This window comes from Escherichia sp. HH41S, from assembly GCF_009820115.1.
In the GTDB taxonomy this organism is placed as follows: Bacteria; Pseudomonadota; Gammaproteobacteria; order Enterobacterales; family Enterobacteriaceae; genus Escherichia; species Escherichia coli_F.
In genome coordinates this window covers 57,672-115,342 of the sequence record NZ_VNXE01000008.1, presented here as the reverse complement: position 1 = coordinate 115,342, position 57,671 = coordinate 57,672, and the positions used below count along the sequence as shown (strand labels likewise).

General features: G+C 51.0%; 52 protein-coding genes and 1 pseudogene (2 of these 53 cut by a window edge). 30 read left to right on the top strand and 23 right to left on the bottom strand.

Going from position 1 to position 57,671, the window contains the following annotated elements:
• Together FQZ95_RS02525 and FQZ95_RS02520 are read right to left on the bottom strand one after the other, a co-directional pair.
• Positions 1–100: the start of a PTS fructose-like transporter subunit IIB gene (locus FQZ95_RS02525; RefSeq protein ID WP_000161265.1), read on the bottom strand. 221 nt of this gene lie to the left of the window's left edge; only the first 100 of its 321 coding nucleotides appear in the window; it begins with the start codon at positions 98–100; its stop codon lies off the left edge, out of view.
• 14 nt (positions 101–114) lie between these two features.
• Positions 115–1,194, bottom strand: coding sequence for a PTS fructose transporter subunit EIIC (locus FQZ95_RS02520; protein WP_160529852.1), 1,080 nt, complete (start codon positions 1,192–1,194; stop codon positions 115–117).
• Positions 1,195–1,502: 308 nt separating this feature from the next.
• Between FQZ95_RS02520 and ptsP the strand changes: the two genes are divergently transcribed.
• The 4 genes from ptsP to FQZ95_RS02500 all read left to right on the top strand — a co-directional run bounded on the left by ptsP (position 1,503) and on the right by FQZ95_RS02500 (position 6,683).
• The gene (gene ptsP, locus FQZ95_RS02515) at positions 1,503–4,004 is read left to right on the top strand and encodes a phosphoenolpyruvate--protein phosphotransferase (protein WP_160529851.1); all 2,502 of its coding nucleotides are present in this window, start codon (positions 1,503–1,505) and stop codon (positions 4,002–4,004) included.
• A gap of 11 nt (positions 4,005–4,015) precedes the next feature.
• Entirely contained in the window at positions 4,016–4,678 is a 663-nt protein-coding gene (fsa, locus tag FQZ95_RS02510; protein WP_000424845.1) for a fructose-6-phosphate aldolase, read from the top strand.
• A 10-nt stretch (positions 4,679–4,688) separates the two neighbouring features.
• Positions 4,689–5,792, top strand: a complete 1,104-nt coding sequence (gene gldA, locus FQZ95_RS02505) for a bifunctional L-1,2-propanediol dehydrogenase/glycerol dehydrogenase (protein ID WP_105288461.1) — start codon at positions 4,689–4,691, stop codon at positions 5,790–5,792.
• Between the two features lie 273 nt (positions 5,793–6,065).
• A complete protein-coding gene (locus FQZ95_RS02500) occupies positions 6,066–6,683 on the top strand; it encodes a DUF1287 domain-containing protein (protein ID WP_105288460.1) in 618 nt (205 codons plus the stop codon).
• Between the two features lie 24 nt (positions 6,684–6,707).
• On the opposite strand, the gene yijE is transcribed toward FQZ95_RS02500, so the two are convergent.
• The 4 genes from yijE to FQZ95_RS02480 form a co-directional block, all read right to left on the bottom strand.
• On the bottom strand, positions 6,708–7,613 hold the full coding sequence (gene yijE, locus FQZ95_RS02495) for a cystine transporter YijE (RefSeq protein WP_105288459.1): 906 nt from the start codon (positions 7,611–7,613) through the stop codon (positions 6,708–6,710).
• A 93-nt stretch (positions 7,614–7,706) separates the two neighbouring features.
• Positions 7,707–9,887, bottom strand: coding sequence for a catalase/peroxidase HPI (gene katG, locus FQZ95_RS02490; protein ID WP_105288458.1), 2,181 nt, complete (start codon positions 9,885–9,887; stop codon positions 7,707–7,709).
• Between the two features lie 327 nt (positions 9,888–10,214).
• The gene (gene metF, locus FQZ95_RS02485) at positions 10,215–11,105 is read right to left on the bottom strand and encodes a methylenetetrahydrofolate reductase (protein ID WP_000007523.1); all 891 of its coding nucleotides are present in this window, start codon (positions 11,103–11,105) and stop codon (positions 10,215–10,217) included.
• Between the two features lie 382 nt (positions 11,106–11,487).
• On the bottom strand, positions 11,488–13,041 hold the full coding sequence (locus FQZ95_RS02480) for a bifunctional metallophosphatase/5'-nucleotidase (RefSeq protein ID WP_160529850.1): 1,554 nt from the start codon (positions 13,039–13,041) through the stop codon (positions 11,488–11,490).
• Between the two features lie 132 nt (positions 13,042–13,173).
• On the opposite strand from FQZ95_RS02480, the gene FQZ95_RS02475 reads away from it, so the two are divergent.
• The 4 genes and pseudogenes from FQZ95_RS02475 to FQZ95_RS02460 form a co-directional block, all read left to right on the top strand.
• On the top strand, positions 13,174–14,301 hold the full coding sequence (locus tag FQZ95_RS02475; RefSeq protein ID WP_000067197.1) for a hypothetical protein: 1,128 nt from the start codon (positions 13,174–13,176) through the stop codon (positions 14,299–14,301).
• Positions 14,302–14,533: 232 nt separating this feature from the next.
• The gene (locus FQZ95_RS02470; protein ID WP_001261170.1) at positions 14,534–16,084 is read left to right on the top strand and encodes a bifunctional metallophosphatase/5'-nucleotidase; all 1,551 of its coding nucleotides are present in this window, start codon (positions 14,534–14,536) and stop codon (positions 16,082–16,084) included.
• 40 nt (positions 16,085–16,124) lie between these two features.
• A complete protein-coding gene (locus tag FQZ95_RS02465) occupies positions 16,125–17,744 on the top strand; it encodes a bifunctional metallophosphatase/5'-nucleotidase (protein WP_160529849.1) in 1,620 nt (539 codons plus the stop codon).
• A gap of 77 nt (positions 17,745–17,821) precedes the next feature.
• Positions 17,822–18,667: pseudogene (locus FQZ95_RS02460) on the top strand (nucleoside-specific channel-forming protein Tsx); the annotation flags it as partial.
• A gap of 231 nt (positions 18,668–18,898) precedes the next feature.
• Here the strand turns inward: FQZ95_RS02460 and metL are convergent.
• Together metL and metB are read right to left on the bottom strand one after the other, a co-directional pair.
• Complete coding sequence (gene metL / locus FQZ95_RS02455; RefSeq protein ID WP_160529847.1) at positions 18,899–21,331, bottom strand: bifunctional aspartate kinase/homoserine dehydrogenase II; 2,433 nt, start codon at positions 21,329–21,331, stop codon at positions 18,899–18,901.
• Between the two features lie 2 nt (positions 21,332–21,333).
• Complete coding sequence (gene metB, locus FQZ95_RS02450) at positions 21,334–22,494, bottom strand: cystathionine gamma-synthase (RefSeq protein ID WP_160529846.1); 1,161 nt, start codon at positions 22,492–22,494, stop codon at positions 21,334–21,336.
• A gap of 276 nt (positions 22,495–22,770) precedes the next feature.
• On the opposite strand from metB, the gene metJ reads away from it, so the two are divergent.
• From metJ to FQZ95_RS02435, 3 genes are read left to right on the top strand one after another with little or no spacing between them, the layout of a single operon-like run.
• Positions 22,771–23,088, top strand: coding sequence for a met regulon transcriptional regulator MetJ (gene metJ / locus FQZ95_RS02445; protein WP_000852812.1), 318 nt, complete (start codon positions 22,771–22,773; stop codon positions 23,086–23,088).
• A gap of 59 nt (positions 23,089–23,147) precedes the next feature.
• Positions 23,148–23,756, top strand: coding sequence for a YiiX family permuted papain-like enzyme (locus FQZ95_RS02440; RefSeq protein WP_160529845.1), 609 nt, complete (start codon positions 23,148–23,150; stop codon positions 23,754–23,756).
• A gap of 6 nt (positions 23,757–23,762) precedes the next feature.
• The gene (locus FQZ95_RS02435; protein ID WP_000720775.1) at positions 23,763–24,386 is read left to right on the top strand and encodes a TIGR02117 family protein; all 624 of its coding nucleotides are present in this window, start codon (positions 23,763–23,765) and stop codon (positions 24,384–24,386) included.
• 54 nt (positions 24,387–24,440) lie between these two features.
• Here FQZ95_RS02435 and rpmE read toward each other — a convergent pair whose 3' ends face one another.
• Positions 24,441–24,653 (bottom strand): 50S ribosomal protein L31, encoded by a 213-nt coding sequence (gene rpmE, locus FQZ95_RS02430; protein ID WP_000710769.1) that lies wholly within the window; start codon positions 24,651–24,653, stop codon positions 24,441–24,443.
• Positions 24,654–24,855: 202 nt separating this feature from the next.
• Here rpmE and priA point away from each other — a divergent pair, with 202 nt between their 5' ends.
• From priA to FQZ95_RS02390, 8 genes are all read left to right on the top strand, one after another.
• Positions 24,856–27,054, top strand: coding sequence for a primosomal protein N' (gene priA, locus FQZ95_RS02425; RefSeq protein WP_160529844.1), 2,199 nt, complete (start codon positions 24,856–24,858; stop codon positions 27,052–27,054).
• 155 nt (positions 27,055–27,209) lie between these two features.
• Positions 27,210–28,235: a DNA-binding transcriptional regulator CytR gene (cytR, locus tag FQZ95_RS02420; protein WP_000644904.1), complete on the top strand. Its 1,026-nt coding sequence runs from the start codon at positions 27,210–27,212 to the stop codon at positions 28,233–28,235.
• Positions 28,236–28,326: 91 nt separating this feature from the next.
• Positions 28,327–29,286, top strand: a complete 960-nt coding sequence (ftsN, locus tag FQZ95_RS02415; protein ID WP_160529843.1) for a cell division protein FtsN — start codon at positions 28,327–28,329, stop codon at positions 29,284–29,286.
• 92 nt (positions 29,287–29,378) lie between these two features.
• Positions 29,379–29,909 (top strand): ATP-dependent protease subunit HslV, encoded by a 531-nt coding sequence (gene hslV / locus FQZ95_RS02410; protein WP_000208242.1) that lies wholly within the window; start codon positions 29,379–29,381, stop codon positions 29,907–29,909.
• A gap of 9 nt (positions 29,910–29,918) precedes the next feature.
• Positions 29,919–31,250 carry an HslU--HslV peptidase ATPase subunit gene (gene hslU, locus FQZ95_RS02405; protein WP_001293341.1) on the top strand — a complete coding sequence of 444 codons (1,332 nt, stop codon included), beginning with the start codon at positions 29,919–29,921 and terminating at the stop codon, positions 31,248–31,250.
• A 66-nt stretch (positions 31,251–31,316) separates the two neighbouring features.
• Positions 31,317–32,243: a 1,4-dihydroxy-2-naphthoate polyprenyltransferase gene (gene menA / locus FQZ95_RS02400; RefSeq protein ID WP_001305044.1), complete on the top strand. Its 927-nt coding sequence runs from the start codon at positions 31,317–31,319 to the stop codon at positions 32,241–32,243.
• Positions 32,244–32,335: 92 nt separating this feature from the next.
• Positions 32,336–32,821, top strand: a complete 486-nt coding sequence (gene rraA / locus FQZ95_RS02395; protein WP_000872908.1) for a ribonuclease E activity regulator RraA — start codon at positions 32,336–32,338, stop codon at positions 32,819–32,821.
• Positions 32,822–33,169: 348 nt separating this feature from the next.
• Positions 33,170–33,796 carry a hypothetical protein gene (locus tag FQZ95_RS02390; RefSeq protein WP_123057342.1) on the top strand — a complete coding sequence of 209 codons (627 nt, stop codon included), beginning with the start codon at positions 33,170–33,172 and terminating at the stop codon, positions 33,794–33,796.
• A 38-nt stretch (positions 33,797–33,834) separates the two neighbouring features.
• Here FQZ95_RS02390 and zapB read toward each other — a convergent pair whose 3' ends face one another.
• Positions 33,835–34,080, bottom strand: a complete 246-nt coding sequence (zapB, locus tag FQZ95_RS02385; RefSeq protein ID WP_001296623.1) for a septal ring assembly protein ZapB — start codon at positions 34,078–34,080, stop codon at positions 33,835–33,837.
• Between the two features lie 425 nt (positions 34,081–34,505).
• On the opposite strand from zapB, the gene glpF reads away from it, so the two are divergent.
• The 4 genes from glpF (at position 34,506) to fpr (ending at position 38,966) form a co-directional block, all read left to right on the top strand.
• A complete protein-coding gene (glpF, locus tag FQZ95_RS02380; protein WP_000084268.1) occupies positions 34,506–35,351 on the top strand; it encodes a glycerol uptake facilitator protein GlpF in 846 nt (281 codons plus the stop codon).
• 22 nt (positions 35,352–35,373) lie between these two features.
• Positions 35,374–36,882, top strand: coding sequence for a glycerol kinase GlpK (glpK, locus tag FQZ95_RS02375; RefSeq protein WP_000136788.1), 1,509 nt, complete (start codon positions 35,374–35,376; stop codon positions 36,880–36,882).
• A gap of 230 nt (positions 36,883–37,112) precedes the next feature.
• Positions 37,113–38,123, top strand: coding sequence for a class II fructose-bisphosphatase (glpX, locus tag FQZ95_RS02370; protein ID WP_001250655.1), 1,011 nt, complete (start codon positions 37,113–37,115; stop codon positions 38,121–38,123).
• A 96-nt stretch (positions 38,124–38,219) separates the two neighbouring features.
• Positions 38,220–38,966: a ferredoxin--NADP(+) reductase gene (gene fpr, locus FQZ95_RS02365; RefSeq protein ID WP_105288377.1), complete on the top strand. Its 747-nt coding sequence runs from the start codon at positions 38,220–38,222 to the stop codon at positions 38,964–38,966.
• 4 nt (positions 38,967–38,970) lie between these two features.
• Here the strand turns inward: fpr and uspD are convergent, their stop codons facing one another.
• From uspD to FQZ95_RS02350, 3 genes are all read right to left on the bottom strand, one after another.
• Positions 38,971–39,399 (bottom strand): universal stress protein UspD, encoded by a 429-nt coding sequence (gene uspD, locus FQZ95_RS02360; protein WP_000323553.1) that lies wholly within the window; start codon positions 39,397–39,399, stop codon positions 38,971–38,973.
• 26 nt (positions 39,400–39,425) lie between these two features.
• A complete protein-coding gene (locus FQZ95_RS02355) occupies positions 39,426–39,725 on the bottom strand; it encodes a DUF406 domain-containing protein (protein WP_000655986.1) in 300 nt (99 codons plus the stop codon).
• Positions 39,726–39,936: 211 nt separating this feature from the next.
• Positions 39,937–40,377 (bottom strand): DUF805 domain-containing protein, encoded by a 441-nt coding sequence (locus tag FQZ95_RS02350; protein ID WP_000155257.1) that lies wholly within the window; start codon positions 40,375–40,377, stop codon positions 39,937–39,939.
• Between the two features lie 100 nt (positions 40,378–40,477).
• Here FQZ95_RS02350 and FQZ95_RS02345 point away from each other — a divergent pair, with 100 nt between their 5' ends.
• Together FQZ95_RS02345 and tpiA are read left to right on the top strand one after the other, a co-directional pair.
• Positions 40,478–41,077, top strand: coding sequence for a YiiQ family protein (locus FQZ95_RS02345; protein WP_000802214.1), 600 nt, complete (start codon positions 40,478–40,480; stop codon positions 41,075–41,077).
• 107 nt (positions 41,078–41,184) lie between these two features.
• Entirely contained in the window at positions 41,185–41,952 is a 768-nt protein-coding gene (tpiA, locus tag FQZ95_RS02340; RefSeq protein ID WP_001216325.1) for a triose-phosphate isomerase, read from the top strand.
• A 54-nt stretch (positions 41,953–42,006) separates the two neighbouring features.
• On the opposite strand, the gene cdh is transcribed toward tpiA, so the two are convergent.
• From cdh to cpxP, 5 genes are all read right to left on the bottom strand, one after another.
• Entirely contained in the window at positions 42,007–42,762 is a 756-nt protein-coding gene (cdh, locus tag FQZ95_RS02335; protein WP_001355351.1) for a CDP-diacylglycerol diphosphatase, read from the bottom strand.
• A gap of 106 nt (positions 42,763–42,868) precedes the next feature.
• Positions 42,869–43,858 (bottom strand): sulfate/thiosulfate ABC transporter substrate-binding protein Sbp, encoded by a 990-nt coding sequence (sbp, locus tag FQZ95_RS02330; RefSeq protein ID WP_001045689.1) that lies wholly within the window; start codon positions 43,856–43,858, stop codon positions 42,869–42,871.
• A 319-nt stretch (positions 43,859–44,177) separates the two neighbouring features.
• On the bottom strand, positions 44,178–45,140 hold the full coding sequence (pfkA, locus tag FQZ95_RS02325; RefSeq protein WP_001355350.1) for a 6-phosphofructokinase: 963 nt from the start codon (positions 45,138–45,140) through the stop codon (positions 44,178–44,180).
• A gap of 180 nt (positions 45,141–45,320) precedes the next feature.
• Entirely contained in the window at positions 45,321–46,223 is a 903-nt protein-coding gene (fieF, locus tag FQZ95_RS02320) for a CDF family cation-efflux transporter FieF (RefSeq protein ID WP_001076748.1), read from the bottom strand.
• Positions 46,224–46,371: 148 nt separating this feature from the next.
• Entirely contained in the window at positions 46,372–46,872 is a 501-nt protein-coding gene (gene cpxP, locus FQZ95_RS02315) for a cell-envelope stress modulator CpxP (RefSeq protein ID WP_001223800.1), read from the bottom strand.
• A gap of 149 nt (positions 46,873–47,021) precedes the next feature.
• Here cpxP and cpxR point away from each other — a divergent pair, with 149 nt between their 5' ends.
• Together cpxR and cpxA are read left to right on the top strand one after the other, a co-directional pair.
• On the top strand, positions 47,022–47,720 hold the full coding sequence (cpxR, locus tag FQZ95_RS02310) for an envelope stress response regulator transcription factor CpxR (RefSeq protein WP_001033722.1): 699 nt from the start codon (positions 47,022–47,024) through the stop codon (positions 47,718–47,720).
• Positions 47,717–49,090: an envelope stress sensor histidine kinase CpxA gene (gene cpxA / locus FQZ95_RS02305; protein ID WP_000580426.1), complete on the top strand. Its 1,374-nt coding sequence runs from the start codon at positions 47,717–47,719 to the stop codon at positions 49,088–49,090. Before cpxR ends, cpxA begins: the two co-directional genes overlap by 4 nt.
• A 104-nt stretch (positions 49,091–49,194) precedes the next feature.
• Here the strand turns inward: cpxA and yiiM are convergent, their stop codons facing one another.
• The 3 genes from yiiM to sodA form a co-directional block, all read right to left on the bottom strand.
• Positions 49,195–49,869 carry a 6-hydroxyaminopurine reductase gene (gene yiiM, locus FQZ95_RS02300; protein ID WP_160529842.1) on the bottom strand — a complete coding sequence of 225 codons (675 nt, stop codon included), beginning with the start codon at positions 49,867–49,869 and terminating at the stop codon, positions 49,195–49,197.
• A 148-nt stretch (positions 49,870–50,017) separates the two neighbouring features.
• Complete coding sequence (gene kdgT, locus FQZ95_RS02295; protein ID WP_001166064.1) at positions 50,018–51,001, bottom strand: 2-keto-3-deoxygluconate transporter; 984 nt, start codon at positions 50,999–51,001, stop codon at positions 50,018–50,020.
• A gap of 259 nt (positions 51,002–51,260) precedes the next feature.
• Complete coding sequence (gene sodA / locus FQZ95_RS02290) at positions 51,261–51,881, bottom strand: superoxide dismutase [Mn] (protein WP_005015733.1); 621 nt, start codon at positions 51,879–51,881, stop codon at positions 51,261–51,263.
• 284 nt (positions 51,882–52,165) lie between these two features.
• Here sodA and rhaT point away from each other — a divergent pair, with 284 nt between their 5' ends.
• Positions 52,166–53,200 carry an L-rhamnose/proton symporter RhaT gene (rhaT, locus tag FQZ95_RS02285; protein ID WP_000063508.1) on the top strand — a complete coding sequence of 345 codons (1,035 nt, stop codon included), beginning with the start codon at positions 52,166–52,168 and terminating at the stop codon, positions 53,198–53,200.
• Here the strand turns inward: rhaT and rhaR are convergent.
• Together rhaR and rhaS are read right to left on the bottom strand one after the other, a co-directional pair.
• Positions 53,197–54,045: an HTH-type transcriptional activator RhaR gene (gene rhaR / locus FQZ95_RS02280; RefSeq protein ID WP_001361122.1), complete on the bottom strand. Its 849-nt coding sequence runs from the start codon at positions 54,043–54,045 to the stop codon at positions 53,197–53,199. The genes rhaT and rhaR overlap by 4 nt on opposite strands.
• A gap of 73 nt (positions 54,046–54,118) precedes the next feature.
• A complete protein-coding gene (gene rhaS, locus FQZ95_RS02275) occupies positions 54,119–54,955 on the bottom strand; it encodes an HTH-type transcriptional activator RhaS (RefSeq protein WP_000217153.1) in 837 nt (278 codons plus the stop codon).
• A 287-nt stretch (positions 54,956–55,242) separates the two neighbouring features.
• On the opposite strand from rhaS, the gene rhaB reads away from it, so the two are divergent.
• Positions 55,243–56,712, top strand: a complete 1,470-nt coding sequence (gene rhaB, locus FQZ95_RS02270; RefSeq protein ID WP_160529841.1) for a rhamnulokinase — start codon at positions 55,243–55,245, stop codon at positions 56,710–56,712.
• Positions 56,709–57,671, top strand: partial view of an L-rhamnose isomerase gene (gene rhaA, locus FQZ95_RS02265; RefSeq protein WP_088542131.1) — the 5' portion only. Its footprint extends 297 nt past the window's final position; only the first 963 of its 1,260 coding nucleotides appear in the window; it begins with the start codon at positions 56,709–56,711; the stop codon falls past the right edge of the window. Before rhaB ends, rhaA begins: the two co-directional genes overlap by 4 nt.

Here is a 57,671-nt window from a genome sequence, read left to right as displayed (position 1 = left end):
CCCAGCCTTTCGCTTTCGCGGCACTTTCCAGCGCCTCTGCCGCCATATAAGTATGGGCAACACCAGATGGACACGCGGTTACTGCAATAATTTTCGTCATGGCTCGTTCCTCAATTAATTAATTTCAAAATCCAAATCCAGGTCGTCTTCTTTTTCATCAGTCGAAGACCCATTTTTACGCGCCAGACTTTTCAGCACGTTCACGCAGACTGCCGTCACAACCGCCCCGACAGCCACTGCTGCGATATAACCCAGCTTGCCTTCAACCACCGGCAGCACAATCAGACCACCCCAGCCTGCATAGCACTGCGCACCGACCAGCGCCGCAGTTACTGCACCACAAACTGAACCGACCATGATGGAAGGAATGACACGCAGCGGATCGGCAGCGGCGAAAGGAATCGCCCCTTCAGTAACCCCAACGCACCCCATCACCAGCGCCGCTTTGCCGGTTTCGCGCTCTTCTGCAGAGAAATTTTTACGACCAATCAGCGTCGCCAGCCCCATCCCCAGCGGCGGGATACAAATACCCACGGCAGCAATGGCCACCACGGTATATACACCCTGAGCAACGCAAATCAGCATGAAGGCATAGGCCACTTTGTTAACCGGGCCGCCCATATCAAAGGCCAGCATCAATCCCATGATCACCGCCAGCATCACTACGCTGCCTTGTTGCATGCCCTGAAGCCACTGGGTCAGGCTGTTGGTCAACGCCCCCACCGGCTCGCCCAGTCCCCACATCATGACACCAGCGGTAATCAGTGTGCCGACGATCGGAATGATGAAGATTGGCATCACCGAGCGCAGAACTTTATGCACCGGAATTTTCTTCAGGTAATGCACCACGATGCCGCCGATAATCCCGGCGATCAGCGCGCCAAAGAAGCCCGCACCAAAGCTGTTACCAACCCAGGCACCGATGGCGCACGGAGCCAGCGCAGAACGTTCTGCAATGGAATAACCGATGTACGCTGCGAGGAAAGGCACCATCAGCGTCAACCCCGCAACGCCGATATCAAACAGTTTTTTCAGATTCGGATCGGCTACGGCATCCGGCACTGCGCCTTTGCCATACAACATGACGGAAACCGCCAGCAAAATACCGCCCGATACCACGAAGGGAATCATATGTGAAACGCCCGTCATTAAATGCTGACGGGTATTTTTCAGGATCTGCACCAACTCATTCATAAGCTGCTCCCGGGCTTGCAAAAGCCCATGTCCATATTTTTGATGGAGGAAACAATAGGCAATCGCAGGCGGAGCAAACAGTGGATAAAAAGGCCATTTACTGGACTTTTGTAATATCAGTACAAAAATGCGATCCGCCTCATAACTTGCGATAACCCGGAAGCATGCCGCAGAACGGCGTCTTGTGAGACGCGTCGCAAATTGACGGTTACATTACATTTGTCCAGCTTTTGGCAGATTTGTCACATGGCAGGCCGTTGCCGTGCGCTCTTATCCTGTAAACAGAAAACCGTACCGGGAGAGAGGCAATGGCCCTGATTGTGGAATTTATTTGTGAGCTACCTAACGGCGTACATGCGCGTCCGGCAAGCCACGTTGAAACGCTGTGTAATACTTTTTCATCACAAATTGAGTGGCATAACCTGCGCACTGACCGCAAGGGCAACGCCAAAAGCGCCCTTGCGCTGATTGGCACCGATACGCTGGTGGGCGATAACTGCCAGTTACTGATTTCGGGGGCCGACGAGCAGGAAGCGCACCAGCGTTTAAGCCAATGGCTGCGCGATGAATTCCCCCACTGCGACGCACCGCTGGCAGAAGTAAAATCTGACGAACTGGAGCCGCTGCCGGTTTCACTGACCAACCTGAATCCGCGAATTATCCGCGCCCGCACCGTGTGCAGCGGTAGCGCAGGCGGCATTCTGACGCCGATCTCTTCTTTAGATCTCAATGCGCTGGGTAACCTCCCCGCAACCAACGGCGTTGACGCCGAGCAATCCGCGCTGGAAAACGGCCTGACACTGGTACTGAAAAATATTGAGTTTCGTCTGCTGGATAGCGACGGTGCTACCAGCGCGATTCTGGAAGCGCACCGCTCCCTGGCTGGCGATACTTCCCTGCGCGAACATTTACTGGCAGGCGTCAGCGCCGGATTAAGCTGCGCCGAAGCAATTGTCGCCAGTGCGAATCACTTTTGCGAAGAGTTCGCCCGTTCCAGCAGCAGCTACCTGCAAGAACGCGCGCTGGATGTGCGCGATGTCTGCTTCCAGTTACTCCAGCAAATCTACGGCGAGAAACGCTTTCCGGCACCGGGCAAGCTGACGCAGCCCGCCATTTGTATAGCTGATGAACTGACCCCTAGCCAGTTCCTCGAACTGGATAAAAATCACCTCAAAGGATTGTTGCTCAAAAGCGGCGGCACCACCTCACACACGGTGATCCTTGCCCGTTCGTTCAACATTCCGACGCTGGTTGGTGTGGATATTGATGCCCTTACTCCGTGGCAGCATCAAACGATTTATATCGACGGCAACGCTGGGGCGATTGTGGTTGAGCCTGGAGAAGCCGTAGCCCGTTATTATCAGCAAGAAGCCCGCGTACAGAACGCCCTTCGTGAGCAACAGCGTGTCTGGCTGACCCAACAAGCCCGTACCGCTGACGGTATCCGCATTGAAATTGCCGCTAACATCGCTCACTCCGTCGAAGCGCAGGCCGCATTCGGCAATGGTGCGGAAGGCGTTGGTTTGTTCCGCACTGAAATGCTCTATATGGATCGCACCAGTGCACCGGGCGAAAGCGAGCTGTACAACATTTTTTGTCAGGCGCTGGAGTCCGCCAACGGACGCAGCATTATTGTGCGCACTATGGATATTGGCGGTGACAAACCCGTTGATTATCTGAATATTCCCGCAGAGGCAAACCCGTTCCTCGGTTATCGCGCCGTACGTATTTATGAAGAGTACGCCTCGTTGTTTACCACGCAGCTACGATCGATCCTGCGCGCCTCCGCTCATGGCAGCCTGAAAATCATGATCCCGATGATCTCTTCAATGGAAGAGATCTTATGGGTGAAAGAAAAACTGGCGGAAGCTAAACAGCAGCTGCGTAACGAACACATTCCGTTTGATGAGAAGATCCAGCTCGGTATCATGCTTGAAGTGCCGTCAGTAATGTTCATCATCGATCAATGCTGTGAGGAGATTGATTTCTTTAGTATTGGTAGTAATGACCTGACGCAATATCTGCTGGCAGTGGATCGCGATAACGCTAAGGTAACTCGTCACTACAACAGCCTGAATCCGGCATTCTTACGAGCGCTTGATTACGCCGTGCAGGCAGTGCATCGCCAGGGCAAATGGATTGGTCTGTGCGGTGAACTGGGGGCGAAAGGTTCCGTGCTGCCGTTGCTGGTCGGTTTAGGGCTGGATGAGTTGAGCATGAGTGCACCGTCAATTCCGGCGGCGAAAGCGCGAATGGCGCAACTTGATAGCCGCGAATGCCGCCAGTTGCTCAACCAGGCAATGGCCTGCCGTACTTCGCTGGAAGTGGAACACCTGCTGGCGCAATTCCGCATGACGCAACAGGATGCACCGCTGGTCACCGCCGAGTGCATCACGCTGGAAAGCGACTGGCGCAGCAAAGAAGAAGTGCTCAAAGGCATGACCGATAACCTGCTGCTGGCGGGCCGCTGCCGCTATCCGCGTAAACTGGAAGCCGACTTGTGGGCGCGCGAGGCCGTTTTCTCTACCGGTCTGGGCTTTAGTTTTGCCATTCCCCACAGCAAATCAGAACACATTGAGCAATCCACCATCAGTGTAGCGCGTCTGCAAGCGCCGGTGCGCTGGGGCGATGATGAAGCACAATTCATCATTATGTTAACCCTTAACAAACACGCTGCCGGCGATCAGCATATGCGCATTTTCTCGCGCCTCGCTCGCCGCATCATGCACGAAGAATTCCGTAACGCGCTGGTTAACGCCGCCTCTGCCGACGCTATCGCCAGCCTGCTGCAACATGAACTGGAACTGTAAAAGGAAACATCATGGAACTGTATCTGGACACCGCTAACGTCGCAGAAGTCGAACGTCTGGCACGCATATTCCCGATTGCCGGGGTAACAACTAACCCGAGCATTATCGCGGCCAGCAAGGAGTCCATCTGGGAAGTACTGCCGCGTTTGCAAAAAGCGATTGGTGATGAGGGTATTTTGTTTGCTCAGACCATGAGTCGTGACGCGCAGGGGATGGTGGAAGAAGCGAAGCGCCTGCGCGACGCCATTCCGGGCATCGTGGTGAAAATCCCGGTGACTTCCGAAGGTCTGGCCGCCATTAAGATGCTGAAAAAAGAGGGTATTACTACACTTGGCACCGCTGTATATAGCGCCGCACAAGGGTTATTAGCCGCGCTGGCAGGGGCAAAATATGTTGCTCCGTATGTTAACCGCGTCGACGCCCAGGGCGGTGACGGCATTCGTACGGTTCAGGAGCTGCAAGCGCTGTTGGAAATGCACGCGCCAGAAAGCATGGTGCTGGCTGCCAGCTTTAAAACACCGCGTCAGGCGCTGGATTGTTTGCTGGCAGGATGTGAGTCCATCACCCTACCCTTAGATGTAGCGCAACAAATGCTCAACACTCCTGCGGTAGAGTCGGCTATAGAGAAGTTTGAGCACGACTGGAATGCCGCATTTGGCACTACTCATCTCTAAAGGAGCAATTATGGACCGCATTATTCAATCACCGGGTAAATACATCCAGGGCGCAGATGTCATTAATCGTCTGGGCGAGTACCTGAAGCCGCTGGCAGAACGCTGGTTAGTGGTGGGTGACAAATTTGTTTTAGGTTTTGCTCAATCCACTGTCGAGAAAAGCTTTAAAGATGCTGGACTGGTAGTAGAAATTGCGCCGTTTGGCGGTGAATGTTCGCAAAATGAGATCGACCGTCTGCGTGGCATCGCGGAGACTGCGCAGTGTGGCGCAATTCTCGGTATCGGTGGCGGAAAAACCCTCGATACTGCCAAAGCACTGGCACATTTCATGGGTGTTCCGGTAGCGATCGCACCGACTATTGCCTCTACCGACGCGCCGTGCAGCGCGCTGTCTGTTATCTACACCGATGATGGTGAGTTTGACCGCTATTTGCTGTTGCCAAATAACCCGAATATGGTCATTGTCGACACCAAAATCGTCGCGGGCGCACCTGCACGTCTGTTAGCGGCGGGTATCGGCGATGCGCTGGCGACCTGGTTTGAAGCGCGTGCTTGCTCTCGTAGCGGTGCGACCACAATGGCGGGCGGTGAGTGTACTCAGGCAGCGCTGGCGCTGGCTGAACTGTGCTACAACACGCTGCTGGAAGAAGGCGAAAAAGCGATGCTTGCCGCCGAACAGCATGTAGTAACTCCAGCACTGGAACGCGTGATTGAAGCGAACACCTATTTGAGCGGCGTTGGCTTTGAAAGCGGTGGGCTGGCGGCGGCGCACGCGGTGCATAACGGCCTGACTGCAATCCCTGATGCCCATCACTATTATCACGGTGAAAAAGTGGCATTCGGTACGCTGACCCAGCTGGTTCTGGAAAATGCGCCGGTGGAAGAAATCGAAACCGTAGCTGCACTTAGCCATGCGGTAGGTTTGCCAATAACGCTCGCTCAACTGGATATTAAAGAAGATGTCCCGGCGAAAATGCGAATTGTGGCAGAAGCGGCATGTGCAGAAGGTGAAACCATCCACAACATGCCTGGCGGCGCGACGCCAGATCAGGTTTACGCCGCACTGCTGGTAGCTGACCAATACGGGCAGCGTTTCCTGCAAGAGTGGGAATAACCTATGCCAAACTCCCGGCTTGTCCGGGAGTTTGAACGCAAAACTGCCTGATGCGCTACGCTTATCAGGCCTACGCAATCTCTGCAATATATTGAATTTTCGTGCTTTTGTAGGCCAGATAAGGCGTTCACGCCGCATCCGGCACTCTGTGCCAGTAATCTGAAACTCCCACGTTGTTCGGGAGTTTTTTATCCGCTTCTGGACATTTTCTCCACAGAACAATCGTTAGCCCTGAAGGTCGAATCTGTGAATATTTTTTCACGGACGAAACAGATGAAAGCTTCACTGGCGTTGTTCAGTCTTCTGACGGTATTTACCAGTTACTCCTTAAAATCTCCCGCTGTTCCACCAACCGTGGTACAAATCCAGGCCAACACCAATCTTGCCATCGCAGACGGTGCCAGACAGCAAATTGGCAGCACGCTATTTTACGATCCGGCGTATGTGCAGCTTACTTATCCTGGCGGTGATGTCCCACAAGAACGCGGTGTATGTTCCGATGTGGTGATCCGTGCTCTGCGCAGCCAGAAGGTCGATTTGCAGAAACTGGTTCACGAAGATATGGCGAAGAATTTTGCCGATTATCCGCAAAAGTGGCAGTTAAAGCGCCCGGACAGCAACATCGATCACCGTCGGGTGCCTAATCTGGAAACCTGGTTTACCCGCCACGATAAAACGCGCCCCACCAGCAAAAACGCCAGTGACTACCAAGCGGGCGATATTGTCTCCTGGCGATTAGATAATGGGCTGGCACATATTGGGGTGGTTTCAGATGGCTTCGCCCGCGACGGTACGCCGCTGGTGATACATAACATTGGCGCAGGCGCGCAGGAAGAAGACGTGCTGTTTAGTTGGCAGATGGTGGGGCACTATCGGTATTTTGCTAAATGAGCGCTCGCCCCACCTGTAAAAAATTCAGATCCTTTTTACGCTGACGGCTTCTTTTTTCTTACGGCTCACCAGCGCCAGTGCCAGCACAATCAGCACAATACCGCTGCCTTCAACCGCGCCGGGATTTTCACCGAGCAGCCACCAGGAAAAGAGTACGCCGCAAACAGGAACTGCTAACGTGCTTAGGCTGGCGATACTGGCGGGTAAGTTTTTCAATACAAACAGCCATAAACTCCAGGCCAGCGCTGTCGCCAGAATCGCACTGTAGGCCAGCGCCCAGAACACGGTGGGCTGCCAGTCAATTTCACGTTGCGGCACCAGCCAAGCGACTACGCTCATCACCAGCGCCGCATACAGCATCTGCCAGGATGTTAGCGACAATAAATCCACGCGCGGATGGCGGGCATACAGACGTTTAGCAACAATCGCGCTCGCCCCCCAACTCACACCGGAGAGGATTGCCAGCATGGCACTTTTCATCGAAGATAAATCGAGTTGCCACGGCTGCAACACCAAAAATAAGCCGAAAGCGGCAATGAGAATCGCGAAATATTGCCCGCGTCGCAGGCGTTCACCGAGAAACAACGCGGCGAAAATCACCACCCAGAATGGCATGGTATAGCTCAGGATTGCCACCTTCCCTGCTCCGCCGCTCACCAGCGCCCACTGCGCCAGGCCAACCATCCCGCAGGTTTGTAACAGGGCAATGGCTAAGGTGTATTTAAAGGGCGTCGGGCGCATGCCGCGACCGCGTAATAAAAGGACGATGAATAAAACGAGAGCGCCGAAAATGCAGCGTAAAGCGGTAAAGTCGAAGGCACCGATGTAGCTGGTGACTTGCTTCATGAAAATCCAGCTATAACTCCAGATAAGTGTGAGCACAACCAGGCCACTGATTGCCAGTGGGTTGCTCTTTCCTGCGGCAGACATGAGAGATCCAGTGTGTAGTTTTCCTGTGGACACTATACGCCGGTAAAGAAACTTCAGCGACTGCCTGAAAGACAGTCGCTGAAGAAGGTCAGATTACAGCAGGTCGAAACGGTCGAGGTTCATCACTTTCACCCATGCCGCCACGAAGTCTTTAACAAATTTCTCGTGGGCATCGCTGCTGGCGTAAACTTCCGCCACCGCACGCAGGACTGAGTTAGAACCAAAGACCAGATCCGCACGGCTGGCCGTGTATTTCACTTCGCCGGTTTCACGGTCACGGCCTTCGAACAGCTCTTTCGATTCGTCGGTCGCTTTCCACTCGTAACGCATATCCAGCAAGTTCACGAAGAAGTCATTGCTCAATACACCAACGCGGTCAGTGAAGACGCCATTTTTGCTGCCATCGAAGTTGGCACCCAGTACGCGCATCCCGCCCACCAGCGCGGTCATTTCCGGCGCGGTCAGAGTCAGTTGCTGTGCTTTATCAATCAGCAGTGACTCAGTGGTGGAAACATCCAGACGAGCGCGGTAGTTACGGAAACCGTCAGCAATCGGCTCCAACAGCTCAAACATTTCAATGTCAGTTTGATCCTGACGCGCATCAACGCGGCCCGGCGTAAACGGTACATGAATGCTCAAACCTGCGGCGCTTGCGGCTTTCTCAACGCCAACCACACCTGCCAGCACGATGATATCCGCCAGCGAAGCTTTGCCAGACTCTTTCTGAATTTTCTCCAGAACTGGCAGAGCACGAACGGCTGCGGCGTTCACATCCCAGTCGCGCTGCGGCATTAATGCCAGACGCGCACCGTTGGCACCACCACGTTTGTCGCCACCACGGAAGGTTGAAGCAGACGCCCAGGCCACCGACACCAGCTCACTAACAGACAGACCAGAATCCGCAATCGCGAATTTCAGATCGATAATGTCCTGCTCGGTCGGGTTATAGATCGCCTGCGGCAGCGGATCTTGCCAGATCAGATCTTCTTTCGGTACTTCCGGCCCGATGTAGCGAGATTTCGGCCCCATATCCCTGTGCGTCAGTTTGAACCAGGCACGGGCAAAAGCTTCGTTGAACGCCTGCGGATCGTTGAGGAAGCGACGAGAGATCTTCTCGAACTCAGGATCAAAACGCAGCGTCAGGTCGGTGACCAGCATTGTCGGTTTACGTTTCTTCGACGGATCGAACGGATCCGGGATAATTTCCGGTGCGTCTACCGCTTCGAACTGGATTGCGCCAGCCGGGCTGCGAGTCTGTACCCACTCATATTTGAACAGGTTCTCGAAGAAATAGTTGCTCCACTGGGTCGGTGTCTGGGTCCAGACCACTTCCAGACCAGAGGTGATGGCATCTGCGCCAACGCCGCTGCCGTAAGTGCTCGCCCAGCCTAAACCTTGTTCTTCAATCGGTGCAGCTTCTGGATCAGGACCTACGTTAGAAGTCGGACCGGCACCGTGGGTTTTACCCAGCGTATGACCACCCGCAATCAGCGCCACGGTTTCTTCGTCGTTCATACCCATGTTGCCGAAGGTCGCGCGGATAGCCGCAGCCGCAGAGAGCGGTTCACCGCTGTGATCCGGGCCTTCTGGGTTAACGTAAATCAGGCCCATCTCGGTTGCGCCCAGCGGTGCTTTCGCCAGCGCTTCCGGATGACGGTGAGTCAGCCAGGCTTTTTCATCACCCCAGTTAACGTCCAGATCCGGTTCCCAGACGTCTTCACGACCGGCACCAAAACCGAAGGTACGGAAGCCGGAGTTTTCCAGCGCCACGTTACCCGCGAGGATAAACAGGTCTGCCCAAGAGATTTTCTGACCATATTTCTGTTTGATTGGCCACAGCAGGCGACGCGCTTTATCGAGGCTTACGTTATCCGGCCAGGAGTTCAGCGGTGCAAAACGTTGCTGACCACGACCCGCGCCGCCGCGTCCGTCGATGGAACGGTAAGTACCCGCGCCGTGCCAGGCCATACGAATAAACAGACCGGCGTAGCTGCCCCAGTCGGCAGGCCACCACGGCTGAGATTCTGTCAGCAGGGCTTTCAGATCTTTTTTCAGGCCGTAGTAATCTAATTTGCTGAATTCTTTGCGGTAGTCAAAGTCCTCACCCAGCGGGTTAGAACGATTAGAATGTTGGTTTAACAGGTCAACACGGAGTTGATTTGGCCACCAGTCGCGCGTGGTTGTGCCCCCACCCGCGCTCTGGTCGTGACCGCCCTGATGGAACGGGCATTTGCCAGTGGCTGTCGTGTTATGGATATCGTCTGACGTGCTCATCAATGTGCTCCCCTCTACAGTGTTACCGTTACGATACACAGCGTTAGAGAGAAGTTATAATTGAATTAATCCACGGATGCGATAGTTGAGATCTTACATATTGTTGGTTAAAGAGATGTAGATCAAATTGATCGTAATTAAGCTTTTTTGATTATGTCCGATTTCGGACAAATGCTTTATAAAAAAGGTTTTAGCTTCGTATTCTTCAAGAAATGAGGGAGAAAACAAGGCTGACTACCTTATTTTCTCACTCGCATTTCGAGGCAGCATTTTGTGCTCTGTTTAAAATTTGTGATCACAGTGTGATTTTCACAAAAGGCACACTATTTATAAACCAGGACGAACACCCAGCGTATGGCAAATCGCATAACTCATTTCAGCGCGGTTAAGCGTATAGAAGTGGAAATCTTTCACTCCTTCACGGCTTAAAATCTTCACCATATCCATCGCGATATTTGCGCCCACCAGCTTGCGGGTTTCAGCATCGTCATCCAGGCCGTCGAACATTTGTGCCATCCACGCCGGAATACGCACGTTAGTCATGTCGGCAAATTTCTTCGCCTGTTTAAAGTTAGATACCGGCAAAATGCCCGGAATAATTTCCACATCAATGCCTGCCGAGACGCAGCGATCGCGAAAACGCAGGTAGCTTTCAACATCGAAGAAGAACTGAGTAATGGCGCGGTTGGCTCCGGCATCCACTTTTCGTTTCAGGTTAAGCAAATCTGCCTGGGCGCTTTTCGCTTCCGGATGCACTTCCGGATACGCCGCCACGGAGATATCGAAATCCGCGACCTCTTTTAACAACGTCACCAGGTCAGAAGCATACATTTCTGGCTTACCACTTCCCGGCGGCAGGTCGCCACGCAGCGCCACGATATGGCGAATACCGTTGTTCCAGTAGTCGCGTGCAATGGTGCGCAGCTCGTCGGGCGTCGCATCAATACAGGTAAGATGTGGTGCTGCTTCCAGACCAGTGCGATCTTTAATGCCTTTAATAATGCTGTGCGTACGGTCGCGCTCGCCGGAGTTCGCGCCATAGGTCACCGATACAAACTTCGGTTTCAGACTGCTAAGGCGATCGATGGAGTTCCACAGGGTCTGCTCCATTTCACTGGTACGCGGCGGGAAAAACTCGAACGAAACGTTAATCTGCCCCTGGACTTCTGCCAGACTCTGATTCAGGGCATCCCGCTGGCTGGCGTGAAAAAAGCTCATACCTTACCTCATCAATCGCTTGTAGTTATATGTTGTGTTGTGCACATCTATCCGTTTAGACGTCCAGATGTAAAGATGAAGGAAAAGCTGAAGGGCGTCAACCGAAAAATGACCAATGATGGTGAGGAAAAATCAGGGAAGATGAAAAAAACTCATCTTAATTAGAGGTAATAAAGAGATTTCTTTATAGCGCAATCAACCTCACTCGTTTTGACTGATATACAGGCAACACAACGGCACCTGTTCTCATTCGAAAAACAACGCCCTGCCACCAGATGGTGATGCTAAAGCATCTGATTCGGCCTGCGCTCTCGTGTAGGCCGAATACAGAATCTGCGAAATCAACTGGTAACAAACAGTAGAGTCAACTCAATACGTACTTTTACTTGATATCTTTCACGCGCATACCGTTGATCTGTTCATCCGTGATGGTGTTACCCGCTTTAAAGTAATCAACCACCGCGTGATAAACGTAATAACCGCCCGTCGTATTGCGCGCTTTACCCTCGGTAAACGCGGTAAAACCATCTCCACCATCAGCAAGGAAACTCTGAGTAGCAATGTGGTAAACCGTCGCATCTTCAATCGGTTTGCCATTCAGCGTCAGCGAGATAACCCGCTGACCAACCGGCTTGCTGCTGTCGTACTTCATTTCCAGGCCTTTCGATACCTGTAAAACGCCATTACTTAAACTTGCGCCGTGTTCCATCAAACCGCGTAATTGTTTCCCTGTGAGATCCATCGTCACCAGTTCGTTGGGAAACGGGAAGGTACTGATGACGCCGCCCATCGTAATCGCCCCTGCGGGGATCTCATTGCGAATACCGCCAGAGTTGGTTAAAGCCAATTGAGTGTTTTTACCCGCCGCTACCAGTAAAGCGTCCGCCGCCAGGTTCCCCAGGGATGCCGATTCACCATAGGCACGTTTTAATTCAACTGGCGATTGCGCCACCGTTTGCTGCACGACTTCATCCAGCTTTTTATTCCAACTATCAATCACCTGTTTTGTTTGCGCATCGGGCTTCCACTCGTCGGCGTAAAGGGTTTTAAGCTCGAAGTTTTTCACCGTAAAAGTGTGCGGTTTCTCTTTGTAGTCGAGAACCAGTTTACCCACATCAATCCCTCCGCTGTCAGTGGAAAGGATGAGCGTATTGCCGACTTTAATCGGTTCCGGCGTACCCACATGTGCATGTCCGGTGATCAAAATATCCAGCCCTTTCACCTGACTTGCCGTCTGAATATCTTTATCCAGTGCGCGACGCACATCTGTGCCTCCCATACTGGACTGGCGGGCCGGAACACCTTCGTGAATCAGCGCAACGGTCAAATCAACCTTGCCTTTGAGTTCATCGATATAACGTTGTAGCCATTTAATTTCATCACGCGCCTCAATACCCACTCGCGTTGCCGCAGATACCGTATCATTAAAGGCAAATACACCGTGCAAACCTATAACACCAATTTTCACGCCGTCTTTTTCAATGATGGTATAGGGCTTATCCCAGAATGATTTACTGCTGTTCTGATAAAAAACATTACCCTGCACAATCGGGAATTTTGCCTGACTCAACTGTAATAGGGTGTTGTCCCAGCCGTGATCAAATTCATGATTCCCTATAGTGACAGCATCGAACGGCATGGTATTCATAATATCGATAATAGCTTTGCCTTTGGTCAGGCTACTGATATATGGCCCGGTAAAATAGTCACCCGCATCAAAAAACCAGGTCGCTTTGTTTTTAGCTTTTTCTTGTTTAACAAGCGTAGTGATATTTGCCCAGCCGCCAATATCTCGTTTACCGTCAGCAATCCACGGCACTTTATAAGGCTCTACATGTGCATGGAGGTCGTTGGTATAAATGATGGTGACATCTTTGGCGCAAGCCCAAAACGGCAGTGTTAATGCGATACCCGCAGCAAGCATTTTAATTTTCATAAACAATCCCTTCCAGTGAGATAAAGGATTGCTACATTACGTTCTGAAAGGCTTTTTTATGTGAGAATACTCACATCCAGAGGCGATAACTGTAGGACAAAATCAACGACCTTATGAAATCGTTGGTGATATATGTCAAATCTGTTTGCGATTAATGTCTGTAAAACGTTCGGTTGTCGAAATTTGGGATTGGCCTCATCGGAAGATTACAGTTGGCCAGACTATAAACTGGGTTTTCCGGCACTGCACTGCCAGGCATGCGGAAGTTACCCCCCTTTGTTTGATGAACAACAATTTCGTGACTGGTTGTCAGTTCACATGACTGCGTGTGCCATAGAAACAGGGCATTTTTGTCCATCATGCTATTGTAAAGAAAAGATTTTTTATGGCCACAACCCGCAGGGAACACAACGCGTTCAATGCCGTTCATGCAAAAAAGTCTGGACTCCGAAACAGCAGCCAGCAAGAGAAATTACGTATCCCCAGTCCATTGAAACCGTTCAACTGTTCATGCCCTTTCAAGGAGCCAGCGCAGTACAAAAGCTCTATGTTTTAGTCAGTCTTGACGCCACTCGTGGCAACATCCTTCATCTCTCCACGAATTATACGCAACATCAGACAGGAGACAGTCTGCGGTACAGTTACAGAGGCAATACAGAACCAACTGAGCACCATAGCGATATTGTGCAGAGGGTAGATATGCGTGAAGCGCAATTCTTGCGCCGGAGCCAGTTCGATGAAATTCAGTATGGCAGTGCTGTGCTCAAGCGCAACGGCAAGGGAGCCATACTACGCCCGGTTATCACGGCACACGGGCATTTCAGAATACTGAAAATCCGCTTTCCACATGTCAAAACGCATATCATTTCACACGAATGTTTTCTGAGAGGCGCAATTATTACAGCCTGGGCAGATCAGTTCCGCCAACAACAAGGCGAACTTTGGTTCGTAGAAGAAGAAATCAGCGACCGTAACGCTGATATTCCCTGGCATTTTCAGGGAACGACATACCATGGTTGGTGGCAAAATCAGTGGCAACGCTGGGGGCAGGGGAATAACAGCAAGATGGTCTGCCTGCTCACAGGAGTCTCCTTAGAAAGGGGCGCAAATGTTTCTCTGGCAACCAGTCGTTGCTTTATCACATGGCTGACAGACCAACACGACTTTACCCAAAGCGCGTTATTATCCGCAGGTCGCGTAACGAAAATGCTGACCTCACTGGCGTTAAAATACAATGAATCGCTCACTCCATCTTGTTAGTCAATACACTCGACAAACGACCATAAATTAATGGGATCACTATTTCTCATTTAATTAAATATATGAATGTATGACTTAAAAATATAATCACAGTCAATGTTTAATTAATAACATTATTTGTTACTAAGATCACATAATACTTTCCTGACCTATGCTTACATAAAAATAAGACACGGTGTTCCTTTTATTTAAATAATTCAACCAATGTAACAACCCCTATCAAGGAGGGATGATGAGAACTGTATTTACGACTTTATCAGTCATATTCAGCGTGATGTTTTCTCACAGTATACTAGCTCAGGACGTTACTATTTATTATACGAATGATATTCACGCACATGTCAATCCGGCAAAAATTCCCGCTGTTGATAAGAACAGACTTGTAGGTGGTATGGCTAATATTGCAGGCATCGTTAATGAAGCGAAGAAAAAAAACAAAGATGTCTTTTTCTTTGATGCAGGCGACTATTTTACCGGTCCGTATATCAGTACCCTGACCAAAGGTGAAGCTATTATTGATATCATGAACACCATGCCCTTTGATGCGGTGTCCGTTGGTAATCACGAGTTCGATCACGGCGTGCCCAATATGGTATCTCAGTTATCAAAAGCAAAATTCCCCATTCTGCTGGGAAATATTTACTACACCGATACAAATAAACCAGTTTGGGATCATCCGTGGACCATTATCGAAAAAGATGGTTTAAAGATTGGTGTGATTGGATTGCATGGTGCATTCGCTTTCTATGATACAGTCGCGGCAAAAGCACGTGAAGGCGTAGAAGCCAGAGACGAAATTAAATATTTAAATAAAGCACTTGCAGAATTAAAAGGTAAAGTCGACATTACCGTTTTGCTAATTCACGAAGGTGTTCCGGCGCGTCAATCAAGCTTTGGTAGTAAAGATGTGGAGCGGCTACTACAGGCAGATATTGAGACAGCTAAAAAAGTGAATGGCGTTGATGTCTTAATTACCGGTCACGCACATGTCGGAACACCGCAACCAATAAAAGTTAATAACACATTAATTGTATCTACCGATGCATACGGCACCGACATCGGAAAACTTGTGCTTGATTACAATCCGAAAACAAAGAAAATTGATAGTTATAATGGTGAGTTAATCACCATCTTTGCAGATCAATTTAAACCTGACACCATCGTTCAAAATACTATCGATAAATGGAGCATAAAGCTTAACAAAATAACACAGGAAGTTGTCGGCCATTCTCCCGTAGTTTTAACACGTGAGTATGGCAGTTCTTCTTCTACCGGTAACCTTATTCTAGATGCAATGATGGAAAAAACACCTGATGCCATTGCCGGATTTCAAAATAGCGGTGGGATGCGAGCTGATTTTCCTAAAGGTGATATCACACTGGGAGATGTTATTAGCACATTCCCCTTTAATAATGACCTCATCGAGATGGATTTGACGGGCCGCGATCTCAAATCATTGATGACGCATGCAACCAATCTAACTAACGGTGTGTTACAGGTTTCAAAAAGCGTTGCGGTTGTCTATGACAGCAAAAAACCACTCAACCAACGGTTAATCTCTTTCACCATTAACGGCAAACCCGTGGAAGATAATCAAACATATCGTATTGCCACGCACTCCTTTTGTGCCAGTGGTGGTGACGGTTTTGAAGCATTTTTGAATGGAAAAAATGTGAAGACGATACCGGGAACAACCTCGGCGGAATCTATCATCGATTATTTCAAAAATCATAAACCTGTCACCCCAGACTTAACTAAACGAGTCATGGACGTCGCCAAATAAAATATCATTTATCAGTCTATTTATTTAACAAGGAATGCGAATGAAAACAGTGCAGCGTACTTTACTTGCCGCAACATTGCTGACTATTTTTTCGGTCTCGGTCATGGCGCAGGATGTCACGATTATTTATACAAATGATCTTCACGCTCATGTGGATTCTTATAAAGTGCCGTATATCGCAGACGGAAAACGCGACATTGGCGGCTTTGCCAATATATCTACTTTAGTAAAACAAGAGAAAGCGAAAAATAAAGCCACCTTTTATTTTGATGCTGGAGACTATTTCACCGGCCCTTATATCAGCAGTCTAACAAAGGGCGAAGCAATAATTGACATTATGAATACCATGCCTTTTGACGCAGTATCAATCGGTAATCATGAGTTTGACCATGGCTGGGATAATGCCCTGCGACAATTAAGCAAAGCGAATTTTCCTGTTTTATTGGGCAATGTTTATCATAAAAAGAGTGAGAACCCCTTCTGGAACAAGCCCTACACCATCCTGGAAAAAGATGGCATCAAGATTGGTATTATTGGGCTACACGGCGTATTTGCATTTAATGATACGGTCTCGGAGCTCTCTCTCCAGGGACTCGATAATGACAATAATAACCGCTTTGATAAATCTTCCGAGACCCTTAAGAATCAGGGGATTGAAGCACGTGATGAAGTGAAGTATTTGCAGCATTATATCGACGAGTTACGTGATAAGGTTGACCTCACTGTGGCGCTGGTTCATGAAGGCGTTCCGGCGCGTCAGTCCAGCATTGGCAATACAGATGTTAGACGCGCTCTTGATAAAGATATTCAAACCGCTAGCAAGGTGAAAGGATTGGATATTCTGATTACCGGGCATGCCCACGTCGGAACGCCAGAACCAATCAAAGTCGGCAACACCTTAATCCTTTCGACTGATAGTGGCGGTATCGATATTGGTAAATTAGTCCTTGATGTCAACCCTACAGCTCGTACCCATAAAATGAAGAGCTTTGAGCTGAAAACAGTTTATGCCGATGAATGGATACCCGATCCAACGACACAAAAAGTTATCAATGGCTGGAATAAAAAACTGGCGGATATTGTACGCCAACCAGTGGGTGAATCATCGATTGCATTAACTCGCGCCTATGGTGAGTCATCGCAACTAGGCAACCTGTTTACCGATGCAATGCTTGTCGCTGCTCCGACTGCACAGATTGCATTGATAAACTCCGGCAGCTTACGTGCGGATATAAATGCAGGCACGATTACCTTTGGCGACATTACCAGTACATTCCCCTTCAAGAATGAACTTACTGAAATGGATCTCAGCGGTAAGGATCTGCGTAACCTACTGGAACACGGGGCATCGCTTACCAATGGCATCCTGCAAATGTCAAAAGGCGCAGAAATGCGCTATACCCCGCAGAAACCAGTAGGTCAGCGCATAGTATCTTTTAAAATTAATGGTGAAGAGATCGTTGATACGAATATTTACCATGTTGCAACAACGACTTTCCTTGCACTGGGGGGCGATGGTTTTCTGGCATTCAAAGAAGGGAAAAATGTTCAGGTCCGCGCCGGAAATAATATGTCCGATGTCGTGATCGATTATTTGAAGAAAGGCCACAAGATTACGCCTGCACAGATAAATGAAATGCGGGTGGACGTTAGCAAATAATAAAAAAATTATAATGCCATTCATTCACTGAATGGCATTATTTTCTCTAAATCAACAATAGATAATGAGATATATTTATGTGTATAAAAAAGCACGGGATAGCTTTATCGATTCTATTAATACCTTGCATTGGAAACGCTCAGGAAATTAAAAGTGAGGAAGGCTGGTTACATCAAAGCTTGAATGTCATTGGTCGCACAGACTCTCGCTTTGGCCCAAGGCTGACTAACGACCTCTACCCTGAATATACTGTAGCAGGAAGAAAAGACTGGTTTGATTTTTATGGTTATGTTGATCTACCAAAATTCTTTGGCGTCGGCAGTCACTATGATGTTGGGATCTGGGATGAGGGCTCACCACTATTTACGGAAATAGAACCTCGGTTTTCCATTGACAAATTCACCGGATTAAATCTTGCGTTCGGCCCTTTTAAAGAATGGTTCATTGCAAACAACTATGTCTATGATATGGGTGACAACCAGTCATCCCGGCAAAGTACATGGTATATGGGGCTTGGTACAGATATCGACACGGGTCTACCAATTAAGCTTTCTGCCAATATATACGCCAAGTATCAGTGGCAAAACTATGGTGCCGCTAATGAAAATGAATGGGACGGATATCGATTCAAAATAAAATATAGCATTCCTCTTACCCATTTATTCGGAGGGCGATTGGTATACAATAGTTTTACTAACTTTGATTTTGGCTCCGATCTTGCGGACAAATCACACAATAATAAACGAACCAGTAATGCTATTGCTTCAAGCCATATCCTTTCCCTGCTATATGAACACTGGAAATTTGCATTTACACTACGTTATTTTCACAACGGTGGACAATGGAATGCTGGGGAGAAAGTTAACTTCGGAGATGGTCCATTTGAATTAAAAAACACAGGATGGGGAACCTATACTACTATTGGTTATCAATTTTAAATCAGGTGATGTTTTAGATATTTTTACTTAATGCCATTTTGTAATTGTCATAAATAACTTCACCATTCACACTGTGAATTCATCGCTCAACACAAAAGCCCCCTTATTACCGGGGCACTGACCAAAGGCAAAATGACAATCAATCACCACCTCCGCAGGAGGTGGTTTAGAGGTGACAACAAAAGCTGGCAACTGCCAGCTTTTGTTCAATAATCACTACAACAACTGCGCCAGACGGTTAATATCCGACTGAATCGCCCCGGCGGTGACGTCGCGCCCTGCACCTGGCCCGCGGATCACCAGCGGGTTGTCGCGATACCAGCGGCTTTCGATGGCAAAGACGTTATCGCACGGTAGTAGTGATGCCAGCGGATGGTCTTCACGCACCGCTTCCACGCCCACTCGCGCTTTGCCGTTGGCATCGAAACGCGCCACGTAGCGCAACACCAGCCCCATTTCACGGGCCGCTTCCAACCGTTGTACCATCTGCTCATTAAGTTCATCGCCATTTTCAAAGAAATGGTCGATGCTTCCACCTTCGCAATGGGTTGGCACCAGTGATTCAACACGCACCTGGTCCGGTTCAATGTTGTAACCCGCTTCACGCGCCAGAATCACCAGCTTGCGCATCACATCTTTGCCGGAGAGGTCATCACGCGGGTCAGGTTCAGTTAAGCCCTGCTGCCACGCCTGATCCACCAGCTCAGTAAACGGCACGCTACCGTCGAATTGCAGGAACAGCCAGGAGAGCGTGCCGGAGAAGATCCCGCTGATCGACAAAATAGTGTCGCCGCTGTCGATCAGATCGCGCACGGTATGGTTGATCGGCAAACCTGCGCCGACGGTGGCGTTGTATAGCCAGTGACGCCCGGTTTTTTCGAACGCGTCGTGGATCTGGCGATATTTATTGCTGTCGCTCGCTCCCGCCAGTTTGTTGGCACTGATGACGTGAAAACCGTGGCTGGCGAAATCGAGGTATTGATCGGCCAGTTGCTGACTGGCGGTAACGTCCAGCACCACTAAATCATCATACGGATGGGCACGCATCCACAGGAACAGCGACTCTTCATCCTGCTCGACGGCTTCATCATTAAAGAAGGCTAGCGCGCGGCTGGCGTCCAGCCCGTCATAGCTCAACAGGCTACGGCGGCTATCTACCACGCCTGCCAGCACAAATTCAAAGCCGGTGCGCGCCGAGAGTGTACTCTGCTCACGGGCGAACAGTTCCAGCCAGCGGGAACCGATATTGCCCTTACCGAACAGCACCAGGCCAATGCGTTTTTCTGCGCGGAAGACGGACTGATGCAGACCCTGAATCAGGCTCTCGGTTGGGCCGGTACGCAGCACGGCCACCAGGCTGATGCCCTCTTCCGATTGCCAGGTAAACTCGACCGGCTGGCCTTTCAGTTGTTGCCAGAAGCGGTGGCAATGCAGCGGGTTACGGGTGACGCCCGCCCCAACCATCGCCACCAGCGCCAACCCCTGACGCAGGCGCAGTTCGCCAGGTAATCCTGCTTCGTCGAGGATTTTCAGCGCACTATCGGCCACTTCCGAGGTGTAGCAAAATTGCAGCAACTGGCGATCGTTATGCACGCCAACCGCCAGTGGGCGCACCTGAGCACGTTTCAGGATTTGGTCGATCTCTTTATGCGCCAGTTTGAAATCCTGACTGGCGGGCACCTGAAACTCAATCAAACAGACATCATCGTGGCTGGTGACAATACGCGCGCCCGTACCGGAAGCCAGCACGCGTTCAATGCGCGTGGAACCTTGATCCGGTGTATAGCTACAGCGCAGCTGCAGGTCGATTTCGCTGCCAGAAACTGGCTGTAAAGTACGCGCGTGCAACACTGGCGCGGCAAGACGCGCCAGTTCACTGGCTTCATCAAGACGCAGCAATGGCAGCAGGCAGGCGTCTTTCACTTTACGCGGGTCGGCACTATATACCCCGGCGACATCGCTCCAGATGGTTACGCGGGAAACCCCCGCCAGCGCACCGATTTGTGTCGCGGAATAGTCGGAACCGTTACGCCCCAGCAGCACCGTTTCACCGGCGTTGTTACGGCTGATAAACCCGGTCACCACCAGACGTTTGCCCGGATGTTGTACCAGTAGCTGTTGCAGCAACGGGTAAGAAAGCCCTTCATCAACCTGCGGCTGCGCGGCGCGTTCAGCGCGTAAAAACTCGCGGGCATCAAGCCAGGCCGCTGGCAGCCCTTGTTGATTAAGTACCGCAGACATCAGGCGCGCCGACCACACTTCACCGTGGCCCACCACTTCCGCATACACCGCATCGTTAATACCGCTGTCGAGCAGCGCCGCCAGGCGTTCCAGATCGCTGACAAAAGCGCTAATGAGGCTATCGGCTTCTTCAGCGGGTAGCAGGCCGCTAATCAGATCGCACTGATAGCGACGCAGCGTTTGTTGAACCTGATGCGCAGAGAGACGATCGGTCTGGCTTAGTTTCAACCAGTTAATCAACTGGTTAGTGGTGCTACCGGCGGCGGAAACCACCATCATATCGTCAGGCTGAGAGTACTCCGCCATAATGCCCGCGACACGCAAATAACACTTCACATCAGCCAGACTACTGCCACCAAATTTATGCAGTTGACGACCTTTCGCCCCTGCCTGCGCAATCACACTCATTTTTACCCCTTGTTTGCAGCCCGGAAGCCATTTTCCAGGTCGGCAATTAAATCTTCGCCATCTTCAATACCGGTGGAGATACGCAGCAGCGTCTCGGAGATCCCGGCGGCAGCACGCGCTTCTGGTGCCATGCCTGCATGTGTCATGGTTGCGGCGTGAGAGATTAAACTTTCCACTCCCCCTAATGATTCCGCCAGCGTAAACAACGACAACCCGCCCAGGAAACGACGCAGCGTCTGCTCATCGCCATCCAGTTCAAAACTCAACATTGCGCCAAAGCCTTTTTGCTGGCGCGCGGCAATTTCATGCCCCTGATTTTCCGGCAGCGACGGGTGATACAGTTTTTTCACCAACGGCTGGGTTTGCAGATATTTCACAATCGCCTGCGCGTTGCGCTGCGCCAGCTCCATACGCGGCACCAGCGTTCGCAACCCGCGTAGCAGCAGATAGCTGTCAAACGCGCCGCCCGTCACACCAATATTGTTTGCCCACCAGGCCAGTTCGGTGACAACGTCCGGGTCTTTAGCAATCACCACGCCAGCCACTACATCTGAGTGACCGTTCAGATATTTCGTGCATGAATGCAACACCAGATCGGCACCTAATGCCAGTGGATTTTGTAATGCCGGGCTTAAGAAGGTGTTATCCACCACGCTCACCGCCCCGACTTCCCTTGCCAGATGGCAGATTTTCGCAATATCCACGACGCGTAACAATGGATTACTTGGGCTTTCTACCAGTACCAGTTTGGGTTTTTCTGCCAGCGCTGCCCGTAATGCTTGTTCATCGCCTTGATCAACAAACAACACGCGATAGCAACCGCGTTTCGCCAGGCTGTCGAACAGGCGATAGCTACCGCCGTAGCAGTCGTGCGGCGCAACCAGCAGATCGCCAGGTTGCAAAAAGACGGTCGTTACCAGGTGGATGGCAGACATGCCGGTATTAGTCAGCACTGCACCAGCACCGCCTTCCAGTTCTGCCAGCGCACGCTGAACCACATCGCGCGTTGGGTTGCCGCGCCGCGAGTAATCATGCGCGCGCGGTTCATTAAATCCGATAAAGTTATAGGTGCTGGAAAGATGGATGGGAGGGACAACGCAACCATACTGTTCGTCGTCATTTAACCCGCTACGCACTGCGATGGTGGCCTGTTTACGCGTCATGTGATGAAGTTCCCTGGGCTTTGTCGGTGAAATGTCAGGCACCAGAGTAAACATTGTGTTAATGGACGTCAATACATCTGGACATCTAAACTTCTTTGCGTATAGATTGAGCAAATCCCAAATAGCCGTTAAAATTATATGCATTATCACGCCGACAGGTGCATTACACGATGTCACGGTAACGCCTGTACGGTAAACTATGCGGGTTTACGGTCAGTACCCACATAAATTGTGTGGTCTGGTCTCAATTTATTGACGAAGAGGATTAAGTATCTCATGGCTGAATGGAGCGGCGAATATATCAGCCCATACGCTGAGCACGGCAAGAAGAGTGAACAAGTCAAAAAGATTACGGTTTCCATTCCTCTTAAGGTGTTAAAAATCCTCACCGATGAACGCACGCGTCGTCAGGTGAACAACCTGCGTCACGCTACCAACAGCGAGCTGCTGTGCGAAGCGTTTCTGCATGCCTTTACCGGGCAACCTCTGCCGGATGATGCCGACCTGCGTAAAGAGCGCAGCGACGAAATCCCGGAAGCGGCAAAAGAGATCATGCGTGAGATGGGGATTAACCCGGAAACGTGGGAATACTAAAGCGGAAAAGAGCGGCGCGGAGTTAACCAGCCGCTTTTTTCATACATGGACGTTTAACTATGAAATACAGGCTACTGATCCTCAGCATGCTGGTTTCTGTGCCTGCCCTTGCCTGGCAGCCGCAAACTGGCGACATCATCTTTCAAATCTCTCGCTCATCGCAAAGTAAAGCGATCCAACTGGCGACCCATTCCGATTACAGCCACACCGGTATGCTGGTGATGCGTAACAAAAAGCCCTACGTTTTTGAAGCGGTCGGCCCGGTGAAATACACCCCGCTCAAGCAGTGGATCGCCCATGGTGAAAAGGGCAAATACGTTGTTCGCCGCGTTGAAGGCGGACTGAGTGTTGAACAACAGCAAAAACTGGCGCAAACGGCAAAACGTTATCTCGGCAAACCGTACGATTTCAGCTTCTCGTGGAGCGACGATCGCCAGTACTGTTCGGAAGTAGTGTGGAAGGTTTACCAGAATGCGCTGGGGATGCGCGTGGGTGAACAGCAAAAACTGAAAGAGTTCGATCTCAGCAACCCGCTAGTTCAGGCGAAGCTCAAAGAACGTTACGGGAAAAATATTCCGCTTGAGGAAACGGTGGTCTCGCCACAAGCCATTTTCGATGCGCCACAACTCACCACGGTTGCCAAAGAATGGCCGCTGTTTTCGTGGTAATGGATGATGAAAAAAATAATTCCCGCCGTAGTCTGTTTGTTGCTTTGTAGTTGCACGACCTTTCCGCAAGCTGTCGCTCCGGCAAACAATGACTTTGCAGGCCAGCATAACATTTATATTGTCAGTCACGGCTGGCATACCGGAATTGTGGTGCCCGCCGCAAACGTTAATCGCGTTTTACCGCAACTCGACGCGAGATTTGCGCAACCAAAATGGTATGAAATCGGCTGGGGCGATAAAGGCTTTTATCAGGCACAGGAAATTACCAGCAGCCTGACATTACAGGCGATGTTCTGGTCTACTGGCGCAGTAATGCATGTGGTGGCGTTCTCTGCCCCACCTGAACGCTATTTTCCTGGCAGTGATGTTAAGCCACTGACAATTAACAACGGTCAACTTTCGACCTTAATGTTATTTATTGGTCGGAGCTTTTCCCGTAGCGACGCGGGAAATATTATTCCGCTCAAAAAAGGCATTTATGGTGACAGCCAGTTTTATGCCGCGAATGGTCGCTATGGGATTTTAAATACCTGTAATAAATGGACGGCAAAAGGGTTACAAAGCGCGGGGATAGAGATTGAACCAGCTTTAAAATTGACGGCAGGAAGTGTGATGAGCGCAATGCCTTAAAGTTTTTCAGGCACAAAAAAAGCGCCGTGCGGCGCTTTTTTCGGAAATCCGGTCTTATTTGCTGCCCGGGATGTTGAAACGCTTGTTGAAGCGGTCAACACGGCCACCGGTAGCAACATCACGCTGTTTGCCAGTGAAGAACGGGTGGCACTTGCTGCACACGTCGAGGTTCAGGTCATGACCAACGGTGGAGCGGATTTTCATTACGTTACCGCAAGAGCAGCTAGCAGTAATTTCTTCGTATTTCGGGTGAATATCTTTTTTCATGGGAAAACCTCGGTTTAAGGCCGCGTCGCTCTTCCAGCCCTAACGCCAGACACCACGCGATGTTAAAAGTATAGCTTCAATACGATCATTTCGTACGAAGGCGCGAAATCATACAGAAATTAACCAGCGTATGCAAACTGATCCGCACTCTTCTACGGCAATGTGTATACTAACCCACCGAATTTCAAGTCAGGATGATGCTATGCCCGTTGCCCACGTTGCCTTGCCCGTTCCGCTTCCTCGTACCTTTGACTATCTGCTGCCAGAAGGCATGACGGTTAAAGCCGGGTGTCGCGTGCGCGTGCCGTTTGGCAAACAGCAGGAGCGTATCGGGGTTGTGGTGTCAGTTAGCGACGTCAGCGAGCTGCCGCTTAACGAGCTGAAAGCGGTAGTAGAAGTGCTGGACGTTGAGCCGGTATTTACTCACTCCGTCTGGCGATTACTGCTATGGGCCGCGGATTACTATCATCATCCGATTGGCGATGTGCTGTTTCATGCCTTGCCGATTTTACTGCGCCAGGGGCGGCCTGCGGCGAACGCGCCGATGTGGTATTGGTTTGCCACTGAACAAGGTCAGGCGGTGGATCTGAACAGCCTGAAACGCTCACCCAAGCAACAACAGGCGCTGGCAGCGTTACGGCAAGGCAAAATCTGGCGTGATCAGGTTGCCACGCTCGAATTTAATGATGCCGCGTTGCAGGCGCTGCGCAAAAAAGGTCTGTGTGATTTAGCAAGTGAAACACCAGAGTTTAGCGACTGGCGCACGAACTATGCCGTTTCTGGTGAACGGTTGCGATTGAATACCGAACAGGCCACCGCCGTTGGCGCAATTCATAGCGCGGCAGATACTTTTTCTGCCTGGCTGCTGGCGGGTGTTACCGGTTCCGGTAAAACGGAAGTCTATTTAAGCGTGCTGGAAAACGTGCTCGCTCAGGGCAAACAGGCGCTGGTGATGGTGCCGGAAATCGGCCTGACACCGCAAACTATTGCCCGTTTTCGTGAGCGGTTTAATGCGCCAGTGGAAGTTCTGCATTCCGGCCTGAACGACAGCGAGCGTCTTTCGGCGTGGTTGAAAGCGAAAAATGGTGAGGCGGCGATTGTGATCGGCACTCGCTCCGCACTGTTTACGCCGTTTAAAAATCTCGGTGTGATTGTCATTGATGAAGAGCACGACAGTTCCTATAAACAGCAGGAAGGCTGGCGCTACCATGCCCGCGACCTGGCGGTGTACCGTGCGCACAGCGAGCAAATCCCGATTATTCTTGGTTCCGCAACGCCCGCGCTGGAAACGTTGTGCAACGTGCAGCAGAAAAAATACCGCCTGCTGCGCCTGACCCGTCGGGCAGGCAATGCGCGCCCCGCAATTCAACATGTGCTGGATTTAAAAGGTCAGAAGGTGCAGGCGGGGCTGGCTCCGGCATTGATCACCCGAATGCGCCAACATTTACAGGCCGACAATCAGGTTATCCTCTTCCTTAACCGCCGGGGTTTTGCACCTGCCCTGCTGTGCCATGACTGCGGCTGGATAGCCGAATGCCCGCGTTGCGATCACTACTACACGCTACATCAGGCGCAACAGCATCTGCGCTGTCACCACTGTGACAGTCAGCGTCCGGTACCGCGCCAGTGCCCTTCCTGCGGCTCCACGCACCTGGTACCCGTGGGGCTGGGCACCGAACAGCTTGAGCAGACGCTCGCGCCCATGTTCCCTGGTGTGCCCATTTCTCGTATCGACCGCGATACCACCAGCCGCAAAGGCGCGCTGGAACAACAACTGGCGGAAGTGCATCGCGGCGGCGCGAGGATTTTGATCGGCACGCAAATGCTGGCGAAAGGTCACCACTTTCCGGATGTGACGCTGGTGGCGTTACTGGATGTGGACGGCGCGCTGTTTTCTGCCGATTTTCGTTCGGCGGAGCGTTTCGCCCAGCTTTACACCCAGGTCGCCGGTCGTGCAGGGCGTGCGGGTAAACAGGGCGAAGTGGTGCTGCAAACGCACCATCCGGAACATCCGCTATTGCAAACGTTGCTCTATAAAGGCTACGACGCTTTTGCCGAACAGGCGCTGGCTGAGCGGCGAATGATGCAACTGCCGCCATGGACCAGCCATGTGATTGTGCGTGCGGAAGATCATAACAATCAGCACGCGCCATTGTTCCTGCAACAACTGCGTAATCTCATCCTCTCCAGCCCGCTGGCAGACGAGAAACTCTGGGTTCTCGGCCCGGTTCCGGCGCTGGCCCCTAAACGTGGTGGCCGCTGGCGCTGGCAGATATTGTTGCAGCACCCTTCCCGCGTGCGCTTGCAACACATCATTAGTGGTACGCTGGCGCTCATCAATACAATACCGGATTCCCGTAAGGTGAAATGGGTGCTGGATGTCGATCCCATCGAGGGCTAATGCGCAAACGATGCGAGGCGGATCGAAAAATTCAATATTCATCACACTTTTCATGAAAATTCTGTAACCGTTTTCACGCGCTATCTGCTAAAAATGTTGCCGATGTGAAGTAAACATGGAAGTAGTACGCCTGCCGTGCCGGGCGAGGAGTGAGTGTGAAAGCGAAGAAGCAGGAAACTGCCGCGACCATGAAAGACGTTGCCCTGAAGGCAAAAGTCTCTACAGCGACCGTCTCCCGAGCATTAATGAATCCCGATAAAGTCTCCCAGGCCACCCGTAATCGGGTTGAAAAAGCGGCCCGGGAAGTAGGTTATTTGCCGCAGCCTATGGGGCGCAACGTCAAGCGTAATGAATCCCGTACCATTCTGGTGATTGTCCCGGATATCTGCGATCCCTTCTTTAGCGAAATTATTCGCGGTATCGAAGTTACGGCGGCAAATCACGGATATCTGGTGCTGATTGGCGACTGTGCGCATCAAAATCAGCAGGAAAAAACCTTTATCGATTTGATCATCACCAAGCAAATTGATGGCATGTTGCTGCTGGGTTCAAGGCTGCCGTTTGATGCCAGCATTGAGGAACAGCGTAATCTGCCGCCGATGGTGATGGCGAACGAATTTGCACCGGAACTGGAGCTACCAACAGTTCATATCGACAATCTGACCGCCGCATTTGATGCAGTAAATTATTTATATGAGCAAGGGCATAAACGGATTGGCTGTATAGCCGGTCCCGAAGAGATGCCGCTGTGTCACTACCGCCTGCAAGGCTACGTTCAGGCGCTGCGTCGCTGCGGCATTATGGTTGATCCGCAATACATCGCCCGTGGCGACTTCACCTTCGAAGCCGGAAGCAAAGCAATGCAACAGCTGCTTGATCTTCCACAACCGCCTACTGCTGTCTTCTGCCATAGTGATGTGATGGCGCTCGGCGCACTTTCTCAGGCAAAACGCCAGGGGCTGAAAGTCCCGGAAGACCTTTCCATAATCGGTTTTGATAACATCGACCTGACGCAATTTTGTGATCCGCCGCTGACAACCATCGCGCAGCCGCGTTACGAAATCGGTCGGGAAGCTATGCTGTTATTGCTTGATCAAATGCAGGGGCAACACGTTGGCAGTGGCTCTCGTTTAATGGACTGCGAACTTATCATCCGGGGATCAACGCGCGCGTTACCTTAAAGTAAACCTTTAAGACTGCCGTGACTGGTCAAAGGCCCGCCGCTTAAGTAACATGGCGGGCTGACGAACGAATAAATACAGCGAAACGATAGTGGCACAACGAGATTATGTACGCCGCAGCCAACCGGCACCTTCGCGGCGAAAAAAAAGCACCTCACGGAAAAAGCAACGAAATCTGCCTGCGGTTTCTCCCGCAATGGTCGCTATTGCTGCCGCCGTTCTTGTGACCTTTATCGGTGGTCTGTACTTCATTACGCATCACAAGAAAGAAGAGTCCGAGACGCTGCAAAGCCAGAAAGTGACCGGAAACGGATTACCACCGAAACCAGAAGAACGCTGGCGCTACATTAAAGAGCTGGAAAGTCGCCAGCCGGGTGTGCGTGCACCAACAGAACCGTCTGCCGGTGGTGAAGTGAAAACGCCGGAGCAACTGACACCAGAACAACGTCAGCTTCTTGAACAAATGCAGGCCGATATGCGCCAGCAGCCAACGCAGCTGGTTGAAGTTCCGTGGAATGAACAGACGCCGGAACAGCGTCAGCAAACGCTACAGCGCCAGCGTCAAGCGCAGCAATTAGCGGAGCAGCAACGCCTGGCTCAGCAGTCGCGTACAACTGAACAAAGCTGGCAGCAGCAGACGCGTACGTCGCAAGCCGCACCGGTACAGGCGCAACCGCGCCAGTCTAAACCGGCTTCTACTCAGCAGCCGTACCAGGATCTGCTGCAAACTCCTGCACACACGACTGCGCAATCGAAGCCGCAGCAAGCTGCGCCGGTTGCTCGTGCCGCTGACGCGCCAAAACAGACGGCGGAGAAAAAAGACGAGCGGCGCTGGATGGTACAGTGCGGTTCGTTCCGAGGCGCGGAACAGGCAGAGACGGTACGTGCTCAGCTGGCGTTCGAAGGCTTTGACTCGAAAATTACCACCAACAATGGCTGGAATCGTGTGGTGATTGGCCCGATTAAAGGGAAAGAAAATGCCGACGGCACCCTGAATCGCCTGAAGATGGCGGGTCATACAAACTGTATTCGACTCGCTACCGGGGGTTGAAACCCTCAAAATCCCCCCCATCTATAATTGCATTATGCCCCGTACTTTTGTACGGGGTTTGTACTCTGTATTCGTAACCAAGGGGTCAGCTCGTGACAACTATAGTAAGCGTACGCCGTAACGGCCATGTGGTCATCGCTGGTGATGGTCAGGCCACGTTGGGCAATACCGTAATGAAAGGTAACGTGAAAAAGGTCCGCCGTCTGTACAACGACAAAGTCATCGCGGGCTTTGCGGGCGGTACTGCGGATGCTTTTACGCTGTTCGAACTGTTTGAACGTAAACTGGAAATGCATCAGGGCCATCTGGTCAAAGCCGCCGTTGAGCTGGCAAAAGACTGGCGTACCGATCGCATGTTACGCAAACTTGAAGCACTGCTGGCAGTCGCGGATGAAACTGCATCGCTTATCATCACCGGTAACGGTGACGTGGTGCAGCCAGAAAACGATCTTATTGCTATCGGCTCCGGCGGCCCTTACGCCCAGGCTGCGGCGCGCGCGCTGTTAGAAAACACTGAACTAAGCGCCCGTGAAATTGCTGAAAAGGCGTTGGATATTGCAGGCGACATTTGCATCTATACCAACCATTTCCACACCATCGAAGAATTAAGCTACAAAGCGTAAGGATCTCCCATGTCTGAAATGACCCCACGCGAAATCGTCAGCGAACTGGATAAACACATCATCGGCCAGGATAACGCCAAGCGTTCCGTGGCGATTGCACTGCGTAACCGCTGGCGTCGCATGCAGCTTAACGAAGAGCTGCGCCATGAAGTGACCCCGAAAAATATCCTGATGATCGGCCCGACCGGTGTCGGTAAAACTGAAATCGCTCGTCGTCTGGCTAAGCTGGCGAATGCGCCGTTCATTAAAGTTGAAGCGACCAAATTCACCGAAGTGGGCTATGTAGGTAAGGAAGTGGATTCTATTATCCGCGATCTGACCGATGCCGCCGTGAAAATGGTACGCGTCCAGGCTATTGAGAAAAACCGTTATCGCGCTGAAGAACTGGCAGAAGAACGTATTCTCGACGTGCTGATCCCACCGGCTAAAAACAACTGGGGACAGACCGAACAACAGCAGGAACCGTCCGCTGCTCGTCAGGCATTCCGCAAAAAACTGCGTGAAGGCCAGCTCGATGACAAAGAAATCGAGATCGATCTTGCCGCAGCACCGATGGGCGTTGAAATTATGGCGCCTCCGGGAATGGAAGAGATGACCAGCCAGCTGCAGTCCATGTTCCAGAACCTGGGTGGTCAGAAACAAAAAGCGCGTAAGCTGAAAATCAAAGACGCCATGAAGCTGCTGATTGAAGAAGAAGCGGCGAAACTGGTGAATCCGGAAGAGCTGAAGCAAGACGCTATCGACGCCGTTGAACAGCACGGGATCGTATTTATCGACGAAATCGACAAAATCTGTAAGCGCGGCGAGTCTTCCGGTCCGGATGTTTCTCGTGAAGGCGTTCAGCGTGACCTGCTGCCGCTGGTAGAAGGTTGCACCGTTTCCACCAAACACGGGATGGTCAAAACTGACCACATTCTGTTTATCGCTTCTGGCGCGTTCCAGATTGCGAAACCGTCTGACCTGATCCCGGAACTGCAAGGTCGTCTGCCAATCCGCGTTGAACTGCAGGCACTGACCACCAGCGACTTCGAGCGTATTCTGACCGAGCCGAATGCCTCTATCACCGTGCAGTACAAAGCACTGATGGCGACAGAGGGCGTAAATATCGAGTTTACCGACTCCGGTATTAAGCGCATCGCGGAAGCGGCATGGCAGGTGAACGAATCTACCGAAAACATCGGTGCTCGTCGTTTACACACTGTTCTGGAGCGTTTAATGGAAGAGATTTCCTACGACGCCAGCGATTTAAGCGGTCAAAATATCACTATTGACGCAGATTATGTGAGCAAACATCTGGATGCGTTGGTGGCAGATGAAGATCTGAGCCGTTTTATCCTATAATCGCGTTCAATCATTTTCATCATTGTTTGATGGGGCTGAAAGGCCCCATTTTTATTGGCGCGTATTATGACTGAACAACAAATTAGCCGAACTCAGGCGTGGCTGGAAAGTTTACGACCTAAAACCCTCCCCCTCGCCTTTGCTGCAATTATCGTCGGGACGGCGCTGGCATGGTGGCAAGGTCACTTCGATCCGCTGGTCGCCCTGCTGGCACTGATTACCGCCGGACTGCTTCAAATTCTCTCTAACCTCGCTAATGATTACGGCGATGCAGTAAAAGGCAGCGATAAACCTGACCGCATTGGCCCGCTACGTGGCATGCAAAAAGGGGTCATTACCCAGCAAGAGATGAAACGGGCGCTCATTATTACCGTCGTCCTCATCTGTCTCTCCGGGCTGGCGTTGGTTGCAGTGGCGTGCCATACGCTGGCCGATTTTGTCGGCTTCCTGATTCTTGGCGGGTTGTCGATCATTGCCGCTATCACCTACACCGTGGGCAATCGTCCTTATGGTTATATCGGTCTGGGTGATATTTCCGTACTGGTTTTCTTTGGCTGGTTAAGCGTCATGGGCAGCTGGTATTTACAGGCTCATACGTTGATTCCGGCGTTGATCCTTCCGGCGACCGCATGCGGCCTGCTGGCAACGGCAGTACTGAACATTAATAACCTGCGTGATATCAATAGCGACCGCGAAAACGGCAAAAACACGCTGGTGGTGCGCTTAGGTGCAGTAAACGCGCGTCGTTATCATGCCTGCCTGCTGATGGGCTCTCTGGTGTGTCTGGCGCTGTTTAATCTCTTTTCGCTGCATAGCCTGTGGGGCTGGCTGTTCCTGCTGGCGGCACCATTACTGGTGAAGCAAGCCCGTTATGTGATGCGGGAAATGGACCCGGTGGCGATGCGACCGATGCTGGAACGCACTGTCAAGGGAGCGTTACTGACTAACCTGCTGTTTGTTTTAGGGATATTCCTAAGCCAGTGGGCAGCATAACTGACAAATATCAATTAACAATTGATGATTTTGCCAACAGCCCACATAGCGCGATATACTGAAAATTCTCGCAGCAACTGAATGTTAAGCCTATGAAATACGATACTTCCGAGCTTTGTGACATCTATCAAGAAGATGTTAACGTCGTGGAACCGCTGTTCTCCAACTTTGGCGGACGGGCGTCGTTTGGCGGACAAATAATCACGGTAAAATGTTTCGAGGACAACGGGTTGCTGTACGATCTGCTCGAACAGAATGGCCGTGGTCGTGTTCTCGTCGTTGATGGCGGTGGTTCTGTTCGTCGCGCACTGGTCGATGCTGAGCTGGCGCGTCTGGCAGTACAAAATGAATGGGAAGGCCTGGTCATTTACGGCGCGGTGCGTCAGGTAGATGACCTGGAAGAGCTGGATATCGGCATCCAGGCGATGGCAGCAATTCCAGTCGGTGCCGCTGGCGAAGGCATTGGCGAAAGCGATGTCCGCGTTAATTTTGGCGGCGTCACCTTCTTCTCCGGTGACCATCTTTATGCCGACAATACCGGAATTATTCTTTCAGAAGATCCGCTGGATATTGAATAAGTACCTGCCATGCGTTAAAAGGGGAATTAAATTCCCCTTTTTTATATGCAAAATATTCATAAAGACTATCGTTTGTTTTTATTTAATTCATTTTAAATATCAATAGTTCACATCTGACAATATAAATTAATTATCGATAAATCATTTCATAAAAATATGCAGCATTAAAAATTAATGCTATATGGTAAATTAACTATTCTGGGAATAGGGATATGAATCATCGTTAGTAGCGAACGTATTATATAATAAGGGATTGATATGAGATACGTTATCTTATTAATACTATGGATAATAACTACTTTTCTTAGTCATCTTCAGCACAGCAACCTACTGTCTGGAGATCCTGGCATGGTTGGCGAGTATATCGGTTCAGTATTTCTGGGGCCGTTGTTACTTCCCGTGCTTGTGTCAGGTATTCTGTGCGCATTTATTAAAAAAAAACGTAACTTCGCCAGTTTTACTCGCGGGTGCTGTTGGGTATTGGGAATCCTGCTTTTATCCAAAGTCGGCAATACGTTTCGTATGTTTACCCCGTGGCAATATACCTTTGAGAATGCTGCGATAACCGTGACTATCCCGAACCGACACTGGAATACGGTTTCCATCAGTACTAATAAAACCATTGATATAAGAAGTGAGGATAATAGCGTCTTCATTTCTGCTTTCCGCCTGCCCGCAGGACGTAGCGCCGATGACCCGCTGGAAGCGTTAAAGAAGAAGCAGCGAGACAATCTCAAGGATCAATACAATGAGGAAGCCTTCCAGTTTCATGATTGTAATGCCAAACATTTCACCTGTAAGTATCAGGATGTGTTGATAAATTTTGATGGTCAGCAGAAAAGAACCATCAGTGTTTATCTTGAAGACACCCCCAGGGCTGTGGGGATCATTGCATTAATGGCGCCAGATACGGCAGATAAATATCGCCAACAGGCGATGGAGATTATGCTTTCCGCTAAAAATGCAGTGAAGTAAAAAATAAGGCGCCTTGCGGCGCCTCTGCGTGGAAGAGATTAAACCTCTTCCATGCGACCCAGCAGGGCCTGCAGACGTTCCTGCCAGCCGTTCTGCTGTTCTTTCAGATGGTTGTTCTCACGCTCCAGCTCTTCGCGCTGATGCTGGGCATTTTGAACTTCCTGCGACAGTGAGTTGTTTTTTTCTTTCAGCTCTTCGATTTCCATCTGCAACAGAGTGATGGTATCAATCGCCTGCTGTACTTTTGCTTCCAGTTTCTCAAACACTTCTAATGACATTGTCATACCTCTCCTGAATTGCAAGGCGTTGATGGATAAAAAATCCTCGTCCCGATTACCGGTGACGCCTTAATAAATACGAGCGCACTTTAGTTAGCTCCGATTGTATGAAGCCGCGCCATCGCTGTCCAGCGGCACGCCTTGCAGATTACGGTTTGCCACACTTTTCATCCTTCTCCTGGAGACATAATCCACGCAAATCGAAAATGTTAATAAATTTGTTGCGCGAATGATCTAACAAACATGCATCATGTACAATCAGATGGAATAAATGGCGCGATAACGCTCATTTTATGACGAAGCACACACATTTTAAGTTCGATATTTCTCGTTTTTGCTCGTTAACGATAAGTTTACAGCATGCCTACAAGCATCGTGGAGGTCCGTGACTTTCACGCATACAACAAACATTAACTCTTCAGGATCCGATTATGAGTCAAACATCAACCTTGAAAGGCCAGTGCATTGCTGAATTCCTCGGTACCGGGTTGTTGATTTTTTTCGGTGTGGGTTGCGTTGCAGCACTAAAAGTCGCTGGTGCGTCTTTTGGTCAGTGGGAAATCAGTGTCATTTGGGGACTGGGGGTGGCAATGGCCATCTACCTGACCGCAGGGGTTTCCGGCGCGCATCTTAACCCCGCTGTTACCATTGCATTGTGGCTGTTTGCCTGTTTCGACAAGCGCAAAGTTATTCCTTTTATCGTTTCACAAGTTGCCGGCGCTTTCTGCGCTGCGGCTTTAGTTTACGGGCTTTACTACAATTTATTTTTCGACTTCGAGCAGACTCATCACATTGTTCGCGGCAGCGTTGAAAGTGTTGATCTGGCTGGCACTTTCTCTACTTACCCGAATCCTCATATCAATTTTGTGCAGGCTTTCGCAGTTGAGATGGTGATTACCGCTATTCTGATGGGGCTGATCCTGGCGTTAACGGACGATGGCAACGGTGTACCACGCGGCCCTTTGGCTCCCTTGCTGATTGGTCTACTGATTGCGGTCATTGGCGCATCTATGGGCCCATTGACGGGCTTTGCCATGAACCCAGCGCGTGACTTCGGTCCGAAAGTCTTTGCCTGGCTGGCGGGCTGGGGCAATGTCGCCTTTACCGGCGGCAGAGACATTCCTTACTTCCTGGTGCCGCTTTTTGGCCCTATCGTTGGCGCGATTGTAGGTGCATTTGCCTATCGCAAACTGATTGGTCGCCATTTGCCTTGCGATATCTGTGTTGTGGAAGAAAAGGAGACCACAACTCCTTCAGAACAAAAAGCTTCGCTGTAATATGACTACGGGACAATTAAACATGACTGAAAAAAAATATATCGTTGCGCTCGACCAGGGCACCACCAGCTCCCGCGCGGTCGTAATGGATCACGATGCCAATATCATTAGCGTGTCACAGCGCGAATTTGAGCAAATCTACCCAAAACCAGGCTGGGTAGAACACGACCCAATGGAAATCTGGGCCACCCAAAGCTCCACGCTGGTAGAAGTGCTGGCGAAAGCCGATATCAGTTCCGATCAAATTGCAGCTATCGGTATTACGAATCAACGTGAAACCACTATTGTCTGGGAAAAAGAAACCGGCAAGCCTATCTATAACGCCATTGTCTGGCAGTGCCGTCGTACCGCAGAAATCTGCGAGCATTTAAAACGTGACGGTTTAGAAGATTATATCCGCAGCAATACCGGTCTGGTGATTGACCCGTACTTCTCTGGCACCAAAGTGAAGTGGATCCTCGACCATGTGGAAGGCTCTCGCGAGCGTGCACGTCGTGGTGAATTGCTGTTTGGTACGGTTGATACGTGGCTTATCTGGAAAATGACTCAGGGCCGTGTCCATGTGACCGATTACACCAACGCCTCTCGTACCATGTTGTTCAACATCCATACCCTGGACTGGGACGACAAAATGCTGGAAGTGCTGGATATTCCGCGCGAGATGCTGCCAGAAGTGCGTCGTTCTTCCGAGGTGTACGGTCAGACTAACATTGGCGGCAAAGGCGGCACGCGTATTCCAATCTCCGGGATCGCCGGTGACCAGCAGGCGGCGCTGTTTGGTCAGTTGTGCGTGAAAGAAGGGATGGCGAAGAATACCTACGGCACTGGCTGCTTTATGCTGATGAACACCGGCGAGAAAGCGGTGAAATCAGAAAACGGCCTGCTGACCACCATCGCCTGTGGCCCAACTGGCGAAGTAAACTATGCGCTGGAAGGTGCGGTGTTTATGGCGGGCGCATCCATTCAGTGGCTGCGTGATGAGATGAAGTTGATTAACGACGCCTACGATTCCGAATACTTTGCCACCAAAGTGCAAAACACCAACGGTGTGTATGTGGTTCCGGCCTTTACCGGGCTGGGTGCGCCATACTGGGATCCGTATGCGCGCGGGGCGATTTTCGGTCTGACTCGTGGAGTGAACGCTAACCACATTATACGCGCGACGCTGGAGTCTATTGCTTATCAGACGCGTGACGTGCTGGAAGCGATGCAGGCCGATTCTGGTATTCGTCTGCACGCCCTGCGCGTGGATGGCGGCGCAGTGGCGAACAATTTCCTGATGCAGTTCCAGTCCGATATTCTCGGCACGCGCGTTGAGCGCCCGGAAGTGCGCGAAGTCACCGCATTGGGTGCGGCCTATCTTGCTGGTCTGGCGGTAGGCTTCTGGCAGAACCTCGACGAGCTGCAAGAGAAAGCGGTGATTGAGCGCGAGTTCCGTCCTGGCATCGAAACCACCGAGCGTAATTACCGTTACGCTGGCTGGAAAAAAGCGGTCAAACGCGCGATGGCGTGGGAAGAACACGACGAGTAATATCAGGCATCTGAACCAATTGCCTGATACTGATCGCCTGATGCGACGCTTACGCGTCTTATCAGGCCTACGAGCCGATGCCATTTTGTGTAGGCCGGATAAGGCGTTCACGCCGCATCCGGCATGTCGTAGACTCTGAAATCGTGCGGGGGCAACCCCCGCACACATCAATAATCCTGCCCTTCCCCTGTGCTACACTTCGCGCCATTCCTTACTGCTTAGAGTTTGCTATGAGACGAGAACTTGCCATCGAATTTTCCCGCGTCACCGAATCTGCGGCGCTGGCTGGCTACAAATGGTTAGGACGCGGCGATAAAAACACCGCGGACGGCGCGGCGGTTAACGCCATGCGTATTATGCTCAACCAGGTCAACATTGACGGCACCATCGTCATTGGTGAAGGTGAAATCGACGAAGCACCGATGCTCTACATTGGTGAAAAAGTCGGTACCGGTCGCGGTGATGCGGTAGATATTGCTGTTGATCCGATTGAAGGCACGCGCATGACGGCGATGGGCCAGGCTAACGCGCTGGCGGTGCTGGCAGTAGGCGATAAAGGCTGCTTCCTCAACGCGCCGGATATGTATATGGAAAAGCTGATCGTCGGGCCGGGAGCGAAAGGCGTCATTGACCTGAATCTGCCGCTGGCGGATAACCTGCGCAATGTTGCGGCGGCGCTCGGCAAACCGTTGAGCGAACTGACGGTAACGATTCTGGCAAAACCGCGCCACGATGCCGTTATCGCAGAAATGCAGCAACTCGGCGTGCGCGTATTTGCTATTCCGGATGGCGATGTGGCAGCCTCAATTCTCACCTGTATGCCAGACAGCGAAGTTGACGTGCTGTACGGTATTGGTGGCGCGCCGGAAGGCGTGGTTTCTGCGGCGGTGATCCGCGCATTAGATGGCGACATGAATGGTCGTCTGCTGGCACGTCATGACGTCAAAGGCGACAACGAAGAAAATCGCCGCATTGGCGAGCAGGAGCTGGCTCGCTGCAAAGCGATGGGCATCGAAGCGGGTAAAGTGTTGCGTCTGGGCGATATGGCGCGCAGCGACAACGTCATCTTTTCTGCCACTGGCATCACCAAAGGTGATCTGCTGGAAGGTATTAGCCGCAAAGGCAATATCGCCACCACCGAAACACTGCTGATCCGCGGTAAATCACGCACCATTCGTCGCATTCAATCCATCCACTATCTGGATCGTAAAGACCCGGAAATGCAGGTGCACATTCTCTGAGTGATTTGATCGATTGAGCCTTCCAGTCCTTCGGGACTGGAATTTTTTTGTTCGGAGAACGAAGATAAGGCAAGTCAATCAAAACAGGAGAAAAACATGGCTGATTGGGTAACAGGCAAAGTCACTAAAGTGCAGAACTGGACCGACGCCCTGTTTAGTCTCACCGTTCACGCTCCCGTGCTTCCATTTACTGCCGGGCAATTCACCAAACTAGGCCTTGAAATTGACGGCGAACGCGTCCAGCGTGCCTATTCCTACGTTAACTCTCCTGATAATCCCGATCTGGAGTTTTACCTGGTGACCGTCCCCGATGGAAAATTAAGCCCACGATTAGCGGCACTGAAACCGGGCGATGAAGTACAGGTGGTTAGCGAAGCAGCTGGCTTCTTTGTGCTGGATGAGGTCCCTGACTGCGAAACACTGTGGATGCTGGCAACCGGTACAGCGATTGGCCCTTATTTATCAATTCTGCAACTGGGCAAAGATTTAGATCGCTTCAAAAATCTGGTTCTGGTTCACGCCGCACGTTATGCCGCCGACTTAAGTTATCTGCCACTGATGCAAGAACTGGAAAAACGCTACGAAGGGAAACTGCGCATTCAGACGGTGGTCAGTCGGGAAACGGCGGCGGGTTCGCTCACCGGGCGAATACCGGCGTTAATTGAAAGTGGTGAACTGGAAAGTGAGGTGGGCTTGCCGATGGATAAAGAAACCAGCCATGTGATGCTGTGCGGCAATCCACAGATGGTTCGCGATACGCAACAGTTGCTAAAAGAAACCCGGCAGATGACGAAACATTTACGTCGTCGACCGGGCCATATGACAGCGGAGCATTACTGGTAAGCGGTTACTTATCGATAAACGGCACGATGAGCAGATCCGCTTTCAACTTATTGATCATCCCGCGGTATGCCGGCATCAAACGGTTGATAAATGAGTGGTGATGACCACAGACAAGGAGGTCGCACTGCTCTTGTTGCATAATATCCAGCAGTGTTTCCGGCATTTCCCCACGTTCAATACGCAGTTTTGTCTTCGGCCATTGAATATTTTTCGTCAGTTTATACAGCTTGTTATCCGACTTATTCTTCAACAATTGAAGAATATCCTCTGTTGCAGGGAAGTAGATACCCGGATACAACTCGCTTAAGCCATCATCAATATGAATTAACGTCAGGTGAGCGTCATTATGTCTGGCGAGCTCCAGGGCTTTATTCACCAGTAAGGCATCTTCTTCATTCCCGGAAATTGCCACGCCAATGTGTTTATAAGCCATGTTTAACTCCTTCTAAAGCAACTCCATCAAGCTAACGAACGCAGTGATAACTCAAAAATAATCATCTCGGCCTGGCATGAGAAGGTGAAGGCCGCATCAAGCTCAACTTGCCCCTCCAGATCCTTAATCTTATAGGCCACGCTGGCCCCTTCATCCGCAGAGGATGCAGCGGCGGCAAGCTCTTTCAGTTTAGTCATAAAGGACTCTGCTTCTTCGCGGGTGGCAAAAAAGCGCGAAAACTTACTGGTACAGTTGTCGTTATCAATCACCGTACCGATATCAATCGCACATCCTTTAGTACTGCATTTATCTACGACATCTTTCATAGGGCACCTCTGTATATTCGCCTCTCTGTCGATTACGACTTAAGAATAATGCGCCGTTAAGGGAAGAACAAACAAGTAATGATCTTATGGATTACCATTTTTTTTGATATTGCTTAAGGTGAAGAGATCAGAAGGATTTTCCGGGCATTGTCATTTTCAACGTGGAAATAACAAACCCGGAAAAAAATAGCAGTAAGAGATATATTAAAGGTTAATTACTTGATTTATTGTCGGCTTTATACTTCACATCCTGAGTATCTTTACCATATTTATTTTCGCCTTGTGTGCCAACAAACGCCCCAAGATCGATAAGCATCATCACCAGAATCAACGTCGGGACAAAACGCCCCACCGCCCATTGCCAGACACCAGGTAAAATCGCCCAGTTACCCGCCAGCAGCATCCACGCCACAATCATCAGAAATGCCCATGCGCCGGAACGCCCGCGATCATGCAAGCGCTTAACGGTTACTGCCGCTGTTGGCCAAAGCAAGCACACAAGGCAAAACGCCGCGGTCTGAATATCGAGTAAATTTTTACCCGCCAGTGAGAAAAGCACCAGCATGCCTGCGAACCACAGGCCTATCCAAATCCAGAAATCACGGCGTCCAATACGCCCTTTAAATGAAAATAACCATTGCTGTATGGTCATGTAAGTTCCTTGATGGTTGTCTTTTCCAGGATTCTACCCTTTTGACAAGGGCGACAGATATCGTTTTAATCGGAGCCAGTCATAACAAAAGGTACTGTCAATGAAGCCAGGGTGTACGCTGTTTTTTCTCTTATGTTCTGCATTAACCGTTACAACAGCGGCGCATGCACAAACACCAGATACGGCAACGACCGCGCCTTATCTGCTGGCTGGAGCCCCTACTTTCGATCTCTCCATCAGCCAGTTTCGAGAAGACTTTAACAGCCAGAACCCCAGCCTGCCACTGAACGAATTTCGTGCCATCGACAGCAGTCCCGACAAAGCCAATCTCACTCGTGCTGCAAGTAAAATTAATGAGAACTTGTATGCTTCTACAGCGCTGGAGCGCGGTACCTTAAAAATCAAAAGCATTCAAATGACCTGGCTACCCATCCAGGGGCCAGAGCAAAAAGCCGCGAAAGCGAAAGCTCAGGAATACATGGCAGCGGTGATCCGCACACTCACCCCATTAATGACCAAAACACAAAGCCAGAAAAAACTGCAGTCGCTACTAACGGCGGGGAAAAACAAACGTTATTACACCGAGACCGAAGGTGCACTGCGTTATGTTGTCGCGGACAACGGCGAAAAGGGGCTGACCTTCGCTGTTGAACCGATTAAGCTGGCGCTATCTGAATCGCTTGAAGGTTTGAATAAATGACAAAAAGCAAAGCCTTTGTGCCGATGAATCTCTATACTGTTTCACAGACCTGCTGCCCTGCGGGGCGGCCATCTTCCTTTATTCGCTTATAAGCGTGGAGAATTAAAATGCGACATCCTTTAGTGATGGGTAACTGGAAACTGAACGGCAGCCGCCACATGGTTCACGAGCTGGTTTCTAACCTGCGTAAAGAGCTGGCAGGTGTTGCTGGCTGTGCGGTTGCAATCGCACCACCGGAAATGTACATCGATATGGCGAAGCGCGAAGCTGAAGGCAGCCACATCATGCTGGGTGCGCAAAACGTGGACCTGAACCTGTCCGGCGCATTCACCGGTGAAACCTCTGCTGCTATGCTGAAAGACATCGGCGCACAGTACATCATCATCGGCCACTCTGAACGTCGTACTTACCACAAAGAGTCTGACGAACTGATCGCGAAAAAATTCGCGGTGCTGAAAGAGCAGGGTCTGACTCCGGTTCTGTGCATCGGTGAAACCGAAGCTGAAAACGAAGCGGGCAAAACTGAAGAAGTTTGTGCACGTCAGATCGACGCGGTACTGAAAACTCAGGGTGCTGCAGCATTCGAAGGTGCGGTAATCGCTTACGAACCAGTATGGGCAATCGGTACTGGCAAATCGGCAACTCCGGCGCAGGCACAGGCTGTTCACAAATTCATCCGTGACCACATCGCTAAAGTTGACGCTAACATCGCTGAACAAGTGATCATCCAGTACGGCGGCTCTGTAAACGCGTCTAACGCTGCAGAACTGTTTGCTCAGCCAGACATCGACGGCGCGCTGGTTGGCGGTGCTTCTCTGAAAGCTGACGCTTTCGCAGTGATCGTTAAAGCTGCAGAAGCGGCTAAACAGGCTTAAGTCTGACAGGTGCCGGATTTCATATCCGGCACTTACTTTCCTTAACTCCTCGCCTTAACGCAAAATCTCACACTGATGATCCTGGATTTCCTCGGCTGAAGCACGGTTCAGCGTCAGTAGATTTCGTTGTGTCGCCAGCAACACAAACGAATTATCACTCTGCCGCACCATCGCCAGCCCGTAGCTTCCCATATGTTCCCGCGCTTCAGGCACTTCTTCTGCAAGCATCATAAATGGGCTGCGTTGTACCAGTTCGCTTTCCGTTACCCGACGCGCCAGGTATTCATGCCCGTGCAAACCACCTGGCAGTGGCAACCAGCGGCTGCTGATGTTCGCCAGATTGTTATCCAGCTGTTCGCGCACATCAGGACGAATACAAGAGATATGAATATGAAAATGGTTTTGCGTACGCCCGGTGCGAGAGTTGATCGCCAAAGAAACCGCGCGATCGGGAACCGGCTGGCCGTATTTTTTGCTCATAAAATCACGCGCCTGCCAGGCCAACCAAAAGAAGTTCGGCGTTGAAGGATCGGTCAACAAAGGACTTTCAGTACCGTTAATACGATACGTTGGCATCAACAGATATTGCAGTGGGCCATTAAGATCTTTTAAAACCACGTATCCGGCATTAGGTTTGACTTCCGCACATGGCGAAGGATTTTGATTTTGCTGCTGATTGGGCAAACATTCCTCAAGGACAATCTTACGTAATGTATCCGACTCTTCACCGGTTAATTTCCAGTAACCAATACCGGCAGCCACAACGGCGATAACTATCATCACCAAAAAAAGAAGACCCGCTTTTTTCATCTTTTTTTCCCTGTACCTCAAAGAGATGCAAGGGTAACGCAAAATCGTGACAAATAAAAAACCCGGTCGCGAGAAACCACCGGGTTTGATAATTATCCTGTGGAAATCAGCGTTTGCTGATCTGATCGAACGTACCGCCGTTAGCAAAATGCTCTTTTTGCGCTTTCGTCCAGCCGCCGAACTCTTCATCAATGGTGAATAACTTCAATTTTGGAAACGCATTTTCGTACTTTTTCGCTACCTCAGCGTCGCGCGGACGGTAGTAGTTTTTCGCGGCAATTTCCTGACCTTCTGGCGAGTAGAGATATTTCAGGTAGGCTTCCGCCACCTCTTTAGTACCTTTTTTCTCAACCACTTTATCGACCACCGACACGGTTGGCTCTGCGAGGATAGACTCACTCGGCGTGACGATTTCGAATTTATCTTTCCCCAGTTCATTCGCTGCCAGCAGAGCTTCGTTTTCCCAGGCAATCAGTACATCGCCAATTCCGCGCTCGACAAAAGTGTTAGTGGAGCCGCGCGCGCCAGAATCCAGAACTTCGACGTTTTTATACAGTGCCCGAACAAAATCCTGCGCTTTTGCCTGATCGTTGTTGTTGTGGTGCAGCGCGTAGCCCCAGGCAGCCAGGTAGTTCCAGCGCGCGCCACCAGAGCTTTTCGGATTAGGCGTGATCACCGAAACACCCGGTTTAATCAGATCGTTCCAGTCATGGATCTGCTTCGGATTGCCCTTACGTACCAGGAAAACAATGGTGGAAGTGTACGGTGCGGAGTTATCCGGCAGACGTTTGATCCACTCTTTATCAATCCGCCCGCGTTCCGCAATTGCGTCCACGTCATAGGCCAGAGCCAGAGTGACAACATCAGCTTCAATACCATTGATTACCGACGTCGCTTGTTTGCCTGAACCACCGTGTGACTGACGAATCACCACGTTATCGCCAGTTTGCTGTTTCCAGTGGGCGCTGAATGCCTTGTTGTACTGTTCGTACAATTCGCGCGTTGGATCATATGAAACGTTAAGAAGCTGAATATCCTTTGCCATAACGCTGGTTGCCGCCAGCAAAAATGTTAACCCTACGCCCCACTTGTTCATCGCCCGACTCTCTTATGTTGTGTTGTGATGAGCAAAGCGTGCCAGAAGGTTAACCAAACATTAAAGAATAAAAAAAGATTGGCTATAACTTGCGGGTATATGTTGGGGGATTAAAAAGGCGGAAGAAATCCGCCTTAGATTGCTGACAAAGTGCGCTTTGTCCATGCCATATGCGGCGCGAACGCCTTATACGGCCTACAAAAGTTTGCAAATTCAATAAATTGCAGAATTCATGTAGGCCTGATAAGCGAAGCGCATCAGGCATTTTTGCTTCTGTCATCGGTTTCAGGCTAAAGGAATCTGCCTTTTTCCGAAATCATTAATACAGTTTTTTCGCGCAGTCCAGCCAGTCGCCTTTGAACGGACGCTTCATGTTTTCGATAGCGTCGATGATGTCGTGGTGAACCAGCTGTTCGTTCTGGATACCTACACAACGACCGCCGTAACCTGCCAGCAGCAGTTCAATGGCGTAAGCACCCATACGGGAAGCCAGAATACGGTCGTAAGGCACCGGAGAACCACCACGCTGAATGTGGCCCAACACAGTTGCACGGGTTTCACGACCAGTTTCTTTCTCGATGAAATGCGCCAGTTCGTCAACATCACACATGTGTTCGGTAATCGCCACAATGGCGTGTTTCTTACCTTTCGCGATACCCGCTTTGATTTCATTTACCAGGTCATCACGGCTGAATTCAACTTCCGGAACCACAACGAATTCACAACCACCGGCGATGGCCGCAGCCAGGGTCAGATCGCCACAGTAACGCCCCATCACTTCCACCACGGAAATACGCTGGTGAGAAGAAGAGGTGTCACGCAGGCGGTCGATCGCTTCTACAACGGTGCTCAGCGCAGTGAAGAAACCGATAGTGTAGTCAGTGCCTTTGATGTCGTTGTCGATAGTGCCCGGCAGGCCGATGCACGGGAAGCCCATTTCGGTCAGACGCATTGCACCCATGTAGGAACCGTCACCGCCGATAACCACCAGCGCGTCGATACCACGTTTTTTCAGGTTTTCGATAGCCACGGCGCGGATGTTCTCGTCGCGGAATTCCGGGAAACGCGCAGAACCGAGGAACGTACCGCCACGGTTGATCATGTCAGACACGCTGTAACGGTCTAGCTGTACCATACGGTCTTCATACAGACCCAGATAGCCGTCATAAATACCCATTACTTCCAGACCTTCTGTCAGCGCAGAACGAACAACCCCGCGAATTGCGGCGTTCATGCCTGGCGCATCACCGCCGCTTGTCAACACACCGATTTTCTTAATCATGACTACCTCTGAACTTTGGAATGCAAAATGAAATCTGTTGCCGGAAGTCTTCTTGCACATCGAAGTGATCCAACGAATGTGCAAATAGTATAACAATCACTTCCTGCTGAATTGATTCAGGTCAGGCCAAATGGCGGTATTTTATACACAAAATGCGGGTCTGGCTCTCTTTTATACTGATTATGAAAGCATAGACCGTTTACCCTCCCTGGGTACGACGGAACAGGGGTCCTGATGGATAATCACATCCGATCCCGGAAAACGCCGTAAAATAGCCTGCTCTACCTGATCCGCCACCATATGTGCCTGAACCAAAGGCAGAGAGTCTTCCATTTCCAAATGAATCTGAATAAAGCGGGTCGGCCCTGACTGCCGCGTGCGAAGATCGTGAGCGCCGCTAACACCCGGCCAGGAAGTCACGATATCAATAATTTCTTGCCGTTCCTCATCAGGTAATGCGCGATCCAGTAATGACTGTACCGCCTCATATCCCATGCGTAACGCGCTATATAAAATATAGATGCCGATTCCCAATGCAAACAGAGCATCGGCGCGATGCCAGCCGTACCAGGACAACCCCAGCGCCAGCAGAATTGCGCCGTTCATCATAACATCAGACTGGTAATGTAGCATATCAGCCCGCACCGCCTGGCTTTGCGTCCGGCGCACCACCCACCGCTGAAACGAGACAAGGATAATCGTACAAATTAGCGCCACAATTGTCACGATAACCCCGACGCCTGGATCTGTCATCGGTGTTGGAGATACCAGATGTTGAATACCCGTCAAAAACAGGAATAGTGCCGAACCGGAGATAAACATACTTTGCGCCAGCGCCGCGAGGGACTCAGCTTTACCGTGACCAAACGAGTGATTATCGTCGGCAGGTTGCAGGGAATATCGCACCACCAGTAAATTCGTCAACGACGCGCCGATATCCACCAGCGAATCCACCAGCGCGGCGAGAATACTCACCGACCCGGTATACCACCATGCAAAAATTTTAATCAGCAATAGCAGCGAAGCCATCGCCGTTGCAGCAATCGCCGCCCGACTGACCAGCCGTCCATAAGATTGATTCATAAATACTCCCGCTATCAACTGACGGTAGTATAACGGAAGCAAATCATCTGCAATGCATTAAGCAGTAGGCAAATTGAGGATAAAAAAAACCCCCACATCATGTGGGGGAAGACAGGGATGGTGTCTATGGCAAGGAAAACAGGGTTTACTACTGGGAACGTGAGTTGCTACTACTCAATAGCTTCAACGATGAACTTTTTTGCCATTGCGTCACGTCGCGCAACTGCTCCATTCGTTGTTGATGTTTCTCGTTTAAAACCGCTTGCTGCTCCGGCGTTAACAGGCGATACATTTGGTTGCGGACTTTTGCCATCTCAACCTGACGAGCAATTTGCTCATTCGCCATTTTTTCTGCCTGTGCGCGCACAGCGTTTTCATCAAAATTTTCTGCGGTGACAAGGCGATGCATTGTCTCCAGTTCGCTAACATTAACAGGAGGCTGTTCGTGCCGGGCCTGTTGCATAAGATCTCGCATCTGCTGACGCTGATGTTCGGTTAAACTTATGCCGTCGAACATATGGCTCTGCGTACTGCGCTGCGTAAGTTCTTCACCCGGATGCCAGTTATCGCCTGAACCGACTTCAGCAGCGTGGCTTAATGAACTGACTGCCAGCGTTGAGGCCATGACGGCAGCGGTAACTATGCGCATCATTTGCTCCCAAAATCTTTCTGTCGCGATTCAACGATAGAGAGTTTACGATTCAGGCTGCAAACATGCGTCAGGGGGTGTAAAACAACGTAAAGTCATGGATTAGCGACGTCTGATGACGTAATTTCTGCCTCGGAGGTATTTAAACAATGAATAAAATCCTGTTAGTTGATGATGACCGAGAGCTGACTTCCCTGTTAAAGGAGCTGCTCGAGATGGAAGGCTTCAACGTGATTGTTGCCCACGATGGGGAGCAGGCGCTTGATCTTCTGGACGACAGCATTGATTTACTTTTGCTTGATGTCATGATGCCGAAGAAAAATGGTATCGACACATTAAAAGCACTTCGCCAGACACACCAGACGCCTGTCATTATGTTGACGGCGCGCGGCAGTGAACTTGATCGCGTTCTCGGCCTTGAGCTGGGCGCAGATGACTATCTCCCGAAACCGTTTAATGATCGTGAGCTGGTGGCACGTATTCGCGCGATCCTGCGCCGTTCGCACTGGAGCGAGCAACAGCAAAACAACGACAACGGTTCACCGACACTGGAAGTTGATGCCTTAGTGCTGAATCCAGGCCGTCAGGAAGCCAGCTTCGACGGGCAAACGCTGGAGTTAACCGGCACTGAGTTTACCCTGCTCTATTTGCTGGCACAGCATCTGGGTCAGGTGGTTTCCCGTGAGCATTTAAGCCAGGAAGTGCTGGGCAAACGCCTGACGCCTTTCGACCGCGCTATCGATATGCACATTTCCAACCTGCGTCGTAAACTGCCGGATCGTAAAGATGGTCACCCGTGGTTTAAAACCTTGCGTGGTCGCGGCTATCTGATGGTTTCTGCTTCATGATAGGCAGCTTAACCGCGCGCATCTTCGCCATCTTCTGGCTGACGCTGGCGCTGGTGTTGATGTTGGTTTTGATGTTACCCAAGCTCGATTCACGCCAGATGACCGAGCTTCTGGATAGCGAACAGCGTCAGGGGCTGATGATTGAGCAGCATGTCGAAGCGGAACTGGCGAACGATCCGCCCAACGATTTAATGTGGTGGCGGCGTCTGTTCCGGGCGATTGATAAGTGGGCACCGCCAGGACAGCGTTTGTTATTGGTGACCACCGAGGGCCGCGTGATCGGCGCTGAACGCAGCGAAATGCAGATCATTCGTAACTTTATTGGTCAGGCCGATAACGCCGATCATCCGCAGAAGAAAAAGTATGGCCGCGTGGAACTGGTCGGTCCGTTCTCAGTGCGTGATGGCGAAGATAATTACCAACTTTATCTGATTCGTCCAGCCAGCAGTTCTCAATCCGATTTCATTAACTTACTGTTTGACCGCCCGCTATTACTGCTGATTGTCACCATGCTGGTCAGTACGCCGCTGCTGTTGTGGTTGGCCTGGAGTCTGGCAAAACCGGCGCGTAAGCTGAAAAACGCGGCCGATGAAGTTGCCCAGGGAAACTTACGCCAGCACCCGGAACTTGAAGCGGGGCCACAGGAATTTCTTGCCGCTGGTGCCAGTTTTAACCAGATGGTCACCGCGCTGGAGCGCATGATGACCTCTCAGCAGCGTCTGCTTTCTGATATCTCTCACGAACTGCGCACGCCACTGACGCGCCTGCAACTGGGTACGGCGTTATTGCGCCGTCGTAGTGGTGAAAGCAAGGAACTGGAGCGTATTGAAACCGAAGCCCAGCGTCTGGACAGCATGATCAACGACCTGTTGGTGATGTCACGTAATCAGCAGAAAAACGCGCTGGTGAGCGAGACATTGAAAGCTAACCAGTTGTGGGGTGAAGTGCTGGATAACGCGGCGTTCGAAGCGGAACAAATGGGCAAGTCGTTTACGGTTAACTTCCCGCCTGGGCCGTGGCCTCTGTATGGCAACCCGAACGCTCTGGAAAGTGCGCTGGAAAACATTGTTCGTAATGCTCTGCGTTATTCCCATACGAAGATTGAGGTGGGCTTTGCGGTAGATAAAGATGGTATCACCATTACGGTGGACGACGATGGTCCTGGCGTTAGCCCGGAAGATCGCGAGCAGATTTTCCGTCCGTTCTATCGCACCGATGAAGCGCGCGATCGTGAATCTGGCGGTACGGGCTTAGGGCTGGCGATTGTCGAAACAGCTATCCAGCAGCACCGTGGTTGGGTGAAGGCAGAAGACAGCCCGCTGGGCGGTTTGCGGCTGGTGATTTGGCTGCCGCTGTATAAGCGGAGTTAAACTCCGCATTTGTAGGCCAGATAAGGCGTTACGCCGCATCCGGCGTTTGAGCAGAATGCCTGATGCGACGCTGATAGCGTCTTATCAGGCCTACTCTCCGGGGGTTATTTTCCCCACAACCGCCGTGAAAAATCTTCGATTTTGCCGCTCAGTCGGCGCTTCTGCATCGTTCGCGTCCAGCTTTTCGATAACCCGGCAGCGGAGAGTAAACGGTGATACTGCTCGTCATCAAACGGCATATGCCATGCGATGGCAGCAGCCTCCTGCACGGTCAAATCGCTGACACGGGAAACCAACTCCAGCGGCGCATCAGCAGATACCAACCCTGGCGCAATCACGCTATACAACCACCCCACTTTACCCGTGTTTTGCATCAACTGCGCTATATCGCTGATATCAAAATGGTAATTGAGTTTATAGCAAGGGGAGCGTGGCTGGCTGACCTGAATAAATGCCTCTCCCCAGCGGAAAATATCGCCAATATAAACATTACTTTCCGTCAGACCGTCGGTTGAGAGATTTTCGCCAAACGCAGGCGCAACAAACAACTCCGCCTGTTCCGGAAATTCCCGCGCCCAGTAGAGATAGTGCTCACGAGGATAATGACACAGCGCTCTGTCTGGCCCGCCGTGAACCTTCTTCTCCGCCTGCTCGTCACCTTCCAGCCCCAGCTCCGTCAGCATCAACTCACCATCAACCTGGATTTTGGCAATTGCGCTGGGTTTGCCTTCGGGATAAGCCTGAATCTTGCCCGTGTATACATCAACCGGATATCGCATCTGTTCCCTCTCCACGAGAAATTTCCCCATTAGACCATATTTATTTTATGTCAGGCGTGCTGTTTTCGCGGTATGTATCCAGGCAGGAGCTCAATAGCAAACCGGACGAACGTTAGTTCATCCGGCTGTGGGGATTAAGGAAGCAGGTTTATTTTACCGTGCCTAAAATTTCGATTTTCGCCACTCTGGCTTTGACTTTACGTGACCAGATAGAGGTAAGAATTGGCACCAGAATCGAAGTCACAATGACCGCCGTCGCGACCAGCGAAGTTGCTGCCGGAGCCATCGGTTTAAACGCAGGCACCATTTCAGCAATCAGCACAGGTGTCGCTACCGCGGCCCCTGCGGAACTGGAAGCGGCAATTCCGGCAGTGCCATCGCCACCGCCAATCAATTTATCGGCGATAATCAACGGAATACCGGTCACGATAATTACTGCCACACCCAACAGGATCCCCAGCAAACCTGTCTGGGCAATTACAGTCAAATCAATGGTATTGCCCAGCGCGAAGGCAAAGAATGGAATCAGCGTCTGCACCGCTTTGCTGAAAAATTCTCGTAATTCAGGGTCAAGGTTCCCAAGGGCAAAGCCCACCAGGAACGGTAATACTGCGCCGACGAAAACATGCGGTTCAAACGAGGCAATCCCGGCAGTGCCCAGAATAATCATCGTCATGAGCGGCCCGGACTCCAATGACATCAACACAAATGCCCCAGCTTCTTCTTTCGTACCGTACTGCTGCATGATGGAAGCGTAAAGTCCGCCGTTGGTCATATCCATCGCCGCCACCAGCGCCAGCGTTGAAAGTCCGGCAAAGAATCCAACTTCAACACCATGTTCCGGAATAATGCGCGAGGCAATTGCCGCAACCACCCACGCGACGGCAATTTTTGTTACCACCAGCGTACCGGATTTACGCAATACCGTTCCCGTCGCGCTTAATTTTATTGACGCCCCCATGCAAAAAAACCACACCGCCAGAATGGGCACCGTACCGGTAATCATCCCGTTGGTGAATGATCCAAAATATTTCCCCGCCCCCGGCGAGAAGGTGTGGCACAGTGCGCCAAGGAATAGCGGGACGAGCATCATCCCCCCCGGGATTTTTTCAATCGAGCGTTTTATCTGCATTTCCATCACCTGTCGGCATATTTTTAAGGGCTGATGCGTAATTCCTCAACGGAGCATCAGTGTTGATGAAAACGAAGATAGACATTCATTTAATCAATAAAAGTGATCAAAACCACATCAATTGAAACACTGTTTTATTTTTATCGGATCATTGTTTTTATTTTGAAATTGATCACAAAAAAACCACCGCCGTTGGCGATGGTTCATTTTTTAAGCTGATATGCGGCGTAAACGCCTCATTGCAGCAGGCGGCAAATGATTATTTTTTCGCCGCGAAACGTGCCGCTGCTTCGTCCCAGTTCACCACGTTCCAGAACTCTTTGATGTAGTCAGGACGGCGGTTCTGGAATTTCAGGTAGTAAGCATGTTCCCACACATCCAGGCCCAGAATCGGGAAGCCGGAAGCGCCAGAAATAGCTTCACCCATCAGCGGGGAGTCCTGGTTAGCAGTAGAAACCACCGCCAGTTTATCGCCTTTCAGCACCAGCCATGCCCAGCCGGAACCAAAGCGGGAAGCTGCCGCTTTCTCAAATTCTGCTTTGAAGTTATCAACGGAGCCGAAGTCACGTTCGATAGCCGCTTTCAGGTCACCCTGTAAGGTGGTGCCTTTTTTCAAACCTTTCCAGAACAGGCTGTGGTTAGCGTGACCGCCAGCGTTGTTGCGCAGTACGGTTTTCTTGTCTGCTGGCAGCTGCTCCAGTTTGGTGATCAGCTCTTCAACCGGCAGGTTGGCAAATTCTGGCAGGCTTTCCAGCGCCGCGTTGGCGTTGTTGACGTAGGTCTGATGGTGTTTGGTGTGGTGGATTTCCATGGTCTGCTTATCGAAGTGCGGTTCCAGGGCATCGTAAGCATACGGCAGGGATGGCAGGGTATAGCTCATATTCATCTCCAGTATTGTCGGGCGGCCGATTGTTAATGCCGCGTAAGCAGTTGGTTCATTATAGTTAATTAAATGATATTGAAAATGATTATCAATGCCGTACTTTTCGTAAGGGTATGGTTTTGCAGGAAAATGCCCGAGATGTGAAGCAAATCACCCACTTAATGCCGTGATTGCCAGTAAATCGACAACGGCGGCAACAGGCGAAAGGTTAATCGACAGCACGATTTTTACACTCATCTCGTCGGAGATGTGACGCGGCGAAAAATGATGAGGATAAGAAGATGAGTAACGCGATTACGATGGGGATATTTTGGCATTTGATCGGCGCGGCCAGTGCAGCCTGTTTTTACGCGCCGTTCAAAAAAGTAAAAAAATGGTCATGGGAAACCATGTGGTCAGTCGGTGGGATTGTTTCGTGGATTATTCTGCCGTGGGCCATCAGCGCCCTGTTACTACCGAATTTCTGGGCGTATTACAGCTCGTTTAGTCTCTCTACGCTGCTGCCTGTTTTTCTGTTCGGCGCTATGTGGGGGATCGGTAATATCAACTACGGCCTGACCATGCGTTATCTCGGCATGTCGATGGGAATTGGCATCGCCATTGGCATTACGTTGATTGTCGGTACGCTGATGACGCCAATTATCAACGGCAATTTCGATGTTCTGATTAATACCGAAGGCGGACGCATGACGTTGCTCGGCGTTCTGGTGGCGCTGATTGGCGTAGGGATTGTAACTCGCGCCGGGCAGTTGAAAGAGCGCAAGATGGGCATAAAAGCCGAAGAGTTCAACCTGAAAAAAGGGCTGGTGCTGGCGGTGATGTGCGGCATTTTCTCTGCCGGGATGTCCTTTGCGATGAACGCCGCAAAACCGATGCATGAAGCAGCTGCCGCACTGGGCGTCGATCCACTGTATGTCGCTCTGCCAAGCTATGTTGTCATCATGGGAGGCGGCGCGATCATCAACCTCGGTTTCTGCTTCATTCGTCTGGCAAAAGTGAAGGATTTGTCGCTAAAAGCCGACTTTTCACTGGCAAAACCGCTGATCATTCACAACGTGTTACTCTCGGCACTGGGCGGTTTGATGTGGTATCTGCAATTCTTTTTCTATGCCTGGGGCCACGCCCGCATTCCGGCGCAGTATGACTACATCAGCTGGATGCTGCATATGAGCTTCTATGTATTGTGCGGCGGTATCGTCGGGCTGGTGCTGAAAGAGTGGAACAATGCAGGTCGCCGTCCGGTAACGGTGTTGAGCCTCGGTTGTGTGGTGATTATTGTCGCCGCCAACATCGTCGGCATGGGCATGGCGAATTAATCTTTCTGCGAATTGAGATGACGCCACTGGCTGGGCGTCATCCCGGTTTCCCGGGTAAACACCACCGAAAAATAGTTACTATCTTCAAAGCCACATTCGGTTGAAATATCACTGATTAACAGGCGGCTATGCTGGAGAAGATATTGCGCATGACACACTCTGACCTGCCGCAGATATTGATTGATGGTCATTCCAGTCTGCTGGCGAAATTGCTGACGCAAAACGCGCTCACTGCACGATGCCTCATCACAAAATTCATCCAGCGCAAAGGGACTTTTCAGGCTGGCCGCCAGCCGGGTAATCAGCTTATCCAGCAACGTTTCGCTGGATGTTGGCGGCAACGAATCACTGGTGTAACGATGGCGATTCAGCAACATCACCAACTGCCCGAACAGCAACTCTGCCATTTCGTTAGCAAACGGCACATGCTGACTACTTTCATGCTCAAGCTGACCGATAACCTGCCGCGCCTGTGCCATCCCCATGCTACCTAAGCGCCAGTGTGGTTGCCCTGCGCTGGCGCTAAATCCCGGAATCGCCCCCTGCCAGTCAAGATTCAGCTTCAGCCGCTCCGGGCAATAAATAATATTCTGCAAAACCAGATCGTTAACGGAAGCGTAGGAGTGTTTATCGTCAGCATGAATGTAAAAGAGATCGCCACGGGTAATGCGATAAGGGCGATCGTTGAGTACATGCAGACCATTACCGCGCCAGACAATTACCAGCTCACAAAAATCATGTGTATGTTCAGCAAAGACATCTTGCGGATAACGGTCAGCCACAGCGACTGCCTGCTGGTCGCTGGCAAAAAAATCATCTTTGAGAAGTTTTAACTGATGCGCCACCGTGGCTACCTCGGCCAGAGAACGAAGTTGATTATTCGCAATATGGCGAACAAATACGTTGAGAAGATTCGCGTTATTGCAGAAAGCCATCCCGTCCCTGGCGAATATCACGCGGTGACCAGTTAAACTCTCGGCGAAAAAGCGTCGAAAAGTGGTTACTGTCACTAAATCCGCAGCGATAGGCGATGTCTGTAACGCTGGCCTCGCTGTGGCGTAGCAGATGTCGGGCTTTCATCAGTCGCAGGCGGTTCAGGTAACGCTGAGGCGTCAGTCCCGTTTTCTGCTTAAGCTGCCGATGTAGCGTACGCAGCGAAAGAGAAAATTGATCCGCCACGGCATCCCAATTTACCTCATCGGCAAAATGGTCCTCCAGCCAGGCCAGAAGCAAGTTGAGACGTGATGCGCTGTTTTCCAGGTTCTCCTGCAAACTGCTTTTACGCAGCAAGAGCAGTAATTGCATAAACAAGATCTCGCGACTGGCGGTCGAGGGTAAATCATTTTCCCCTTCCTGCTGTTCCATCTGTGCAACCAGCTGTCGCACCTGCTGCAACACGCTGTGGTTAACGCGCCAGTGAGACGGATACTGCCCATCCTGCTCTTGTGGCAGCAACTGATTCAGCCCGGCGAGAAACTGAAATCGATCCGGCGAGCGATACAGCACATTGGTCAGACACAGATTATCGGTATGTTCATACAGATGCCGATCATGATCGCGTACGAAACAGACAGTCCCACCGGTGATGGTATAGGGCTGCCCATTAAACACATGAATACCCGTGCCATGTTCGACAATCACAATTTCATGAAAATCATGATGATGTTCAGGAAAATCCGCCTGCGGGAGCCGGGGTTCTATCGCCACGGACGCGTTACCAGACGGAAAAAAATCCACACTATGTAATACGGTCATACTGGCCTCCTGATGTCGTCAACACGGCGAAATAGTAATCACGAGGTCAGGTTCTTACCTTAAATTTTCGACGGAAAACCACGTAAAAAACGTCGATTTTTCAAGATACAGCGTGAATTTTCAGGAAATGCGGTAAGCATCACATCACCACAATTCAGCAAATTGTGAACATCATCACGTTCATCTTTCCCTGGTTGCCAATGGCCCATTTTCCTGTCAGTAACGAGAAGGTCGCGAATTCAGGCGCTTTTTAGACTGGTCGTAATGAAATTCAGCAGGATCACATTATGACCTTTCGCAATTGTGTCGCCGTCGATCTCGGCGCATCCAGTGGGCGCGTGATGCTGGCGCGTTACGAGCGTGAATGCCGCAGCCTGTCGCTGCGCGAAATCCATCGTTTTAACAATGGCCTGCATAGCCAGAACGGTTATGTCACCTGGGATGTGGATAGCCTGGAAAGTGCCATTCGCCTTGGATTAAACAAGGTGTGCGAGCAAGGGATTCGTATCGATAGCATTGGGATTGATACCTGGGGCGTGGACTTTATGCTGCTCGACCTACAGGGTAAGCGTGTGGGTCTGCCCGTTGCTTATCGCGATAGCCGCACCAATGGCCTGATGACGCAGGCACAACAGCAACTCGGCAAACGCGATATTTATCAGCGTAGCGGCATCCAGTTTCTGCCCTTCAATACGCTTTATCAGTTGCGTGCGCTGACGGAGCAACAACCTGAGCTTATTCCACACATTGCTCACGCTCTGCTGATGCCGGATTACTTCAGTTATCGCCTGACCGGCAAGATGAACTGGGAATATACCAACGCCACCACCACGCAACTGGTCAATATCAATAGCGACGACTGGGACGAAACGCTACTGGCGTGGAGCGGGGCCAACAAAGCCTGGTTTGGTCGCCCGACACATCCGGGTAATGTCATTGGTCACTGGATTTGCCCGCAAGGTAATGCAATTCCTGTCGTCGCCGTTGCCAGCCATGATACCGCCAGCGCGGTTATCGCCTCGCCGTTAAACGGTTCCCGCGCTGCGTATCTCTCTTCTGGCACCTGGTCATTGATGGGCTTCGAAAGCCAGACACCATTCACCAATGACACGGCGCTGGCAGCCAACATCACCAATGAAGGCGGGGCGGAAGGTCGCTATCGGGTGCTGAAAAATATTATGGGCTTATGGCTGCTTCAGCGGGTGCTTCAGGAGCGGAAAATCAACGATCTTCCGGCGCTTATCGCCGCGACACAGGCACTGCCGGCTTGCCGCTTCACCATCAATCCCAATGACGATCGCTTTATTAATCCTGACGAGATGTGCAGCGAAATTCAGGCTGCGTGTCGGGAAACGGCGCAACCAATCCCGGAAAGTGATGCTGAACTGGCGCGCTGTATTTTCGACAGTCTGGCGCTGCTGTATGCCGATGTGTTGCATGAGCTGGCGCAGCTGCGCGGTGAAGATTTCTCGCAACTGCATATTGTCGGCGGCGGCTGCCAGAACACGCTGCTCAATCAGCTATGTGCCGATGCCTGCGGTATTCGGGTGATTGCCGGGCCTGTTGAAGCCTCGACGCTCGGCAATATCGGCATCCAGTTAATGACGCTGGATGAACTCAACAATGTGGATGATTTCCGTCAGGTCGTCAGCACCACCGCGAATCTGACCACCTTTACCCCTAATCCTGACAGTGAAATTGCCCACTATGTGGCGCGGATTCACTCTACACGACAGACAAAGGAGCTTTGCGCATGACCACTCAACTGGAACAGGCCTGGGAGCTTGCGAAACAGCGTTTCGCGGCGGTGGGGATTGATGTCGAGGAGGCGCTGCGCCAACTTGATCGTTTACCCGTTTCAATGCACTGCTGGCAAGGCGATGATGTTTCCGGTTTTGAAAACCCGGAAGGTTCGCTGACCGGTGGGATTCAGGCTACTGGCAATTATCCGGGCAAAGCGCGTAATGCCAGCGAGCTACGTGCCGATCTGGAACAAGCTATGCGGCTGATTCCGGGTCCGAAACGGCTTAATTTACATGCCATCTATCTGGAATCAGATACGCCAGTCGCGCGCGACCAAATCAAACCAGAGCACTTCAAAAACTGGGTTGAATGGGCGAAAACCAATCAGCTCGGTCTGGATTTTAACCCCTCCTGTTTTTCGCATCCGCTAAGCGCCGATGGCTTTACGCTTTCCCATGCCGACGACAGCATTCGCCAGTTCTGGATTGATCACTGCAAAGCCAGCCGCCGTGTTTCAGCCTATTTTGGCGAGCAACTCGGCACACCGTCGGTGATGAACATCTGGATCCCGGATGGCATGAAAGATATCACCGTTGACCGTCTCGCCCCGCGTCAGCGTCTGCTGGCAGCTCTGGATGAGGTGATCAGCGAGAAGCTGGATCCTGCGCACCATATCGACGCCGTTGAGAGCAAATTGTTTGGTATTGGCGCGGAGAGCTACACGGTTGGCTCCAATGAGTTTTACATGGGGTATGCCACCAGCCGCCAGACGGCGCTGTGCCTGGATGCCGGACATTTCCACCCAACTGAAGTGATTTCCGACAAGATTTCCGCCGCCATGCTGTATGTGCCGCAGTTGCTGCTGCACGTCAGCCGTCCGGTTCGCTGGGACAGCGATCACGTAGTGCTACTGGATGATGAAACTCAGGCGATTGCCAGTGAGATTGTTCGTCACGATCTGTTCGACCGGGTA

Coding starts and splice junctions, on each gene's coding strand:
- FQZ95_RS02520 (WP_160529852.1), bottom strand. CDS start 1,194: ATGAATGAGTTGGTGCAGATCCTGAAAAATACCCGTCAGCATTTAATG.
- ptsP (WP_160529851.1), top strand. CDS start 1,503: ATGGCCCTGATTGTGGAATTTATTTGTGAGCTACCTAACGGCGTACAT.
- fsa (WP_000424845.1), top strand. CDS start 4,016: ATGGAACTGTATCTGGACACCGCTAACGTCGCAGAAGTCGAACGTCTG.
- gldA (WP_105288461.1), top strand. CDS start 4,689: ATGGACCGCATTATTCAATCACCGGGTAAATACATCCAGGGCGCAGAT.
- FQZ95_RS02500 (WP_105288460.1), top strand. CDS start 6,066: ATGAAAGCTTCACTGGCGTTGTTCAGTCTTCTGACGGTATTTACCAGT.
- yijE (WP_105288459.1), bottom strand. CDS start 7,613: ATGTCTGCCGCAGGAAAGAGCAACCCACTGGCAATCAGTGGCCTGGTT.
- katG (WP_105288458.1), bottom strand. CDS start 9,887: ATGAGCACGTCAGACGATATCCATAACACGACAGCCACTGGCAAATGC.
- metF (WP_000007523.1), bottom strand. CDS start 11,105: ATGAGCTTTTTTCACGCCAGCCAGCGGGATGCCCTGAATCAGAGTCTG.
- FQZ95_RS02480 (WP_160529850.1), bottom strand. CDS start 13,041: ATGAAAATTAAAATGCTTGCTGCGGGTATCGCATTAACACTGCCGTTT.
- FQZ95_RS02475 (WP_000067197.1), top strand. CDS start 13,174: ATGTCAAATCTGTTTGCGATTAATGTCTGTAAAACGTTCGGTTGTCGA.
- FQZ95_RS02470 (WP_001261170.1), top strand. CDS start 14,534: ATGAGAACTGTATTTACGACTTTATCAGTCATATTCAGCGTGATGTTT.
- FQZ95_RS02465 (WP_160529849.1), top strand. CDS start 16,125: ATGAAAACAGTGCAGCGTACTTTACTTGCCGCAACATTGCTGACTATT.
- metL (WP_160529847.1), bottom strand. CDS start 21,331: ATGAGTGTGATTGCGCAGGCAGGGGCGAAAGGTCGTCAACTGCATAAA.
- metB (WP_160529846.1), bottom strand. CDS start 22,494: ATGACGCGTAAACAGGCCACCATCGCAGTGCGTAGCGGGTTAAATGAC.
- metJ (WP_000852812.1), top strand. CDS start 22,771: ATGGCTGAATGGAGCGGCGAATATATCAGCCCATACGCTGAGCACGGC.
- FQZ95_RS02440 (WP_160529845.1), top strand. CDS start 23,148: ATGAAATACAGGCTACTGATCCTCAGCATGCTGGTTTCTGTGCCTGCC.
- FQZ95_RS02435 (WP_000720775.1), top strand. CDS start 23,763: ATGAAAAAAATAATTCCCGCCGTAGTCTGTTTGTTGCTTTGTAGTTGC.
- rpmE (WP_000710769.1), bottom strand. CDS start 24,653: ATGAAAAAAGATATTCACCCGAAATACGAAGAAATTACTGCTAGCTGC.
- priA (WP_160529844.1), top strand. CDS start 24,856: ATGCCCGTTGCCCACGTTGCCTTGCCCGTTCCGCTTCCTCGTACCTTT.
- hslU (WP_001293341.1), top strand. CDS start 29,919: ATGTCTGAAATGACCCCACGCGAAATCGTCAGCGAACTGGATAAACAC.
- menA (WP_001305044.1), top strand. CDS start 31,317: ATGACTGAACAACAAATTAGCCGAACTCAGGCGTGGCTGGAAAGTTTA.
- rraA (WP_000872908.1), top strand. CDS start 32,336: ATGAAATACGATACTTCCGAGCTTTGTGACATCTATCAAGAAGATGTT.
- FQZ95_RS02390 (WP_123057342.1), top strand. CDS start 33,170: ATGGTTGGCGAGTATATCGGTTCAGTATTTCTGGGGCCGTTGTTACTT.
- zapB (WP_001296623.1), bottom strand. CDS start 34,080: ATGACAATGTCATTAGAAGTGTTTGAGAAACTGGAAGCAAAAGTACAG.
- glpF (WP_000084268.1), top strand. CDS start 34,506: ATGAGTCAAACATCAACCTTGAAAGGCCAGTGCATTGCTGAATTCCTC.
- glpK (WP_000136788.1), top strand. CDS start 35,374: ATGACTGAAAAAAAATATATCGTTGCGCTCGACCAGGGCACCACCAGC.
- glpX (WP_001250655.1), top strand. CDS start 37,113: ATGAGACGAGAACTTGCCATCGAATTTTCCCGCGTCACCGAATCTGCG.
- fpr (WP_105288377.1), top strand. CDS start 38,220: ATGGCTGATTGGGTAACAGGCAAAGTCACTAAAGTGCAGAACTGGACC.
- uspD (WP_000323553.1), bottom strand. CDS start 39,399: ATGGCTTATAAACACATTGGCGTGGCAATTTCCGGGAATGAAGAAGAT.
- FQZ95_RS02355 (WP_000655986.1), bottom strand. CDS start 39,725: ATGAAAGATGTCGTAGATAAATGCAGTACTAAAGGATGTGCGATTGAT.
- FQZ95_RS02350 (WP_000155257.1), bottom strand. CDS start 40,377: ATGACCATACAGCAATGGTTATTTTCATTTAAAGGGCGTATTGGACGC.
- FQZ95_RS02345 (WP_000802214.1), top strand. CDS start 40,478: ATGAAGCCAGGGTGTACGCTGTTTTTTCTCTTATGTTCTGCATTAACC.
- tpiA (WP_001216325.1), top strand. CDS start 41,185: ATGCGACATCCTTTAGTGATGGGTAACTGGAAACTGAACGGCAGCCGC.
- cdh (WP_001355351.1), bottom strand. CDS start 42,762: ATGAAAAAAGCGGGTCTTCTTTTTTTGGTGATGATAGTTATCGCCGTT.
- sbp (WP_001045689.1), bottom strand. CDS start 43,858: ATGAACAAGTGGGGCGTAGGGTTAACATTTTTGCTGGCGGCAACCAGC.
- pfkA (WP_001355350.1), bottom strand. CDS start 45,140: ATGATTAAGAAAATCGGTGTGTTGACAAGCGGCGGTGATGCGCCAGGC.
- fieF (WP_001076748.1), bottom strand. CDS start 46,223: ATGAATCAATCTTATGGACGGCTGGTCAGTCGGGCGGCGATTGCTGCA.
- cpxP (WP_001223800.1), bottom strand. CDS start 46,872: ATGCGCATAGTTACCGCTGCCGTCATGGCCTCAACGCTGGCAGTCAGT.
- cpxR (WP_001033722.1), top strand. CDS start 47,022: ATGAATAAAATCCTGTTAGTTGATGATGACCGAGAGCTGACTTCCCTG.
- cpxA (WP_000580426.1), top strand. CDS start 47,717: ATGATAGGCAGCTTAACCGCGCGCATCTTCGCCATCTTCTGGCTGACG.
- yiiM (WP_160529842.1), bottom strand. CDS start 49,869: ATGCGATATCCGGTTGATGTATACACGGGCAAGATTCAGGCTTATCCC.
- kdgT (WP_001166064.1), bottom strand. CDS start 51,001: ATGCAGATAAAACGCTCGATTGAAAAAATCCCGGGGGGGATGATGCTC.
- sodA (WP_005015733.1), bottom strand. CDS start 51,881: ATGAGCTATACCCTGCCATCCCTGCCGTATGCTTACGATGCCCTGGAA.
- rhaT (WP_000063508.1), top strand. CDS start 52,166: ATGAGTAACGCGATTACGATGGGGATATTTTGGCATTTGATCGGCGCG.
- rhaS (WP_000217153.1), bottom strand. CDS start 54,955: ATGACCGTATTACATAGTGTGGATTTTTTTCCGTCTGGTAACGCGTCC.
- rhaB (WP_160529841.1), top strand. CDS start 55,243: ATGACCTTTCGCAATTGTGTCGCCGTCGATCTCGGCGCATCCAGTGGG.